This is a genomic window from Paenibacillus andongensis (genome assembly GCF_025369935.1).
In the GTDB taxonomy this organism is placed as follows: domain Bacteria; phylum Bacillota; class Bacilli; order Paenibacillales; family NBRC-103111; genus Paenibacillus_E; species Paenibacillus_E andongensis.
The window spans coordinates 255,172-312,842 of the sequence record NZ_CP104467.1 but is presented as its reverse complement, the minus strand read 5'-3'; the positions used below and the strand labels follow the sequence as shown (position 1 = coordinate 312,842).

Annotated in this window: 50 protein-coding genes, 11 tRNA genes and 3 rRNA genes (2 of these 64 only partly in view); 4 read left to right on the top strand and 60 right to left on the bottom strand. The window is 46.9% G+C overall.

The genetic code is table 11. The features are described from left to right. On the bottom strand, positions 1 to 37 hold the beginning of the coding sequence (locus NYR53_RS01460) for a sugar-binding transcriptional regulator (RefSeq protein WP_261303607.1). The gene continues 986 nt to the left of window position 1, outside the view; 37 of the gene's 1,023 nt are visible here — the first part of the coding sequence; the start codon lies at positions 35 to 37; the stop codon falls past the left edge of the window. 305 nt (positions 38 to 342) lie between these two features. Between NYR53_RS01460 and NYR53_RS01455 the strand changes: the two genes are divergently transcribed. After that, a tRNA-Arg gene (locus NYR53_RS01455) sits at positions 343 to 414 on the top strand. Between the two features lie 193 nt (positions 415 to 607). Next, positions 608 to 1,189 (top strand): ATP-dependent Clp endopeptidase proteolytic subunit ClpP, encoded by a 582-nt coding sequence (gene clpP, locus NYR53_RS01450; protein WP_029195996.1) that lies wholly within the window; start codon positions 608 to 610, stop codon positions 1,187 to 1,189. A 265-nt stretch (positions 1,190 to 1,454) separates the two neighbouring features. Here the strand turns inward: clpP and NYR53_RS01445 are convergent, their stop codons facing one another. The 23 genes from NYR53_RS01445 to NYR53_RS01335 all read right to left on the bottom strand — a co-directional run bounded on the left by NYR53_RS01445 (position 1,455) and on the right by NYR53_RS01335 (position 25,007). Next, positions 1,455 to 3,224, bottom strand: coding sequence for a stalk domain-containing protein (locus NYR53_RS01445; RefSeq protein ID WP_261303606.1), 1,770 nt, complete (start codon positions 3,222 to 3,224; stop codon positions 1,455 to 1,457). A gap of 209 nt (positions 3,225 to 3,433) precedes the next feature. Further along, positions 3,434 to 3,703, bottom strand: coding sequence for an HPr family phosphocarrier protein (locus NYR53_RS01440; RefSeq protein ID WP_028555561.1), 270 nt, complete (start codon positions 3,701 to 3,703; stop codon positions 3,434 to 3,436). A gap of 148 nt (positions 3,704 to 3,851) precedes the next feature. After that, positions 3,852 to 4,784, bottom strand: a complete 933-nt coding sequence (gene whiA, locus NYR53_RS01435) for a DNA-binding protein WhiA (RefSeq protein WP_056833529.1) — start codon at positions 4,782 to 4,784, stop codon at positions 3,852 to 3,854. Positions 4,785 to 4,789: 5 nt separating this feature from the next. Beyond that, a complete protein-coding gene (locus tag NYR53_RS01430; protein WP_290428983.1) occupies positions 4,790 to 5,773 on the bottom strand; it encodes a gluconeogenesis factor YvcK family protein in 984 nt (327 codons plus the stop codon). Positions 5,774 to 5,805: 32 nt separating this feature from the next. After that, positions 5,806 to 6,693 (bottom strand): RNase adapter RapZ, encoded by an 888-nt coding sequence (gene rapZ / locus NYR53_RS01425; protein ID WP_029195992.1) that lies wholly within the window; start codon positions 6,691 to 6,693, stop codon positions 5,806 to 5,808. Between the two features lie 76 nt (positions 6,694 to 6,769). Beyond that, a complete protein-coding gene (locus tag NYR53_RS01420) occupies positions 6,770 to 7,717 on the bottom strand; it encodes an ROK family glucokinase (protein ID WP_261303605.1) in 948 nt (315 codons plus the stop codon). A 161-nt stretch (positions 7,718 to 7,878) separates the two neighbouring features. Continuing rightward, on the bottom strand, positions 7,879 to 8,826 hold the full coding sequence (gene trxB / locus NYR53_RS01415) for a thioredoxin-disulfide reductase (protein WP_261303604.1): 948 nt from the start codon (positions 8,824 to 8,826) through the stop codon (positions 7,879 to 7,881). 180 nt (positions 8,827 to 9,006) lie between these two features. Next, complete coding sequence (locus NYR53_RS01410) at positions 9,007 to 10,743, bottom strand: tetratricopeptide repeat protein (protein WP_261303603.1); 1,737 nt, start codon at positions 10,741 to 10,743, stop codon at positions 9,007 to 9,009. A 295-nt stretch (positions 10,744 to 11,038) separates the two neighbouring features. Continuing rightward, the gene (locus NYR53_RS01405) at positions 11,039 to 11,989 is read right to left on the bottom strand and encodes a ribose-phosphate diphosphokinase (protein ID WP_047678975.1); all 951 of its coding nucleotides are present in this window, start codon (positions 11,987 to 11,989) and stop codon (positions 11,039 to 11,041) included. Between the two features lie 75 nt (positions 11,990 to 12,064). Continuing rightward, entirely contained in the window at positions 12,065 to 12,871 is an 807-nt protein-coding gene (hisJ, locus tag NYR53_RS01400) for a histidinol-phosphatase HisJ (protein WP_261303602.1), read from the bottom strand. 26 nt (positions 12,872 to 12,897) lie between these two features. Continuing rightward, on the bottom strand, positions 12,898 to 13,551 hold the full coding sequence (hisIE, locus tag NYR53_RS01395; protein ID WP_261303601.1) for a bifunctional phosphoribosyl-AMP cyclohydrolase/phosphoribosyl-ATP diphosphatase HisIE: 654 nt from the start codon (positions 13,549 to 13,551) through the stop codon (positions 12,898 to 12,900). After that, positions 13,548 to 14,306, bottom strand: coding sequence for an imidazole glycerol phosphate synthase subunit HisF (gene hisF / locus NYR53_RS01390; RefSeq protein ID WP_261303600.1), 759 nt, complete (start codon positions 14,304 to 14,306; stop codon positions 13,548 to 13,550). Before hisF ends, hisIE begins: the two co-directional genes overlap by 4 nt. A 192-nt stretch (positions 14,307 to 14,498) precedes the next feature. Continuing rightward, positions 14,499 to 15,113 (bottom strand): imidazole glycerol phosphate synthase subunit HisH, encoded by a 615-nt coding sequence (gene hisH, locus NYR53_RS01385; RefSeq protein ID WP_261303599.1) that lies wholly within the window; start codon positions 15,111 to 15,113, stop codon positions 14,499 to 14,501. Positions 15,114 to 15,115: 2 nt separating this feature from the next. Then, positions 15,116 to 15,724 carry an imidazoleglycerol-phosphate dehydratase HisB gene (gene hisB / locus NYR53_RS01380; RefSeq protein WP_261303598.1) on the bottom strand — a complete coding sequence of 203 codons (609 nt, stop codon included), beginning with the start codon at positions 15,722 to 15,724 and terminating at the stop codon, positions 15,116 to 15,118. Continuing rightward, entirely contained in the window at positions 15,724 to 17,010 is a 1,287-nt protein-coding gene (hisD, locus tag NYR53_RS01375) for a histidinol dehydrogenase (RefSeq protein WP_261306237.1), read from the bottom strand. The genes hisB and hisD overlap by 1 nt, the downstream gene beginning before the upstream one ends. Before the next feature lie 209 nt (positions 17,011 to 17,219). Then, complete coding sequence (gene hisG / locus NYR53_RS01370) at positions 17,220 to 17,855, bottom strand: ATP phosphoribosyltransferase (RefSeq protein WP_261303597.1); 636 nt, start codon at positions 17,853 to 17,855, stop codon at positions 17,220 to 17,222. A gap of 111 nt (positions 17,856 to 17,966) precedes the next feature. Further along, positions 17,967 to 19,184 carry an ATP phosphoribosyltransferase regulatory subunit gene (locus NYR53_RS01365; RefSeq protein ID WP_261303596.1) on the bottom strand — a complete coding sequence of 406 codons (1,218 nt, stop codon included), beginning with the start codon at positions 19,182 to 19,184 and terminating at the stop codon, positions 17,967 to 17,969. Between the two features lie 206 nt (positions 19,185 to 19,390). Then, positions 19,391 to 19,885, bottom strand: coding sequence for an acyltransferase (locus tag NYR53_RS01360; protein ID WP_261303595.1), 495 nt, complete (start codon positions 19,883 to 19,885; stop codon positions 19,391 to 19,393). Beyond that, entirely contained in the window at positions 19,882 to 20,541 is a 660-nt protein-coding gene (ppaX, locus tag NYR53_RS01355) for a pyrophosphatase PpaX (RefSeq protein WP_261303594.1), read from the bottom strand. The genes NYR53_RS01360 and ppaX overlap by 4 nt, the downstream gene beginning before the upstream one ends. After that, the gene (gene lgt, locus NYR53_RS01350) at positions 20,519 to 21,493 is read right to left on the bottom strand and encodes a prolipoprotein diacylglyceryl transferase (protein WP_261303593.1); all 975 of its coding nucleotides are present in this window, start codon (positions 21,491 to 21,493) and stop codon (positions 20,519 to 20,521) included. The genes ppaX and lgt overlap by 23 nt, the downstream gene beginning before the upstream one ends. A 39-nt stretch (positions 21,494 to 21,532) precedes the next feature. Then, the gene (hprK, locus tag NYR53_RS01345) at positions 21,533 to 22,474 is read right to left on the bottom strand and encodes an HPr(Ser) kinase/phosphatase (protein ID WP_057302634.1); all 942 of its coding nucleotides are present in this window, start codon (positions 22,472 to 22,474) and stop codon (positions 21,533 to 21,535) included. 175 nt (positions 22,475 to 22,649) lie between these two features. Continuing rightward, positions 22,650 to 23,780, bottom strand: a complete 1,131-nt coding sequence (locus NYR53_RS01340; protein WP_261303592.1) for an ABC transporter ATP-binding protein — start codon at positions 23,778 to 23,780, stop codon at positions 22,650 to 22,652. A 111-nt stretch (positions 23,781 to 23,891) separates the two neighbouring features. Continuing rightward, positions 23,892 to 25,007 (bottom strand): PucR family transcriptional regulator, encoded by a 1,116-nt coding sequence (locus tag NYR53_RS01335; protein WP_261303591.1) that lies wholly within the window; start codon positions 25,005 to 25,007, stop codon positions 23,892 to 23,894. Between the two features lie 304 nt (positions 25,008 to 25,311). On the opposite strand from NYR53_RS01335, the gene NYR53_RS01330 reads away from it, so the two are divergent. Beyond that, positions 25,312 to 25,920: a gluconate 2-dehydrogenase subunit 3 family protein gene (locus NYR53_RS01330; RefSeq protein ID WP_261303590.1), complete on the top strand. Its 609-nt coding sequence runs from the start codon at positions 25,312 to 25,314 to the stop codon at positions 25,918 to 25,920. A gap of 138 nt (positions 25,921 to 26,058) precedes the next feature. Then, on the top strand, positions 26,059 to 26,361 hold the full coding sequence (locus NYR53_RS01325) for an MTH1187 family thiamine-binding protein (RefSeq protein ID WP_261306236.1): 303 nt from the start codon (positions 26,059 to 26,061) through the stop codon (positions 26,359 to 26,361). An 84-nt stretch (positions 26,362 to 26,445) separates the two neighbouring features. Here NYR53_RS01325 and NYR53_RS01320 read toward each other — a convergent pair. The 36 genes from NYR53_RS01320 to NYR53_RS01145 form a co-directional block, all read right to left on the bottom strand. After that, a tRNA-Lys gene (locus NYR53_RS01320) sits at positions 26,446 to 26,518 on the bottom strand. Between the two features lie 9 nt (positions 26,519 to 26,527). Next, positions 26,528 to 26,609 (bottom strand) — tRNA-Tyr (locus NYR53_RS01315). A 46-nt stretch (positions 26,610 to 26,655) separates the two neighbouring features. Beyond that, positions 26,656 to 26,728 (bottom strand) — tRNA-Phe (locus NYR53_RS01310). 45 nt (positions 26,729 to 26,773) lie between these two features. After that, positions 26,774 to 26,850 (bottom strand) — tRNA-Asp (locus tag NYR53_RS01305). Between the two features lie 26 nt (positions 26,851 to 26,876). After that, positions 26,877 to 26,952, bottom strand: a tRNA-Thr gene (locus NYR53_RS01300). Positions 26,953 to 26,965: 13 nt separating this feature from the next. After that, positions 26,966 to 27,041, bottom strand: a tRNA-Val gene (locus NYR53_RS01295). A gap of 16 nt (positions 27,042 to 27,057) precedes the next feature. Further along, positions 27,058 to 27,134 (bottom strand) — tRNA-Met (locus NYR53_RS01290). Between the two features lie 27 nt (positions 27,135 to 27,161). After that, a tRNA-Ser gene (locus NYR53_RS01285) sits at positions 27,162 to 27,253 on the bottom strand. 117 nt (positions 27,254 to 27,370) lie between these two features. Next, positions 27,371 to 30,288: ribosomal RNA gene (locus tag NYR53_RS01280) — 23S ribosomal RNA — on the bottom strand. Positions 30,289 to 30,504: 216 nt separating this feature from the next. Continuing rightward, a tRNA-Ala gene (locus tag NYR53_RS01275) sits at positions 30,505 to 30,580 on the bottom strand. A gap of 31 nt (positions 30,581 to 30,611) precedes the next feature. Beyond that, positions 30,612 to 30,688 (bottom strand) — tRNA-Ile (locus NYR53_RS01270). 79 nt (positions 30,689 to 30,767) lie between these two features. Further along, positions 30,768 to 30,884: ribosomal RNA gene (rrf, locus tag NYR53_RS01265) — 5S ribosomal RNA — on the bottom strand. Positions 30,885 to 31,010: 126 nt separating this feature from the next. Further along, positions 31,011 to 32,552: ribosomal RNA gene (locus tag NYR53_RS01260) — 16S ribosomal RNA — on the bottom strand. The 16S, 23S and 5S rRNA genes sit together here with 10 tRNA genes alongside, the layout of an rRNA operon. 320 nt (positions 32,553 to 32,872) lie before the next feature. Next, positions 32,873 to 34,369 carry a lysine--tRNA ligase gene (gene lysS / locus NYR53_RS01255; RefSeq protein ID WP_261303589.1) on the bottom strand — a complete coding sequence of 499 codons (1,497 nt, stop codon included), beginning with the start codon at positions 34,367 to 34,369 and terminating at the stop codon, positions 32,873 to 32,875. Positions 34,370 to 34,456: 87 nt separating this feature from the next. Then, positions 34,457 to 34,933: a transcription elongation factor GreA gene (gene greA / locus NYR53_RS01250; protein ID WP_029197805.1), complete on the bottom strand. Its 477-nt coding sequence runs from the start codon at positions 34,931 to 34,933 to the stop codon at positions 34,457 to 34,459. A 221-nt stretch (positions 34,934 to 35,154) separates the two neighbouring features. Beyond that, positions 35,155 to 36,159 carry a tRNA dihydrouridine synthase DusB gene (gene dusB, locus NYR53_RS01245; RefSeq protein WP_261303588.1) on the bottom strand — a complete coding sequence of 335 codons (1,005 nt, stop codon included), beginning with the start codon at positions 36,157 to 36,159 and terminating at the stop codon, positions 35,155 to 35,157. Between the two features lie 17 nt (positions 36,160 to 36,176). Then, positions 36,177 to 36,389, bottom strand: a complete 213-nt coding sequence (locus NYR53_RS01240; protein ID WP_047682939.1) for a helix-turn-helix domain-containing protein — start codon at positions 36,387 to 36,389, stop codon at positions 36,177 to 36,179. Beyond that, positions 36,371 to 36,886 carry a 2-amino-4-hydroxy-6-hydroxymethyldihydropteridine diphosphokinase gene (gene folK / locus NYR53_RS01235; RefSeq protein WP_261303587.1) on the bottom strand — a complete coding sequence of 172 codons (516 nt, stop codon included), beginning with the start codon at positions 36,884 to 36,886 and terminating at the stop codon, positions 36,371 to 36,373. The genes NYR53_RS01240 and folK overlap by 19 nt, the downstream gene beginning before the upstream one ends. Continuing rightward, on the bottom strand, positions 36,883 to 37,251 hold the full coding sequence (gene folB, locus NYR53_RS01230; protein WP_047682945.1) for a dihydroneopterin aldolase: 369 nt from the start codon (positions 37,249 to 37,251) through the stop codon (positions 36,883 to 36,885). Before folB ends, folK begins: the two co-directional genes overlap by 4 nt. A gap of 24 nt (positions 37,252 to 37,275) precedes the next feature. After that, positions 37,276 to 38,091 (bottom strand): dihydropteroate synthase, encoded by an 816-nt coding sequence (gene folP, locus NYR53_RS01225; protein WP_261303586.1) that lies wholly within the window; start codon positions 38,089 to 38,091, stop codon positions 37,276 to 37,278. 29 nt (positions 38,092 to 38,120) lie between these two features. Further along, positions 38,121 to 38,978 carry an aminodeoxychorismate lyase gene (pabC, locus tag NYR53_RS01220; protein ID WP_261303585.1) on the bottom strand — a complete coding sequence of 286 codons (858 nt, stop codon included), beginning with the start codon at positions 38,976 to 38,978 and terminating at the stop codon, positions 38,121 to 38,123. Between the two features lie 3 nt (positions 38,979 to 38,981). Next, positions 38,982 to 39,563: an aminodeoxychorismate/anthranilate synthase component II gene (gene pabA / locus NYR53_RS01215; RefSeq protein ID WP_171690703.1), complete on the bottom strand. Its 582-nt coding sequence runs from the start codon at positions 39,561 to 39,563 to the stop codon at positions 38,982 to 38,984. 33 nt (positions 39,564 to 39,596) lie between these two features. Continuing rightward, positions 39,597 to 41,156 carry an anthranilate synthase component I family protein gene (locus tag NYR53_RS01210; protein WP_261303584.1) on the bottom strand — a complete coding sequence of 520 codons (1,560 nt, stop codon included), beginning with the start codon at positions 41,154 to 41,156 and terminating at the stop codon, positions 39,597 to 39,599. 115 nt (positions 41,157 to 41,271) lie between these two features. Further along, on the bottom strand, positions 41,272 to 42,213 hold the full coding sequence (gene cysK, locus NYR53_RS01205; protein ID WP_261303583.1) for a cysteine synthase A: 942 nt from the start codon (positions 42,211 to 42,213) through the stop codon (positions 41,272 to 41,274). A 113-nt stretch (positions 42,214 to 42,326) separates the two neighbouring features. Then, positions 42,327 to 43,277, bottom strand: a complete 951-nt coding sequence (locus tag NYR53_RS01200) for a peptidyl-prolyl cis-trans isomerase (protein WP_261303582.1) — start codon at positions 43,275 to 43,277, stop codon at positions 42,327 to 42,329. A 36-nt stretch (positions 43,278 to 43,313) separates the two neighbouring features. Beyond that, positions 43,314 to 44,180, bottom strand: a complete 867-nt coding sequence (gene hslO / locus NYR53_RS01195) for an Hsp33 family molecular chaperone HslO (protein ID WP_261303581.1) — start codon at positions 44,178 to 44,180, stop codon at positions 43,314 to 43,316. Between the two features lie 23 nt (positions 44,181 to 44,203). Continuing rightward, positions 44,204 to 44,968, bottom strand: coding sequence for a type III pantothenate kinase (locus tag NYR53_RS01190; RefSeq protein ID WP_261303580.1), 765 nt, complete (start codon positions 44,966 to 44,968; stop codon positions 44,204 to 44,206). Then, positions 44,965 to 45,834, bottom strand: coding sequence for a carboxylating nicotinate-nucleotide diphosphorylase (nadC, locus tag NYR53_RS01185; RefSeq protein WP_261303579.1), 870 nt, complete (start codon positions 45,832 to 45,834; stop codon positions 44,965 to 44,967). Before nadC ends, NYR53_RS01190 begins: the two co-directional genes overlap by 4 nt. Before the next feature lies 1 nt (position 45,835). After that, complete coding sequence (gene nadB, locus NYR53_RS01180; RefSeq protein ID WP_261303578.1) at positions 45,836 to 47,446, bottom strand: L-aspartate oxidase; 1,611 nt, start codon at positions 47,444 to 47,446, stop codon at positions 45,836 to 45,838. Between the two features lie 118 nt (positions 47,447 to 47,564). Continuing rightward, complete coding sequence (gene nadA / locus NYR53_RS01175; RefSeq protein WP_261303577.1) at positions 47,565 to 48,503, bottom strand: quinolinate synthase NadA; 939 nt, start codon at positions 48,501 to 48,503, stop codon at positions 47,565 to 47,567. A 212-nt stretch (positions 48,504 to 48,715) separates the two neighbouring features. Continuing rightward, the gene (gene ftsH / locus NYR53_RS01170; RefSeq protein ID WP_261303576.1) at positions 48,716 to 50,668 is read right to left on the bottom strand and encodes an ATP-dependent zinc metalloprotease FtsH; all 1,953 of its coding nucleotides are present in this window, start codon (positions 50,666 to 50,668) and stop codon (positions 48,716 to 48,718) included. A 97-nt stretch (positions 50,669 to 50,765) separates the two neighbouring features. Further along, complete coding sequence (hpt, locus tag NYR53_RS01165; protein ID WP_261303575.1) at positions 50,766 to 51,305, bottom strand: hypoxanthine phosphoribosyltransferase; 540 nt, start codon at positions 51,303 to 51,305, stop codon at positions 50,766 to 50,768. A gap of 70 nt (positions 51,306 to 51,375) precedes the next feature. Continuing rightward, positions 51,376 to 52,791, bottom strand: coding sequence for a tRNA lysidine(34) synthetase TilS (tilS, locus tag NYR53_RS01160; protein ID WP_261303574.1), 1,416 nt, complete (start codon positions 52,789 to 52,791; stop codon positions 51,376 to 51,378). Between the two features lie 35 nt (positions 52,792 to 52,826). Next, positions 52,827 to 53,732, bottom strand: coding sequence for a protein kinase domain-containing protein (locus NYR53_RS01155; protein ID WP_261303573.1), 906 nt, complete (start codon positions 53,730 to 53,732; stop codon positions 52,827 to 52,829). Next, positions 53,716 to 54,435: a vWA domain-containing protein gene (locus tag NYR53_RS01150; RefSeq protein ID WP_261306235.1), complete on the bottom strand. Its 720-nt coding sequence runs from the start codon at positions 54,433 to 54,435 to the stop codon at positions 53,716 to 53,718. The genes NYR53_RS01155 and NYR53_RS01150 overlap by 17 nt, the downstream gene beginning before the upstream one ends. A 157-nt stretch (positions 54,436 to 54,592) precedes the next feature. Further along, positions 54,593 to 57,671 carry the 3' portion of a collagen binding domain-containing protein gene (locus tag NYR53_RS01145; RefSeq protein ID WP_261303572.1) on the bottom strand. The gene runs 323 nt beyond the window's last position, so the window shows 3,079 of its 3,402 coding nt (coding positions 324-3,402); its start codon lies beyond the right edge, outside the window — the gene reads right to left on this strand; it ends in the stop codon at positions 54,593 to 54,595.

Below are 57,671 nucleotides of genomic sequence, written 5' to 3'. Positions count from 1 at the left end.
GCAAGAGCTGTTTCTGAATGTCAAGAATTTCTCTCATATGACGACTTATAACGCTCCTGATCCGTCGATGGACGTTTTATGTCCCGGGTATACATTTTGTGTCCCACCCGGGCGAAAAAAAAGTTCCTTGCCCAATTCCCACATCAGAAAGTTGAATTCACTTGAGATTGTTCAACGTGAACGCCTTCTGATAACTTACTTTTTCATTATAACCAATATTCTTCCCAGATTCAAGATTTGTTCAAACATTTTTCACCAATATGGGCTGAAAGGGCTTACTGTCTTGCTTTTTCTGGGCGGCTGACATATAATAACCCTTGCTTCACTTTTTTAACTTTTTATGCGCCCGTGGTCCAATGGATATGACGTAGGCCTCCGAAGCCTGAGATAAAGGTTCGATTCCTTTCGGGCGCGTCCCTTAGAAATGCAGCAGAATCAGCTTCGAATCAACAACTGATCAACAATAGAATGGCCAAAATCAGCATCTCTGCTGATTTTTTTTGATCTTAGTTTGACCTTTCTTGACCTTCGGAGGTTTTTTCGTTATCATACTTGTAGATACTGTAAACAGTATGTACCATGTAACCACCCCAAGGAGGTCATTCTCATGAGTTTTATTCCTATGGTCGTCGAACAGGACGCGCGCGGTGAAAGAGGGTATGACATCTACTCTCGCTTACTGAAGGACCGCATTATTTTCTTAGGCACGGGTGTCAACGATGTTGTGGCTAACTCCATCATTGCTCAGCTACTTTTCTTGGCCGCACAAGATCCTGATAAAGATATCTCGCTTTACATCAACAGCCCTGGCGGTTCCATTACAGCCGGTATGGCCATCTTTGACACGATGCAGTTCATTAAGCCAGACGTATCCACGATCTGCGTTGGTATGGCTGCTTCTATGGGCGCATTCCTCCTCACAGCAGGTGCCAAAGGCAAACGTTACGCTTTGCCTAACAGTGAAGTCATGATTCACCAGCCACTAGGTGGCGCTGAAGGTCAAGCCTCAGACATCGAAATCCGCGCTAAGCGCATTTTGAAAATGAGAGACAACCTGAACAAAATCCTAGCAGAGCGCACGGGCCAAACTTTCGAGCGCATCGAAAAGGATACAGACCGCGATAATTTCATGAGCGCTGCGGAAGCGGCCGAATACGGACTCATCGATAAAGTCATCGAGCGCGTCTAATTTGTAAAATAACAACCAGCCTGCATGGACTGCTCATACGAGCGGTTGTGCGGCTGGTTTTTTTATGGAGCATACACATTTCACTTACCACCGCCGCTATAAGCTCGGAAACCGAAGCTCACTTCACATGCGAATCAGTCGATTTCCGAGCTTATTCCCCATCTCTGACCGCCGCCACAAAGTCCACAAAAAAAAGAGCCTCCTGAGATCCCAGTGTTATGCTGTACGCATCATTAGGATCTCCAAGGGCTCTTATCTTTTCATCTTATTTCTTCTCATCCAACGGATAGAAAATCAGGTCAATCGGGAATGCCGACCCCGCCGGAGGCGTGAACTCGATATCCAGCGCGTCTTCCGTACCCGTCGTACGAGCCAGCACTTCCATTCCGTCAAAAGCCGTGATGACACCGGAGTAAGGAACCGGAATGATCTCACCGTTGATTTTGAACGGTCCTTTGAACACGCCACCTTTGGCCATAATCATAACAGCCATCTTACGCGGCTTATCCGCATGGATTTTATAGACCACGCCATAATTACCGCCGTTCTCCACGTTCTCCTTGCGCATCACGTCATACCCTTTAACGAACGGATCCGTCTTGTTATCCCCAATCGTAAGTACCGACGTTTTCGTGAAGCTTGTGGCATCTACATCCCATTTAATCTCCGATATCGGGAACGTCCCGCGTACATGGCCTGTGAAGCCCAATAACGGAAGCTCTTGTGCTATCGTTGGCGTCAGCATGCGATCAGTCACACCGAATGAGATTTGAAGCTCACCGTCTGTTTCCACATCGTAAAATAAGTTCACACCCTGCCCCGGATAGAAGTCCGGAAGCTTCGCATACACGTAAGTCTCATGAGGAGGCACCGTTAGTTCGTCCGTGTACACATTGCCTAGAAGGAAGTCTACGGATGCTTCGCTACCGATCAAATTCGCATAAACGGAAGGATATACCTCCCCTTTATTCGTTGTTTTGATCTTAACCGGTTTATCCGAGTTATTCGTTGCAAAAATTGCCATGGTCATCTTTTGCTTCGTACCGTTGATATGATCGGCATACAGTCGAGCCTTACCATTGATGTTATCACGGTACAGAATACCGCTCTCTGTAAATTCCTCCGGACTGTCGCTCACAAGCAGCGTGCGTCCCGGAACTTCCGTTACTTTTTTAGGCAATGGAGCCATTTCATTGAAATGCGCCCAAATGGTACCCCAGTCCGACTTAATAAAACCACCAACCGGCTTCATATAAATCGGGTATTCTACTTCATTCAAATAAGGTTCATTAATCACTGTTACAAAGCTTTTGAACAATTTACTTACATGTCCGTGACCATCTTTAACCGTCAAAGTAACCGGATATGTACCTGGTTTGAAAAAGGCTTCCTGATTGCCTGCCCAATCATAGGAGGCGATACCTTCCGCATCGGGATCATAGCTAAGATCGAGATACTTCACAGGCTCTCCAAGACGGTATGTAGGCTTTGCCGTTGTAAACTTAGCTACAGGTCTGGAGTTGCTATCCTGGTCAATGTAGATGCCCTCAGGCGACTTAAAATGTACGATTTCTACTCGACGAAGTTCGTTGTTATATTTATACTTCGCGCCCATATAATCGGCCAACCAAGTTAGCTTCACCAGAAGCTTTCCATTTACGATCGCAGCAACCGAGTTAAAAGGAATATCCACCCCATTCGTTGTCACGGTTTTATGATCAGAATCGAGAACGATGTTGTAACCCGGAGGGGTCATCTGAATGGTCCGTGAGGCATCATTCCACTCCACCTTGAAACCCATCGTATCTCCAAGAAATTTAGCAGGGACGAACGTGCTGCCATTGATAATGGTAGATGGAGAATCCAAATGGATTTGCTGATCATTAACGAATGCTTCTGACTTATCGATATAAAGTAAAATGAAGGACGAGCTTGTCGATACCGCGTAAGCTGCCGGTGCTGTAATCGTACTAGCAAGAAACACGATCAACGCAAGCAGGAGGGTAACCTCTTTTTTTAGCGAATTCAATTTCATTCTCTTCTCTGGCTCCTTTAGCATTTGAATACATTACGGCAGGAATGGCAAATAGCCCTTTCCTTCGTTGACCACGTTCATTAGACGCCGCCAAGAGAAAAAGGTTGCTAATTCCCCTAATTGTTAACAAATTTGACACTTATTAATCTGCATACTGTACGACCGCTTCACTGGCAAAAAAGCCTCCTCGAAAGGAAGCTTTTGAAGGATTATTGGTTTTCCAATTCTTCCTTGCTGACTAATGTGACTAAAGCGTTTACAGCCTGCTCGGCATCCGAACCTTCTGCACTTATGAAGACTTCGGTCCCTGTACTGATCGCAAGACTCATAATTCCCATGATGCTTTTCGCATTCACTTTCTTTTCATCTTTCTCAACAAAGATCTCGGATGAAAATTTATTCGCCTCTTGAACAAACAATGCCGCAGGTCTGGCATGAAGTCCTGTTCTCAACTTCACAACGACTGGACGTCTGGACATGGAACTAATTCCCCCTAATATGGAGCTTATATGAATTACTATTGATAACAGTGCTATTCCCTATGTTTTAACATTATAGCATTTTTCCCTGAAGTACACTAGAAAAAATGAGAAAAACTTATAGATGCGCTGTACAGGGGCTTCTTATCTACGAATTCCGCTGTTTTTCAGCCAATTCGTCAATTTTTCGCAGACGATGATTGACGCCGGATTTGCTCACACTGCCCTTAAGCATGTCGCCAACTTCCTTGAGATTCAGATCGGGATGCTGAAGTCTAATTTCGGCAACCTCTCTTAGCTTCTCAGGCAAGCTATCGAGCCCGACCTCCCTTTGTAGGAGACGGATATTTTCAATCTGTCTAACAGCTGCACCGATCGTCTTGTTGAGATTCGCTGTTTCACAATTGACAATGCGATTCACCGAGTTGCGCATATCCTTCATGATTCGGACATCTTCAAAGCGCAGCAGCGCTTGATGTGCCCCAATGATACTTAGAAACTCGATAATCTTCTCGCCTTCTTTGATATACAAGACGAACCCTTTTTTGCGTTCGATGCAGCGGGCATTCAAATCGAATTTGTTCGCAAGCTGCGACAACGCCTTGCAGTGCTCCTCGTAAATCGAGGCAATCTCGAGATGATACGAAGAACCCTCGGGGTTATTCACCGAGCCTCCAGCCATGAATGCCCCACGAAGATAGGCACGTTTGCAGCAGTTGCCTCGAATGATCTCTTTGTTAATTCCCGTGGTGAAAATAAACCCTTCGGAAACGATTTTCAGATCACTGAGCAGCTCCTGAACCTGACCAGGAACTCTAACGATATACACGTTATTCTTCTTCAAACGCATTTTTTTACGCACGAGCAGCTCGGTGTGCAATTTGTACGTCTTTTTGATGAGCGTGTAAATCCGCCTAGCAATAGCTGCATTTTCAGTGGAAATATCAAGTACAACACGTTGGCTGGTTAACTGTACAGATCCATTCATTCGAATCAAAGCCGACAGCTCCGCTTTTTCACAACATGCTTCCGCATCTGCAATTAGCGTTAATTCTTTTTTGGTTGTTGCCGCAAAGGACAAGGGACTCACTTCTTCCTTAACATCCAGCTTTCGACGAGCTGATAAATATGATCACTCAATTTCTCCGCATCATGACGAAGGTAGGTACGAAATAGCACGAGTCGATCAGCAATAATCCGATACCCTCTCTTCGTGACTTCTTCCAGGTCCAAATGAACCGCTTTCGAACCCTTTTCCGCATATTTCGCCTGGACTTGAGGAGGGATTTCCCCATTGTTCACAATCACATAGTCAAACAAGTGTTGGCCTAGGTGATCATAAATGGCATCTAGATGATCGCTGACCGAGTAGTCGTCGGTTTCGCCTGGCTGTGTCATCACATTGCAGATGAACAACTTTACAGCATTTGATTTCACAATCTCTTCCGCGATTCCAGGGACAAGTAGATTCGGCAGCAAGCTGGTATACAAACTACCAGGACCGCACAATATAGCATCCGCATCGCGTATTGCTTGAATAGCCTCAGCTAGCGGTGTCACATTAGCCGGCTCGATGAATACACGCTTGATGCGTCCATCCGCTTTTGGAATCTTGGACTCACCTACGACTAAGGTACCATCTTCCATGATCGCTTTCAATACGATAGCTTGATTCGATGCGGGAAGCACCCGACCTCGAACAGCAAATACCCGATTCATTTCTTGAACCGCAGTGACAAAGTCACCTGTAATATCTGTAAGTGCTGCTAGTATTAGATTTCCCAGACTGTGTCCAGCTAAACCTGTACCCACTTGAAATCTATATTGCAAAATAAGAGATAACAAGGGCTCGACATCAGCAAGGGCCGTTAGCACACTGCGAATGTCACCAGGAGGCGGCATTTGCAATTCATTTCGGAGAATACCAGAGCTTCCTCCATCATCCGCTACCGTCACAATGGCTGTAATATCAACCGGCTTCTCCTTCAATCCTCTAAGCATAACCGAAAGACCTGTTCCACCGCCAATAACGACTATTCTGGGCTTGCGTTGCAATTCAACATGTTCCATACTTCTTTCCACCCTCTTAATCGTAGGACTGCTTATACACGGTCCCGCTCGGCGTCTCGATGACTCAAACGCACGGTTTCGGTTTCGCTGTTCCCCATCACTTTACCGAGATATTCCGTGATGGCGACGGATCGGTGTTTACCTCCAGTACAGCCTATCCCTACAACAACCTGACTCTTGCCCTCTTTCTTATACTGAGGCATTAAGAAATGGAGCATATCGAGCAGTTTATTCAGGAACTCTTGCGTCTCAGTCCACTTCATCACGTAGTCATACACATCGGGATCTTGACCAGTCTGTGGTCGAAGCTGTTCCACATAGTGTGGATTCGGTAAGAAGCGAACATCGAAGATTAAATCAGCATCAATAGGGACACCATATTTAAATCCGAAGGAGATTACATTTATAGATATGCGGTTTGTTTCCAAATTGGTGAACCGGGAAATAATTCTTTCTTTGAGCTGCACCGGCTTAAGCGTACTTGTGTCAATAACCTGGGTGGCTAAGCCTTTTAGTTCTTCAAGCAGTTTTCGCTCAAGACCTATACCTTCAAGCGGCGCTCCATCGGGAGCTAGCGGGTGACGGCGGCGACTTTCCTTATAACGCTGTACTAGCGTAGCATCGGTAGCATCTAGGAATAGAATTTCATAACTAAGCGTGTAATTCTCTTGGATATAACGAAGCGACTCCTGAAGTGCAGTGAAAAATTCACGCCCTCGCAAATCAATTACCAGTGCCACTTTGCCGATTTTCCCCATCGACTGCTCGATCAACTCAGCAAATTTAGGAATCAGCACAGGTGGTAAATTATCGACGCAGAAGAATCCAAGATCCTCTAGACTCTGTACGGCAATCGTCTTACCTGCACCTGACATTCCTGTAATTATGACCAGTTTCGCTAAAGGGTGGTTCTCTTCCATGGATGACACCTTCCTTTGGAGTGCTTCTCGCAGGCCAACTCAGATCAGCTAACCCTACGAACAGTTCATATTACGTCTATCTTAAATTCAAACCAGCAGCGCCTACGATGCCCGCGTCGTTACCAAGCGTTGCAGCAACGATCTCAACACCTTCTGCGGCTACTTCTGGCGTGTACTTCTTAAAGGTTTCACGAATCGGCTGGAACAAAATTTCCCCGGCTTTAGAAACACCACCACCAAGGATAAATCGTTTCGGGTTAACCACAACAGCCACAATAGCCATCGAGCGTCCAATATAATATGCAGCACGATTCACGATGCGCAGGGATACTTCATCTCCGCTCTTGGCTGCATCGAAGACATGCTTCGCTTCAATATTCTCGTGAAGAGCTAATGACGTCTTCTCGCCGCGTTCAACCGCTTCATTCGCCATACGAACGATGCCTGTCGCTGACGATACCGTCTCTAGACAACCCATTTGTCCGCAGCCACACTGAATCGCTTCAATGTCAGGCACAACGGACATATGACCAAGTTCTCCAGCCATACCTGCAGAACCTTGATAAATTTTCCCGTTAATAATAATCCCGCCGCCAACACCTGTTCCAAGCGTATAGCAAACTACATTCGGAATTCCCGCTCCGCTGCCTGCCCAAGCTTCGCCTAAAGCAGCTACATTGGCATCATTGTCAATCTTAACCGTTTTACCAAGAAATTCTTCAAGCATTTTCTTCGCTGGGACGTTATGCCATTGCAAATTGGGAGAGAATTTAACGAAACCTTCCGGAATATCCATGAATCCGGCTAAACCTGCGCCAATACCAGCCACTTGCTCCCATTCAAACGGAGACTCTTCGACAATTTGGCGGACATACTGCGCAATTCGCTCAATTACAAAATCAGCGCCATTTTCAGCGCCTGTAGGGCCTTCAAACGTTTGCAGCAGTTTCCCCTGCTCGTCGCAGATACCTACTTTGATATTCGTACCGCCTAAATCTACACCGATATAAATCTGCTCTGACATTGCAAGGTCACCTCATGAATAATCATAATAATTTTCGGGCATATGCTCCTGTTCCAACTATAAGTCAAGCCTGTAAACTGGTCAAGATTCAACAGCTTCCATGAAAAGAGAAAACGTGGAGAGATTAGCCCTCCACGTTTGCTGTAAAGACTCCAAACCACTTACAGCGACTGGCTCCAATCGTGTACGATGTTGCCTTCTAGGAACTTTTCAGCTTCCAGGGCAGCTGCGCATCCACTTCCGGCTGCTGTAATCGCTTGACGATACTTCGTGTCTTGCACGTCACCACAAGCAAATACGCCAGGGATATTCGTCTCCGTCGTGCCCGGCTTCACAATAATATAGCCTTGCTCATCCGTATCGATTTGTCCACCTAAGAACTTCGTATTCGGTGTATGGCCGATAGCTACAAAGATACCGTCCGTTTCGATGATTTCATCTTCACCGGTTTCGTTATTTTTGACTTTCAGACCTGTTACACCTTTTTCACCAGCTATCACTTCAAGCGGTGTATTATTCAGTGCCCATTTCACTTTTTCGTTACCGCGAGCACGATCCTGCATAATTTTCGAAGCGCGGAGCTCATCGCGACGGTGAACTAAGCGAACTTCCGAAGCAAAGCGAGTAAGGAAATTCGCCTCTTCCATGGCGGAGTCACCGCCACCAACGACAACAATCTTCTTGCCGCGGAAAAAGAATCCGTCACACGTTGCGCAAGTACTTACGCCGCGTCCGATATTTTCTTTCTCATTGGTAATTCCTAGCAATCTGGCTGAAGCACCTGTGGAAATAATCAGTGTTTCTGTCTCGATCTCGCCAAGACCTTCAACTTGCAGTTTGAACGGACGATTCGTAAGCTCAACAGAGTTCACCCAACCGGTTTTGAATTCGGCGCCGAAACGTTCTGCTTGCTTACGCATATTCTCCATTAATTCAGGACCCATAATCCCTTCAGGGAAGCCCGGAAAGTTCTCTACTTCGGTAGTAGTGGTAAGCTGTCCGCCTGGCTCCGGCCCCTCAATAACGAGTGGGCTAAGGTTGGCGCGCGCTAAATAAATGGCTGCTGTTAGACCGGATGGTCCTGTTCCTACAACGACTGATTTGTACATATGGTTTCCCTCCTAGGTGCTTTCCTCAGGAAAGCTATCTTTGTAAGCATCGCCTACGTTTTGCTTCATCAAGACAGCCTTCGTATGCTCCGCTTTATTTTACTTCCATGCGGGCAGTTGAAACCGCCGCTTTATTTATGTATGAAAGCCAAGTCTTTCGACAAGGCAAAAGACTGGCTATCAAATACTCGTGAATTTATTGAAAATAGCTTCCATTTTCTCACGCAAACCACATGTGTCATCAATTAACTTTACATTGCGGCTTACTGTTGAGACTGTAACGCCATAGCGCGTAGATACTTCCTGATAGGAAATAGCTCGGCGATGCATTTTGGCGATCAAATATTCTAACGCTGCTGCCCAGCCCTCAGATTTATGAATCTTAGGCACTGCCGGGTAAATTTTCGTCAAAAATTCAACCCATAGAATTTCCAAATCATACTGTTGAACCATGTCATAGCGCTTGTGCATATGCGACAGCGCCGTTTCCATCACACTCTGCCATTTGGCATCCCAAATGGGCAAATGCGGCGAATAAGGAGAGGCCTCTACCATAATCTCTTTGTTCTCCAGATAGGCGGGAAGTGACTCTCGGATCCCCATACTGCGAAGCACGAAAATCGCGACTTTCTTCAAGTAGTCATCTTCTTGACGATCTAAGATGAAATCCTGCAAAGCATCTCTCACTTCATTATCAGCAATTAAACCGAACGCTTGAATCACCTGCAGCTTCGTTTCGATATCACCATGACGCAGAGCCCAGAAGAAAGAGGATCGGACTAGCGGATCTTTCTTCAATTGATCCGGGATTCCTTGCGTGGATTTCTCCAACACCTTAAACTGCTCTTCGAAGGGCAGATGATAGTGATAGCTCCAAGTTAGCGGCCCTTCTGCCTTCTCGCGTGAGCGCAGCTGCTCCAAGTAAAACTTAGAGATTTCGGCACCGGGATCTAGCTTCTCGGCTTGCTTCCAATAACGGTAAGCTTCGCCGAATCGACCGATATGACTGGCTGCTACCGCTGCATAATGATAGAGGCAAGGGTCTGCTGTCCCGTCTCCTGCTTTAAGCAGACGCTTAAACAAGTGGTATGCCTTCTCATGCTCAGAAAGGATACCCATCGTTGTAGCAAGCTTGAACACATGATCCTGCTGAAAAGGAAACGTCTTGCACAATAGAGCGGTTAGCTCAGCTAACTCCTCCTTGTTACCGAAATGCTGATGGAAAATGGCCATATTACACAGCGCATGCAGATTTCCGGCATCAATGTCGAGCACCGCACGAATCGTTTCCATCGCCTTCTCAAACTGACCCATATAGTAATATGCAAGGGCCAGATTGTTGCGCGCAGCTGTGAAATCAGGCTGATTCTTCACCAATTTCTCTAACTGCCTCACAGCTTCAGCGAATTTCCCCTCTTCGAGAAGCGCACGGGCTTTATCATGCTCGAAGAGCCCTTCTCGACTCTTAATGCTAGTGAGAGGGGCGGGACGTTCAAGCTCGTAGCTCAGCATTTCCATCATTTCTTCGGACTCATCCATGAATTGACCTGTGGGGTCAGTCTCCAAATATCGAACTAACGCTTGTTCGGCCTGCTCGAAATTTTCCATGTTGGCATAGTTGTTTGCCATATAAAAGTGACATTCCGTCATCTCGGGATCGATCGTATCAAGGACATGCTGCAGAATTTGGTTCGACTCGTCATAATTGCCCATTTCGGAGAGAACTCCTGCGAGATTGCAGTGATTCACAGGATTATCCTGCTCATACTCTGCAGCTCGCCGGAAATATTTCAATGCCTTATCATAATGAAACCGATCCAAAGATTGAACCGCTCTCTCGAAAAAGAATGCGGCATCCATGTTAATTGAGATAACTTTAGGCTTTGGCGCTTCGGACACACGCTTAATCTTTTCCATAGCAAGACACCTCCGGCAATTTGATTACACTCAAATTATACCATAGATCGCTTGGAAGCCAAAAACATAATCCGAAGGTAAGATCTGGTCTTGCTTTTTATCATTGACCCTTGTTCAATCGGGGCTTAAAAAGTCGGCTTTCAAAACCGAGAAGGTTGGACAAAGTCTGAGGAACGAGGAACGGAGCGTAGGTAAGCCTACGTGAGTACCGCAGTTCCCAGACTTTGTTCAAGATTCGACGCCGAATCCACTTCCTGCATACGCATCGTTTTCAAAGTCGTCTTGTAAAGCTTCCTTATACGCCGCCGTATTTGAAGAGGGAGGATAGGGAGCCACCGTCATTGATAATGCGAATCGCATCAGACAACAGCGGAGCTACGGAAAGCACATTGAATTTATCGGAATGTCCTTCCGGAATCGCAATGGAGTCCGTAATGATGACTTCCTTAATGCTAGGGTGATCTAGGCGCTGCAGGGCAGGTCCGGAGAATACAGGATGTGTCGCACAAATATATACGTCATGCGCTCCTCTTTCCTTCAGGCTCTCAACAACGTTGACAATCGTCGTACCGGTATCGATAAGATCCTCGATAATAATCGGCGTACGGCCGGCTACATCACCAATGACATGGGTAATCACCGATTCATTATGTTCTGGGCGCTTCTTGATCATCATTGCGAATGGCGCGTCGAGAATGTTGGCCATTTTCTCAGCCGTTGTCGCACGTCCAGCATCCGGAGAAACGATAACTGGGTTAGGCAAATTTCTTCTTTTAATGTTATCGCTGATCAGATCAAGCGCTGTTAAGTGGTCCACCGGAATATTGAAGAAGCCTTGAATCGCAGGTGCATGAAGGTCAATCGTTACGACACGAGTTGCACCAGCTGCACTGAACAAGTCAGCTACTAATTTAGCAGAAATCGGCTCACGCGGAGCAGCTTTACGTTCTTGACGAGAGTAACCATAGTATGGGATGACAAGGTTGATCGTTCTTGCAGAAGCTCTTTTCGCGGCATCCATCATGACCAGAAGTTCCATCATGTGCTCATTAATCGGATGGGAAAAAGTTTGTACCAGGAATACGTCACAGTTACGAATCGTTTCTTCGTAAAGACAGTAAATTTCTCCGCTTTTAAAACGGGAAAGCTTAATTTGTCCAAGCGGCTGGCCGAGCTCTTTACAAATACGTTCCGCAAGCTTCGGATTCGAAGATCCGGAAAAGATTTTAACATTGTCGCTATGCATGGTTAATGGTTACCTCCGAAGGTTCATTAAATAGATTATACAGTTCCTATTCATTATACATGAAACATGTCGAATTTAAAAAGTCACAAGATGTCGTTTTCGGGCAGAAAATGTGGCTATTTCGTTAAATCCAACGGATTTCAAGAGTTCCCTGGCTTCGTCCAAATACTGGGACAACCGATCCGGCTGGTGCGCATCCGAACCTATCGTGAGTGGAATTCCCACCTTATGACAATATTCCAGCATTCGGCGGCTCGGAAACATCTCTTTACACGGATGGCGCAAGCCCGAAGCATTCAGCTCGATCGCAAGATCACATTCTTTCACAATGTCCAGTGCCGCCTTCTCCAGCTCCCATGTATCCCGATCCGGAACATAACCAAATCGTTTAATCATATCGATATGACCGATATAATCATACAGTCCTGTGCGGACTGCTTTCTTCACTGCCTCGTAGTATTGGGTATAAACTTCATAAATATCCTTGCCTTCCCAACCTGCGAGCTGCCTAAAATCGGAAATATCCCACTCCCCAAGGAAATGGACGGAACCGATGACATAATCCCAAGGGTATGCTTGGATGATTGCGGCAATCTGCGTCTCATAGCCTTCGATATAATCGCCCTCTAGCCCAACACGGATATCAATATGATCTTTGTACTTCTCTTTAAGATGCAGGCACTCCTCGACATAGCGAGGCAGCTCTTCCATCGGCATGGCCATTTCCGGCCAATAAGTCGCAGGGTCCACATGCAAAAGCGGCATATGATCCGAAAGCCCCAACTGTGTGAGCCCGATCTCGATGCCGCGTTTGACGTAGTCCTCCAGTTCCCCAGAGGCGTGACCGCAGCGCACATGATGTGTATGATAATCAATCAACATCGTGAATTCACTCCAGGTCGCGTTATTTATTTTTTGACATGCCGATTGGCCAGCTCTTTCATAATATCATCCAAAGGCAACTTATTATTACGCAAAAGGACCATTAAGTGAAAAATAAGATCACTCGCTTCATAGCGAAGCTCATCGTTGTCTTTATTTTTGGCTGCGATAATCACTTCAGCCGTTTCTTCGCCGACTTTTTTGAGAATCTTATCGACACCTTTTTCGAAAAGATACGTTGTATAAGCGCCCTCCGGACGCTCAGCGTCACGCGAAGCAATAACAGCTTCCAACTCGCCAAGGATTGCGAAACGATTGCCCTCTGCGGCAGATGCGGCTTCTTGAGTAGCCCCCTCTACAGGGATATTTTCTGTGAAACAAGTATACGTACCATTGTGACAAGCAGGTCCCACTTGTTCCACGAGAACCAGCAGCGTGTCTGCATCGCAGTCGTAACGCAGTGATTTTACCTTTTGCGTGTGACCGGATGTTGCTCCTTTATTCCACAACTCCCCGCGGGAACGGCTCCAGAACCAAGTATCACCCGTTTGAATCGTACGCTGCAATGACTCGCTATTCATGTAAGCAAGCATGAGCACTTCTTTGCTGACTGCGTCCTGCACGATGGCAGGTACAAGACCCTGTGCATCATAAGTAATCTGATCTATTGAAAATGTCATCGGATTTCAACCCCTTTACCTTTAAGGTCGTCTTTGACCCCTTGAATCGTTAACTCTTTATAGTGAAAAATAGTTGCCGCCAGCCCTGCATCGGCTTTACCTTCCGTAAATACATCGTAGAAATGCGCCGATTTGCCCGCTCCACCGGAAGCAATCACAGGAATCGTGAGCAGCTCAGACACAGCACGCGTTAGCTTCAAATCAAAGCCGTCTTTCGTCCCGTCTGCATCCATGCTGGTCAGCAAAATTTCTCCTGCACCTAGCTCTTCCATACGTTTCGCCCACTCCAACGTCTTGATGCCGGTGGCGTTGCGTCCGCCGTGCGTGAACACTTCCCACTCGCCCCACTCTGCATTAAACTTCGCGTCAATAGCAACGACAATACACTGGGAACCGAACTTCCGAGCTCCATCCGAAACAAGCTGAGGATTGCGAACCGCCGCTGTGTTAATACCGATCTTATCCGCTCCGGCGCGAAGCAGGCGTTTCATGTCGTCTACACTGGAGATGCCGCCCCCAACGGTGAAAGGGATCGTAATCTCCCCTGCCGTTTGTCGGACAACCTCTACCATCGTCGCCCGTCCTTCCACTGAAGCCGAAATATCGAGGAACACCAGCTCATCCGCGCCCTCTTTATCGTAAATCGCTGCCAGCTCCACCGGATCGCCTGCATCGCGCAAATTAACGAAATTAACGCCCTTTACCACCCTGCCATCCTTGACGTCCAGGCAAGGAATAATTCTTTTGGCTAACATGATGGGCACCTCCTTCCTAAGCTATACTTCTTTGTGCAAAACTGGCTGCATTACTCCAACTAAGAGTCTTTACAGACTTCTATTCCCCCGAAATCAAGCCTTTCAATCTTTTCACACGGAATAAGAGTCCCTAGAAGCTTCTATCTGTATCAAACCCGCCCCATCTCACCAAATAAGAGACGATAAAGACTGTTATTTGCTTATTTTACACATAGCGAGGAAATTATTTAGCAGCTTCATGCCGATATCCCCGCTTTTTTCGGGGTGAAACTGCATGCCGTATACGTTATCTCTGCCTACAATAGCCGTTACTGGCTGATGGTAATCCGTTACCGCCAACAGGTCGCTTTCGCGCTCCGGCTTCGCATGATAGGAGTGTACGAAGTACACGTGCCCTTCTTCGATACCTTGGAAAATCGGACTCGCATCTTGCTTGTAGACTAATCGATTCCAACCCATATGCGGCACCTTGTAGTCTCCGCGAAAACGAACAACCGAGCCAGGCAAAAGGGCAAGCCCCTCATGATCCCCATGCTCCTCGCTGCTGGCGAACAACAACTGCATGCCAAGGCAAATACCCATTAATGGCTTACCTGATTCCGCATAACGGACGACGACATCATTCAGCCCCGACTCGCGCAGCTGCTCCATCGCATCCCCGAATGCGCCTACACCTGGGAGAATAGCTCCCTCAGCTGCAAGGATCTGCTCAGCGTCACCAGTTACGACAGCTTCGTAACCTAAACGTTCGACAGCCTTGCTTACGCTGTGTAAATTGCCCATCCCATAATCAATAATTGCGATCATTCCTATAGCACTCCTTTCGTCGAAGGAACCCCCTGCACACGAGGATCAATCGATGTTGCTTCATCTAGCGCTCGGCCTAATGCTTTAAAGACAGCTTCAATCATATGATGCGTGTTTTGTCCGTAATGAACGATAACATGCAGCGTGATACGAGCTTCTAGAGCAAACTTCCACAGAAACTCTTGAACAAGCTGCGTATCGAAACTACCCACATTTTGTGACGGATACTGCGCACGATATTCGAAATGCGGTCTGTTACTAATGTCAATAACGACTTGCGCAAGCGCCTCATCCATTGGAACGAATACGCTGGCATAGCGTTTAATCCCTCTTTTATCCCCAAGTGCTTCACGAAGGGTTTGACCTAGACAAATACCAATATCTTCAACCGTATGATGATCATCGATCTCGATATCGCCTTTAGCGACGACATTCAGATCGAACTGTCCGTGTTTTGTGAACAAATCAAGCATATGGTTCAAGAAAGGTACATCAGTTTGGATCTCAGAAACGCCTGTTCCATCTACTTGAAACGCGAGGGTAATGTCAGTCTCATTCGTTTTGCGGGCTACACGCGCTGTGCGAGCGATCCCTTTATCTTGTTCAGCCATTAGTTCAACTTCCCTTCCTTCTTGAGTCGGATCTCTACCGCTCTTGCATGACCTTCCAACCCTTCGTTACGGGCCAGCGTCATAATCATTTCGCCGTTTGCGATCAATGCTTCCTTGCTATAGTGAATAACGCTAGATTTTTTCAGGAAATCGTCCACATTCAGCGGCGATGAAAAGCGGGCTGTGCCATTCGTCGGCAGTACATGGTTGGGTCCAGCGAAATAATCGCCGACGGGTTCCGTGCTGTAGGCGCCGAGGAAAATAGCTCCTGCATTCTCAATGCGAGGCAGCAGGTTAAAAGGCTCCTGTACCAACAGCTCGCAATGCTCCGGCGCCAAGCGATTGACAACGTCAATGCCCTCGTCCAAGTTATCCACAAGGAGTATAGCTCCTTTGGTTGCAGTGGACACAGAGGCGATTGCTTTCTTTGGCAGCACATCCAGCTGCCGCCACAGCTCTTGCCGCACCGATTCGGCAAGCTCTCTCGAAGGTGTCACCAGAATCGATGGTGACATCTCATCATGCTCGGCCTGCGCAAGCAAATCGGCCGCAACGTATTCAGGATCGGCGTGCTCGTCAGCAAGCACGACGATGTCGGTTGGCCCGGCGATCATGTCGATATCGACGACGCCGAACACGAAGCGCTTCGCCAGCGCTACGTAGATGTTGCCGGGCCCGACGATCTTATCGACCGGCGGGATCGATTCCGTGCCGTAGGCCAGCGCGGCTACCGCCTGCGCCCCGCCTACGCGGTAGATCTCTTTCACACCCGCTTCGGCTGCTGCCACGAGGATATGCGGGTTGATGCCCTCTTCCCCCGCGGTGGCCGGAGGCGTCACCATCGCGATCTCCGGCACCCCCGCGACGATCGCGGGGATGGCGTTCATAAGCACGGAGGAAGGGTAAGCCGCCTTCCCTCCGGGCACATACAATCCGACCCGCTTCAGCGGTCGGATGATTTGGCCCAGCAGGCTGCCGTCAGCCTGCAGGTCCATCCACGACGTGCGTTTCTGCTTCTCATGAAACGCACGAATGTTAGCGGCGGCTTGACGCAGCGCCGCCAGGAACCCGGCGTCGACCTGCGCGTACGCCGCTTGGATCTCCTCGTCGCTGACGCGAAGCTCAGCGACGGTGACGCGGTCGAACTGCTGCGCCATGCGCCGCAGCGCGGCATCTCCATCCTGCCGCACCTCATCGATGATGCGGCGGACGGTCTCATTTTGCTCGGGTGAGCCGTATTCGACCTCGCGGTTCAATTGAAATTCCGAGGCGGGAAGTATCCGCATCTTCATCATCCTCTCTTGATCTTGTTACTTTTCTATTGGCCCTATTTTCCGCGCTTTACAATAACCGTTCCTCTATCCCTTATTTCGTTGTTTCTGCCCTCAGAAAGCCGAATAACCACAAAATAGAGCCCCTATGTTCCGCTAATTTAAATTTCTTAACGTTTTCACTCAAATAGAGGATCGTCGTTCCTCTTAAGTACGTTTCCGCTCTACACCTTCATCACAGGCAAAACAACCTGCAGCATATCACACAACCGCTGAATGGACTCATTCTTCATGCGGTAACTCACCCGATTCGCAATTAAGCGGCTCGTAATCTGAAAAATCTCCTCTTGCTCCACGAGTCCGTTCTCCCGAAGCGTCTCCCCCGTTTCGACCATATCCACGATACGGTCAGCCAGACCAATCAGCGGCGCAAGCTCGATAGAGCCGTTTAGCTTGATCACCTCAACCTGCTGCCCCCGCTCGCGAAAATACTGAGAAGCGACGTTCGGATACTTCGTCGCAACGCGCGGATTGATCTCTTGCTTCCAATCCGGCAGTCCAATAACCGACATCCGGCAGCGTGCGATACCCAGATCGAGCAGCTCATACACGTTGCGGTTCTCCTCCATCAGAACATCCTTGCCGACAACCCCGATATCCGCTACGCCATATTCGACATAGGTAGGAACATCCACCGGTTTCGCCAAAATGAATTCCATTCTAGCTTCATGAACCGGAATGATGAGCCGGCGTCCTTCTTCCAGGTCTTCTGGGATCGGCAGACCCGCTTTATGAAAAAGCTTCGCTGCTTGTTTATAAATACGGCCTTTCGGCATCGCTACTTTTAGAATATCATCCACCGTTCCAACCTCCTTCAAACTTCCAATCAACGGAGCGAGACCACTTCATGCATTTGATTTCGCTACTCTGCTCCAGCATTACACTTGCACTAGCTCTTAAGCATCTATTAATCACACTTCTGAATCAATCATCGTAATAACATCACTATAGACCGTTCCGTGAAGCTCGTACTGGCCGTCTCCCTTGTTCAACAATCCGTTCGACCAAGCTTTATACTCGCTCACCAACTGTGTGATAATGATAGCCTCACCATCACTGCTGCGCATAGCCTTCGCCAGCTGCAGCGCTTCTTCACGATGCTCAGCATCGTAGGCAATCAGCACACGTCCTGGCCGCTCCACGTTCTCTTTGCCTGTAACCTCTAGGATCCGGTTCGTCTTAAGCGCAAACCCCGTCGCCGGAGCCGGACGCCCGAACTGACTCAGCAGATTATCATATCTGCCGCCGCTGCAAACCGGGAAGCCTAAATCGGCTGCATAGCCCTCAAACGTCATACCTGTATAGTAGGAGAAATCTCCAATCATCGTTAAATCAATGACTACATGCTCACTAACTCCATAGGCTTTCAATACATCCCATACTTCGCATAAATGACGAATCGCATCCTGCGCAATAGGGTGTTGAGATACCATACGAGCTTGCTCGCAAATTTCATCTCCGCCTCTAAGTCGCAACACGCCAATAAGCTCACGCTCTACCTCAGGTGTAAGCGCCAACGACTTAATGGCTTCGCGGTACCCCACATAATCGCGGCTAAGCAAATGCTCTTTCAGCGCGAGCTGTGCATCACTGCGTCCGTCTAGTGTTTCTTGGAACAAACCGTTCAGGAAGCCTACATGGCCGAGCGCAATCTTGAATGTGCCTACGCCGGCCGCTTGCAACGAAGCAATCGCTAATGCTACCACCTCAGCATCCGCTTCAGATGAAGCATCTCCAATAAGCTCGACGCCCGTCTGGAAAAACTCTGAATCCCGCCCAGCTTCCTCTTCAATCGAACGAAACACATTCGAATGATAAGATAATCGCAATGGGAACGCATGTTCCTTGAGCAAAGAAGAAGCTACACGCGCAATAGGCGCTGTCAATTCAGATCGTAAAACAAGCGTCTTTCCCTTACGATCTAGCAGCTTGAACAGCTTTTTATCTTCTGTGGAGCTCGCAACACCAACAGTATCGTAATATTCGAGTGTAGGCGTAATGATCTGGTTATAACCCCAGCGTTCCATACAGGCCAATACACGGAATTCAATATTTCGCAGCTTCGTAACCGCCTCGGGCAAATAATCTTTAACCCCTAACGGTTTTTCAAATACTTTTGGCTTTGACACTGTCTCACCTCAACATGTAGAAATTCAATTTGCTTTTATTTACTTTAACACAGTAACGTGCTACCATACTACCAAAATAAAGAATGTACGGCTATTTTATCATGTAAGCTTAGGACCGTCAATCGTCTTGCCCCTTATTTTCAGCTCTTGATATCTCCTCATTCATACGCAAAAAAAGAGCTGTACGGCTCTAGAGCATACAACTCTCATTTCTCATCAATTTTTTCACGAATCGTCTGAAGTGGATTCCCTGCCACAAAACTATGTGGTGCCACATCCTTGTGCACAACCGAACCCGCTCCAATAATAGCATAGTCTCCAATCGTCACCCCAGGCAGGATCGTCGTATTGGCACCAACCATAACATGCGATCCAATATTTACATCCCCAAGTCTATACTCATTTGTTAAATATTCATGGGCCAATATCGTCGTGTTATACCCAATAATCGTATTGCTCCCAATATGAATCTTCTCTGGAAAAAAGACATCCACCATCACCATCAAAGCAAAAGCGGTATGCTCACCAACCTTCATCCCCAAGATGTGACGGTAGATCCAATTTTTCATACGCAGCGAAGGCGAGTACCGCGTTATTTGTATGAATATGAAATTCCGCATCGCCTTCCATTTGCTAACGGTATGATAGATTTGCCATAAAGCATTAGGTCCATCTACCGGATACTTATCCGTTTTTCTCAAACAACATCCACATCCGACGTAAGCCCCACAATAGGAAGCAAGTCAAGCATATCGTCGATCAGATGATCCGGGTTATATTGCTCTAAGTAGGAGCGCCCTTTCCACGACCAGGATACGCCAACCGATAGGACTCCCGCATTTTTAGCTGCCTCGATGTCGTAATGGCTATCTCCAACCATCATCGCTTGGTCCGCAGTACTTCCTAACACCTTAAGCGCTGCAATGATACCTTCCGGGTGCGGCTTCGGCTCCTTCACATCTTCAACGGTCACGATGTTACTAACGAAAGTATCCAGCCCACACAGCTTCAGACCCATCAGGGTGGTTTGCCGAATCTTACTCGTTACGATTCCTATTTTAATCCCGTTTGCATGCAGCTTAGCCATCGTCGTGCGTACATTCGGGAATTCTTTGACCAGCTCATCATGCTTGGATAAGTTGAAGGTCCGATACTTCTTAATGATCTCTTCAACCTCTTTCCTGCCTGTAAAAAATTCCATTTGTTCCACAAGCGGACGCCCCATATTGGGAATGATGAGTTCCCGACTAACAGGCTCTGCCGTCTCACCTTCCAAACTATGCAAGAAAGATTGCACAATTAGCTCGTTCGTATCAACAATCGTTCCATCCAGATCAAACAGTACGGTTTGAATCATAGTCTGCTCCTTTATCTATCTCTTGATCTTTCTCTACTTTGGTTTTCTCTTCAGCTTTCGTGGAAACAATTGGATCCGCATAGCGCACATTCGCATATCCCCTTTTCCTTCTCACGATAATAACAATAGCCATCCCTATCACAATTAGAAGCGCTAACAGCTGCGAGAATCTTATATTGCCGCCATATGTTAATACGCCCGGTTCAAATACAACTCTCATTGGTGACCACAATGCATTCAAGAGCGACGCAAGCCACGTGGGACCTGTGAAATCAAGACTATCTGTACGAACACCTTCGATAAAGAAACGACCAATGGAATACCAGATGAAATAACTGAAAAATAGCTCCCCTGCCCGAAGGAAAGGCCTACGACGAAGCCAGAGTAAAAACACTAAACCAATGAGGTTCCAGACAGATTCATAAAGAAATGCCGGGTGATAAAAAGTACCCTCAATGTTCATTTGATTCACAATAAAATTAGGCAGGTGCAAAGTGTTTCGTAAGAATGACTCCGTAACAGGACCACCGTGAGCTTCCTGGTTCATGAAGTTGCCCCAACGTCCTATGGCTTGCCCAACAATTAAACCTGGTGCACAGATGTCCGCGATTCTCAAGAATGAGTACCCTTTGGCTCTTACGTAGAAAAAAGTACCGATAATCGCTCCAATTAGCGCTCCATAAATGGCAATCCCGCCGTGCCAGATCATAAAAATTTCAGCTAAATTATCCTTATAATCGGACCACTGGAAGGCTACATAGTAAAGTCTAGCGCCAACAATCGCCGAAGGTACCCCAATTAACAATAAATCCATGAAAAAGTCAGGAACGATTCGGAATCGCTTCCCTTCTCGAATTGCCAGTAACAGACCAATTAACGCTGCTGTGCCTAAAATAATGCCATACCACCGGACGTGTATCGGTCCTAAGGAAAACGCAACACTTTCGAGCATGGTTTCACTCCTTCATTATTTTTATATAATACTGCTCAATCAATCGAAATCTTCAAAATCTTCGTTCAGCGACTCTGTCAGCTTATTCGTAAACTGAAGGGCCGCGTTATATCCCATTCGTTTTAAACGATAGTTCATCGCGGCCACTTCTACGATAACCGCTAAGTTTCGTCCAGGTCTAACAGGAATCGTGACTAGCGGCAAATCCGTATCAATGATGCGGGTCAATTCCTCATCGAGGCCCAATCGGTCATACTGCTTGTCCTGCTGCCAGTTTTCCAATTTAACAACAACTGAAATCTTCTTCACGTTACGGATAGCACCAGCTCCGAATAAAGTCATCACGTTAATGATACCCACACCGCGGATTTCCAGCAAATGACGAATAAGCTCAGGCGCATTTCCTGTCAGTACCTTATCGCCATTTTGACGAATTTCTACAGCGTCATCCGCTATAAGCCGATGACCTCTTTTTACAAGTTCAAGCGCTGTTTCACTTTTCCCGATACCGCTGCTCCCTGTAATAAGCATGCCAATACCGTATACATCCACAAGTACACCATGGATTGTCGTACTTGGAGCTAATTTATTCTCTAGAAACCCTGTTAAACGACTTGCAAAAATCGTCGTAGACATTTGGCTTCGAAGTACGGGGAGATCACGTTTTGTCGCTTCTTCCAGTAATTCAACAGGAACATCTAATCCTCTTGTCACAATGATACAAGGCGTTTCTTCCGGCGAGCACAGCTGCTCAACACGATTGCGCCTGACACCCGTCGTTAACATTTCCATGAAGGTGACTTCCGTCTTCCCTAGCATCTGGATACGTTCTCTTGGATGGTAATTAAAATATCCGGCCATCTCGAGACCTGGTCGGTATAGATCACCGGTTGTTATGGGACGTTTCAGTCCAGACTCACCTGCAAGAACCTCCATATGGAGTTGTTCTACCAATTCGGAAACCTTCACTTTTTTGGCCATCGTCCTGTCTCCTCCGCGTTTTACCTGTGCAAAACGTGCTTCATCTGCTATTATTCATTCTTTCCAATAGTTTCATCGTAATGGAATAGCTAGTTGAAATCAACTAAAGTGTTCATGAAACTGTATGAATAGACAAAAAAGGCCAGCCGATAACGGCTGGCCTTACTGTTAAAGCTTATAGATTAGGGTTAACCAAGATGGACAATGTTGTATCTTTATCGAAGAAATGAACTTTGTTCATGTCTAGAGCCAATTTAACATTTGTGCCTTCTTTGATTCCTGAACGACCGTCAACACGTGCGATTACTGTGTTAGCGCCGATACCGTTCAGGTACAAGTACATTTCGTGACCCAAGTTCTCAGTCAACTCAACGTTAACGTTGAATACTGTGTTCGGGGATGCTTCCAAGAATACAGGCTCTTCGTGGATATCTTCTGGACGAACACCCAGAATCACTTCTTTACCAACGAAACCTTTGTCTTTCAGTACTTGTGCTTTACCAGCTGGAACTTCAACGTTCACAGTACCTGCTTTGAAGAAAACACCGCTGCCTTCTTGTGTCAATGAACCAGTCATGAAGTTCATGGATGGGGATCCAATGAAGCCCGCAACGAAGATGTTCACTGGGAAGTTGTAGATTTCTTCAGGTGTAGCTGCTTGTTGAATGATACCTTTATCCATAACAACGATGCGATCGCCCATTGTCATTGCTTCGATTTGGTCATGCGTTACGTAGATCGTTGTAACACCAAGACGTTTTGTTAATTTTGTGATTTCCGCACGCATTTGTACACGAAGTTTCGCATCCAAGTTGGAAAGCGGCTCATCCATTAAGAATACTTGTGGCTCACGAACAATCGCACGACCCAAGGCAACACGTTGACGTTGACCACCGGAAAGGGCTTTTGGTTTGCGATCAAGCAAATGAACAATATCCAAGATTTTCGCTGCTTCACGAACGCGAGCATCGATATCTGCTTTTTTGAATTTACGAAGTTTCAAGCCGAATGCCATGTTTTGATAAACAGTCATATGTGGATAAAGGGCATAAGATTGGAATACCATCGCGATGTCGCGGTCTTTAGGAGCTACATCATTTACAAGGCGGTCGCCGATGTAAAGTTCACCTTCAGTAATTTCCTCTAATCCTGCGATCATACGAAGAGTTGTGGATTTTCCGCAACCGGATGCTCCAACCAATACAACGAACTCTTTATCAGCAACTTCAAGATGGAAATCTTTAACTGTGGATTCTTCTGCACCAGAATATCTTTTAACGATATGATTTAAACGTACGCCTGCCATGGTTTCATTCCCCCTACGATTTATCGATCATATGCTTGCTGATCAACTTTTCAATATACTCATCTTACCTTACGCAGTTCGGACTGACTATGCACAATCCCTACAAAAAAATCACTTTCTTTTCGTTACTTTGTACAATAGTAATGCAAGTCTCACTAAAACCGCATGATTGAACGTTCTCACATCGAGTCCAGTCTCATTTTTAAACTTGTCCAAACGATAGAGTAAGGTATTTCGATGTATATATAACTTCTTCGCCGTTTCACTAACGTTGCAGTCCAGTGTGAAGAAATGTTCCAGCGTGATGACCGTCTCTGCATCCAGCACATGGTCTATGCCGCGAAGCACCTGCTCTAAGAATTCTGCTTTTTCCTCTTCGTCAATCAAGTGCAGCAGCTTCTCCAAACGTAGCTCCCAACGAAGATGAATAAAGCTGCCTACATGAAAGGAACGCCCTAACATGATGGTTTCCCTCAGTTTGAGGATCGTGGCAAACAGTGATTTCGAAGGCTTTACAGGATAATCAATGGCCAGGTGACATTCGCCAACCCACTCATTAGCAAGCATTTCATAAAGCCCAGAGCCGAGAGCGTCGAGTATCTGCTCTACGCTTTCTTCCTCGTCCCCTTCTCGCTCTTCGCTGCCACTGGTTAGTAGACCTTCAGGTGCTAGGATCAGCCACTCTTTTTCTAGTAAAGGAATCAAGATAATTTCCGATTCAAAAAAAGACTCCAACAGTTTCTTCAGTTCCGCATAGGAAACGCGCTGATTTTGAGAATAGTCACCGTATAACAACAGCGGAATTTTCGTTGAATACAGAGAGGATTGTGAAGCAAGCGCATCCGGCAGCTCGGCATGGGTTGAACCGCGTTCCATCTGCAGCAGCAGCCAATCTCTTAATTGGTGTGCTTTTCTTTCATCTTCAGATAAAAAGGTGCCCCACTGTTTTTTTTCTAATGTCATCTTAGACTCGACAGTTAGCTCCACGAGCTTGCGCTCTGAAGAGGTTAATTTAGCTTTGGAAACCTGAAGAATGCGAATATCTTTATGTTCTTTGGATAAATAAAAAAGCACATCCTGTCCACGCACAACACTTCGACTAAAGCTCACAAGATTCTCTGCCTGCTCTTCCGCCAAATGCTCCCAATCTGCCTCGGGTATCAAGCTAATCTGCATAGGTGACTGTAAAACCGCTTCCAAACGCTCTTTTACACGCTCCCAATCCATCTGCCTCTCTCCTTACTCCTATATATCTTCTATATCTATCTCCTTATTGTAACATATGTGCCCTCCCTCATGTGAATGTGAGAGCCCTCCTTTCACGTCACCTTCATCGTACATATGGATCATACCTCCGTTACGCACATAGATGCTAAATATGGCTTAATAAAACCAACTCATAATCTTTGATAATTTGGAAATAATTGTACTGGGGTGATTTCTTTCTTACGGGTCCGCCGTTATGATGCCTTTACTATTTTCTGTCATTAGCATTTTGGATCTTACTGCTATCTATGGAGGTTGATTTACCTTGAAAAATCAAAGTTATTATCCGACCTACAACGTCATGGATGAGCAAAAGGAATGGGATTCCCATACACGGTCCATAGTGACCTCCCGACTGGTGCGAGAGCATTCTTACCACTTTCTAACTCCGGTAGAAACCGAAACATTACGGGCTTGGTGCGCTCTGCTCATGGATGATCATCGAGGAGATGTTATTCAAACGATCCTAACTCATATCGATCAAACGTTGGCAGAAAATAAAGGAGAAGGACAGCGCAAGCTCAATGTACCTCCCATTCAAAACCTCCTGCGTCAGGGGCTTAAAGCAATTGACGAGGCTGGGTGGATAGCCGATAGCCGACCTTTCTTCCAATTAGACGAAGCTGCTCAAAAGCGCATCATGCTCCAAATCAGTGATGCCAGCTACCCTCCAACGGAAGCTTGGGATGACATCCCACAAAAAGCACTGTTTCATAAACTCCTTCAGTTAAGTGTAGAGGCCTATTACTCACATCCTTTAGTATGGTCGGAGATCGGTTATGGCGGCCCTGCCTATCCTCGCGGATATGTAAGAACTGAACTTGGCCAACTTGACCCTTGGGAGGCAGTGAGGAGCCCTGAAGTGGAGAGATGAATTTCTCCCAGATTGTATATTATTGAACTTGCGAGTTCTTAATTTGCGGAGAATGTTTTTTACGGTGAATTGCATTGCCTGCAGTCACTCATCTACAATGGAAGAGAGCTTTACAAGATGAAAGGAGAAGTGACTTCCATGGCTATCGCAGAATTCACCATTATCCCTATTGGGACAACCACCACCAGCCTCAGCGGTTATGTCGCAGATCTGCACAAAGAACTAGAAAAGCATGCAGATATATCGTTTGAAATGACGCCTATGGGCACCATACTAGAGGGTCCGTTAGACCGCCTGCTAGAAGTCATTCGTGCCGTCCACGAAGTCCCATTTACGAATGGTGCAGAGCGTGTCTCCACATCCATCAAAATCGACGATCGCCGTGATAAAACGGCCTCTATGAAGCAAAAAATGAAATCAGTTGCAGACAAGTTGAAATAGAAAAAAAGCATCCGGTTTATGGATGCTTTTTCTTTATATAAAACAAAAAAAGACCTCACGGCCTTCTACGTTTACTATTAAAAGTGAGTCATGTAGGATTCGAACCTACGACACCCTGATTAAAAGTCAGGTGCTCTACCAACTGAGCTAATGACTCAAGGTAAAATGGAGGCTGATGGATTCGAACCACCGAACTCGAAGAGAGCAGATTTACAGTCTGCCGTGTTTAGCCACTTCACTAAGCCTCCAGATGAGAGATAACCATGCTGCTTTGATGCAGCACAACCATCTCAATGGCTCGGGACGGAATCGAACCGCCGACACGAGGATTTTCAGTCCTCTGCTCTACCGACTGAGCTACCGAGCCTTATGTAATTGTCTTTAGCTTGTCCTAATTCACTAAAAAAATAAATGGCGGAGCTGACGGGATTCGAACCCGCGGTCTCCTGCGTGACAGGCAGGCATGTTAGGCCACTACACCACAGCTCCGTATTACAAAAGTTAAACCATAAAAATGGTGCCGTCGAGAGGACTTGAACCCCCAACCTACTGATTACAAGTCAGTTGCTCTACCAGTTGAGCTACAACGGCATAAAGATAAAAATGGTGGAGGCTGACGGGATCGAACCGCCGACCCTCTGCTTGTAAGGCAGATGCTCTCCCAGCTGAGCTAAGCCTCCGACTGGATTGGTTTTATGGTAGCGGCAGAGGGGCTCGAACCCCCGACCTTACGGGTATGAACCGTACGCTCTAGCCAGCTGAGCTACGCCGCCACATAAAAGGTATATATATTTGGAAACTGGCGGAGAGAGAGGGATTCGAACCCTCGCACCACTTACGCAGTCTAACCCCTTAGCAGAGGGTCCCCTTATAGCCACTTGGGTATCTCTCCAAGATATATATACATTCAGGAAATAGTATTCCCTGAAAACTAGATACGAAACTTGCGTAAAGTGAACATTTAGGGTTCAAACTGAGAGACTTTGACTTTCGTCAAAGATCCCTATATTAGGTTAAGCCCTCGACCGATTAGTATTCGTCAGCTGCATGCATTGCTGCACTTCCACCTCGAACCTATCAACCTCGTCGTCTACAAGGGGTCTTACATACTGGGAAATCTCATCTTGAGGGGGGCTTCGCGCTTAGATGCTTTCAGCGCTTATCCCCTCCGTACATAGCTACCCAGCGATGCCTCTGGCGAGACAACTGGTACACCAGCGGTACGTCCATCCCGGTCCTCTCGTACTAAGGACAGCTCCTCTCAAATTTCCTACGCCCGCGACAGATAGGGACCGAACTGTCTCACGACGTTCTGAACCCAGCTCGCGTACCGCTTTAATGGGCGAACAGCCCAACCCTTGGGACCTACTTCAGCCCCAGGATGCGATGAGCCGACATCGAGGTGCCAAACCTCCCCGTCGATGTGGACTCTTGGGGGAGATAAGCCTGTTATCCCCAGGGTAGCTTTTATCCGTTGAGCGATGGCCCTTCCATTCGGTACCACCGGATCACTAAGTCCGACTTTCGTCCCTGCTCGACTTGTAGGTCTCGCAGTCAAGCTCCCTTATGCCTTTGCACTCTGCGAATGATTTCCAACCATTCTGAGGGAACCTTTAAACGCCTCCGTTACATTTTAGGAGGCGACCGCCCCAGTCAAACTGCCCACCTGACACTGTCCCCATACCGGATTACGGTACCAGGTTAGAACTCCGATACGATCAGGGTGGTATCCCAACGGCGCCTCCACCCAAGCTGGCGCTCAGGCTTCAAAGGCTCCCACCTATCCTGTACAGATCGTACCAAAGTCCAATATCAAGCTGCAGTAAAGCTCCATGGGGTCTTTCCGTCTTGTCGCGGGTAACCTGCATCTTCACAGGTATTAAAATTTCACCGGATCTCTCGTTGAGACAGCGCCCAAGTCGTTACGCCATTCGTGCGGGTCAGAATTTACCTGACAAGGAATTTCGCTACCTTAGGACCGTTATAGTTACGGCCGCCGTTTACTGGGGCTTCAATTCATAGCTTCGGGTTTAACCCCTAACCACTCCTCTTAACCTTCCAGCACCGGGCAGGCGTCAGCCCGTATACTTCGCCTTGCGGCTTCGCACAGACCTGTGTTTTTGCTAAACAGTCGCTTGGGCCTTTTCACTGCGGCCCCCTCGGGCTATTCACCCTACCGAGGCACCCCTTCTCCCGAAGTTACGGGGTCATTTTGCCGAGTTCCTTAACGAGAGTTCTTCCGCGCGCCTTAGAATTCTCTTCTCACCCACCTGTGTCGGTTTGCGGTACGGGCACCTTCGCCTGGCTAGAAGCTTTTCTTGGCAGTGTGAACTCATGACCTTCGGTACTTAAAGTTTCCCTCCCCATCACAGCCCAGCCTTACGGTTAGCGGATTTGCCTACTAACCAGCCTCACTGCTTGGACGAGCATCCATCAGCTCGCGTCACTATCCTTCTGCGTCACTCCATCGCTCATAACGGCTACGGTGGTACAGGAATTTCCACCTGTTGTCCATCGACTACGCCTTTCGGCCTCGCCTTAGGTCCCGACTTACCCTGAGCGGACGAGCCTTCCTCAGGAACCCTTAGGTTTTCGGCGGATCAGATTCTCACTGATCTTTTCGTTACTTATACCGGCATTCTCACTTGTATGCGCTCCACCTGTCCTTACGGTCAGAATTCAACGTACATACAACGCTCCCCTACCCATGCACATACGTGCAAGCCATAGCTTCGGTGGCGTGTTTAGCCCCGTTACATTTTCGGCGCAGAGTCACTCGACCAGTGAGCTATTACGCACTCTTTCAATGGTGGCTGCTTCTAAGCCAACATCCTGGTTGTCTGTGCAACTCCACATCCTTTCCCACTTAACACACACTTGGGGACCTTAGCTGATGGTCTGGGCTGTTTCCCTTTTGACAATGGATCTTAGCACTCACTGTCTGACTCCCGGATTTAAGTTTGTGGCATTCAGAGTTTGACTGGACTTGGTAACCCTTGGCGGGCCCCGCACCCAATCAGTGCTTTACCTCCACAACTCCACATCCGAGGCTAGCCCTAAAGCTATTTCGGGGAGAACCAGCTATCTCCGAGTTCGATTGGAATTTCTCCGCTACCCCCACCTCATCCCCGCATTTTTCAACATGCGTGGGTTCGGGCCTCCAGTGAGTGTTACCTCACCTTCACCCTGGACAGGGGTAGATCACACGGTTTCGGGTCTACGTCCACGTACTCAAGCGCCCTATTCAGACTCGCTTTCGCTGCGGCTCCGCCTTTTCAGCTTAACCTCGCACGGGAACGTAACTCGCCGGTTCATTCTACAAAAGGCACGCCATCACCCATATAGAGGGCTCTGACTTCTTGTAAGCACACGGTTTCAGGTTCTTTTTCACTCCGCTTCCGCGGTGCTTTTCACCTTTCCCTCACGGTACTGCTTCACTATCGGTCACTAGGGAGTATTTAGCCTTGGCAGATGGTCCTGCCGGATTCCGACGGGGTTTCACGTGACCCGCCGTACTCAGGATACCTCTAGGGGTTTCGTTCGATTTAAGCTACAGGGCTTTTACCTTCTATGCCGGACCTTTCCAGATCACTTCGCCTACCGAACTAACCCCATATCGAGGTCCTACAACCCCAAGGAGCAAGCTCCTTGGTTTGGGCTATTCCGCTTTCGCTCGCCGCTACTGACGGAATCACTTTTGTTTTCTTTTCCTCCAGGTACTTAGATGTTTCAGTTCCCTGGGTATGCCTCTACTAAAGCTATGTATTCACTTTAGAGTAACTGCGCATTACCACAGCTGGGTTCCCCCATTCGGACATCCCCGGATCAAAGCCTGCTTACGGCTCCCCGAGGCATTTCGTCGTTCGCCACGTCCTTCTTCGGCTCCTAGTGCCTAGGCATCCTCCGTGTGCTCTTTCTAGCTTAACCTAGAAAAAAACATTTGAAAATTTCGCAAGATCCGAAGATCATGCTACCTAAGTTCTTACTTTACGTTTTGTTTCGTTATCTAGTTTTCAAGGAACAACTGTAATCTGTGATTCGCATTTCTTTGCCCTATTTCAGCGGCGAAAGTTATCTTATCACATCTTATTGCCTCATTTCAAGTCGAAATTTCTTGGAAATTTCTATCTTAAAAATGATGAATGGTGGAGCCAAGCGGGATCGAACCGCTGACCTCCTGCTTGCAAGGCAGGCGCTCTCCCAGCTGAGCTATGGCCCCATAATGGGATAAACTTCTATATGAAGTTAAATGGTGGGCCCTAGTGGACTCGAACCACCGACCTCACCCTTATCAGGGGTGCGCTCTAACCAGCTGAGCTAAGGGCCCTTAATGAGAAACTTTCCAAAATAAAAACCCACCTACGAGCTTTCGAAGAAAGCTTTCTTCGAAAGCTTGACGTGGGCTCGCTTGGCAACGTTCTACTCTCCCAGAACCCTGCGGTTCAAGTACCATCGACGCTGGAGGGCTTAACGGTCGTGTTCGAGATGGGAACGCGTGGGTCCCCTCCGCCATCATCACCAAACGAGTGCAACATGGTGCTAACCATCCTGCAGAAAGAGGCTTGCTCTTTCAAAACTGAACACGAATGAGTAAGCTTGTTTGTATCCGAAGATACTTGACTGGATCTATCAGATCCGAGTCTCCATAGAAAGGAGGTGATCCAGCCGCACCTTCCGATACGGCTACCTTGTTACGACTTCACCCCAATCATCTACCCCACCTTCGGCGGCTGGCTCCCTTGCGGGTTACCCCACCGACTTCGGGTGTTGTAAACTCTCGTGGTGTGACGGGCGGTGTGTACAAGACCCGGGAACGTATTCACCGCGGCATGCTGATCCGCGATTACTAGCAATTCCGACTTCATGCAGGCGAGTTGCAGCCTGCAATCCGAACTGAGATCGGCTTATAAGGATTGGCTCCACCTCGCGGCTTCGCTTCCCGTTGTACCGACCATTGTAGTACGTGTGTAGCCCAGGTCATAAGGGGCATGATGATTTGACGTCATCCCCACCTTCCTCCGGTTTGTCACCGGCAGTCATCTTAGAGTGCCCACCCAAAGTGCTGGCAACTAAGATCAAGGGTTGCGCTCGTTGCGGGACTTAACCCAACATCTCACGACACGAGCTGACGACAACCATGCACCACCTGTCTCCTCTGTCCCGAAGGCCTACGATATCTCTACCGTATTCAGAGGGATGTCAAGACCTGGTAAGGTTCTTCGCGTTGCTTCGAATTAAACCACATACTCCACTGCTTGTGCGGGTCCCCGTCAATTCCTTTGAGTTTCACTCTTGCGAGCGTACTCCCCAGGCGGCATACTTACTGTGTTAACTTCGGCACCGAGGAATCGAATCCCCAACACCTAGTATGCATCGTTTACGGCGTGGACTACCAGGGTATCTAATCCTGTTTGCTCCCCACGCTTTCGCGCCTCAGCGTCAGTTATAGGCCAGAAAGTCGCCTTCGCCACTGGTGTTCCTCCACATCTCTACGCATTTCACCGCTACACGTGGAATTCCACTTTCCTCTCCTACACTCAAGTCAACCAGTTTTGGATGCGAACCGGGGTTGAGCCCCGGGCTTAAACACCCAACTTAATTGACCGCCTGCGCGCGCTTTACGCCCAATAATTCCGGACAACGCTTGCCCCCTACGTATTACCGCGGCTGCTGGCACGTAGTTAGCCGGGGCTTTCTTCTCCTATACCGTCACACAAAAGGCAGTTACTCCTCTTGCTGTTCGTCTAGGGCAACAGAGCTTTACGATCCGAAAACCTTCATCACTCACGCGGCGTTGCTCCGTCAGACTTGCGTCCATTGCGGAAGATTCCCTACTGCTGCCTCCCGTAGGAGTCTGGGCCGTGTCTCAGTCCCAGTGTGGCCGTTCACCCTCTCAGGTCGGCTACGCATCGTCGCCTTGGTGAGCCGTTACCTCACCAACTAGCTAATGCGCCGCAGGCCCATCTATAAGCCACAGATTGCTCCGTGTTTCATAATTCTCTCATGCGAGAAAACCAGTTATCCGGTCTTAGCTATCGTTTCCGATAGTTATCCCGATCTTATAGGCAGGTTACCTACGTGTTACTCACCCGTCCGCCGCTAACTTATCCCGAAGGATAAATCCGCTCGACTTGCATGTATTAGGCACGCCGCCAGCGTTCGTCCTGAGCCAGGATCAAACTCTCCATAATAGAAAAGCTTAATTGTACTCATTGACTTGCTAGCGAGATTATTCATCTCATTTATAGTCGATTACTCGACTGTGCTTACTCACTCGTTGTTCAGTTTTCAAAGATCAATTCCTCTTGTTCAACCTGCTCTCTTTCGAAAGCCGGAAGACCAATATACCATACCGAGAATTACTTTGCAACTTATTTTTATAAGTTGTTTTTGTTAAGCTCTTCGTTGTCTCAGCGGCAACTTTTATAAGATACCACAGTCGCCATGGACATTGCAAGTACTATTTTAAAAAGTTTCGAGACACCTATTCGGTGCCTCGAAACGCAAGCCATTATTCTCCTTGACGTTCACGCATAAGCGGGAACAGCAGTACATCACGAATGGAAGGTGCATTCGTCAATAGCATAACCAAACGGTCAATTCCTATTCCTAAACCACCTGTTGGAGGCATGCCGTATTCAAGCGCACGAATGAAGTCCTCATCCATCTCATGTGCCTCGTCATTGCCTTGCTCTTTCTCACGAAGCTGAGCTTCAAAACGCTCTCTTTGATCGATAGGATCATTAAGCTCCGTAAATGCGTTGGCATGCTCACGCGCTACGATAAAGAGTTCGAAGCGATCCGTGAAACGCGGATCCTCAGGATTCTTTTTGGCAAGCGGTGAAATTTCTAAAGGATGTCCGTAAATAAAGGTTGGCTGTATTAAGGTCTCTTCAACAAATGTTTCGAAGAACTGATTCACAATATGCCCGAATGTCATGTGAGGCTCAACTTGTACATGATGCTCTTTGGCCAAGCGATGAGCTTCCTCGTTCGACATGTGAGCGCTAAAGTCCACACCCTTAACTTCTTTAATGGCATCCACCATGGACACACGTCTCCAGCCAACAGCCAAATTGACCTCGTGATCGCCATATGCGACCGTTGTACTGCCAAGAACCTCTTGCGCAATATGTGCAATGAGCTCTTCCGTAAGCTTCATGATGTCTTTGTAGTCAGCATAAGCCTCATAAAGCTCAATCATTGTAAACTCCGGATTGTGACGCGTAGAGATACCTTCGTTGCGGTATACACGCCCAATTTCGTACACTTTTTCCAATCCACCAACAATCAGGCGCTTCAAATGAAGCTCAATCGCAATACGCATATGCAGCTGCATATCTAAAGCATTATGATGCGTGTTAAAAGGACGCGCAGACGCTCCACCCGCTACGGAATGTAGCGTAGGTGTCTCAACTTCTAAATAACCCAGTGAATCCAAATAGCGACGCATAGACTGAATGATACGGGAACGAAGAATAAATGTTTGCTGCACATCTTGATTCATAATTAAATCAACATAACGTTGACGATAGCGCAGTTCTACATCACTAAGACCATGGAATTTATCCGGCAGCGGAAGCAAGGATTTGATCAAAACCTCAAGCGATTTCACCTTAATAGAAGTTTCGCCGGTTTTTGTTTTGAAAACAACGCCCTGAACCCCAACCATATCGCCTAGATCCAGAAGATCAAAGGCTTGGTATTTGTTCGCGTCTAGTGCATCTTCACGTACATAGATTTGAATTTTGCCTGTAATGTCTTGAAGATGTGCGAAGCTGGCTTTACCCATGCCTCTTTTTTGCATAATACGTCCGGCGATACTGACCTCATGATGCTCAGCATCCAGCTCTTCTTTGGTTTTATCTTGGTAAGCTGTAAGGATTTCTTTGGTTGAATGAGTCCTTACGTATTTACTGCCAAACGGATCGACACCTAGACCGCGAAGCTCGTCCAATTTATTACGGCGAATGACGAGCAATTCGTTCAATTCCAATTCCTGGCTCATGCTTTCATCTCCTACTTATTAGTAAAGGGTGCTAAAACCGGAAAAAAGCTTCCGAAAGGAAGCTTTCCAAAGGAATGCGGCTGCACGCTACTTTTTAATATCAATAATTTGATACTGAATGACGCCTGCAGGAACGGTAACGTCAACGTTCGCGCCCCTTTGTTTTCCTAAAATAGCTCTACCTACAGGGCTTTCATTGGAAATCTTATTCATCAACGGATCGGATTCCGCCGTACCTACGATGTTATATTCAACCAAATCACCGAATTCTAAGTCCTTCAGTGTTACGATTGAGCCAACACTAACGGTGTTGGTATCGACATCATCGTTATTAATAATACGCGCATTGCGCAGCAATTTTTCTAAAGTAATGATTCTGCCTTCAATAAAAGCTTGTTCGTTCTTCGCGTCTTCGTACTCTGAGTTCTCGCTGATATCGCCATATCCGATGGCAACTTTGATTCTCTCAGCCACTTCGCGACGCTTCACTGATTTCAGATGCTCAAGCTCATCTTCGAGCTTTCTTAAACCTTCTGGTGTAAGAATGACCTCTTTTTCAGCCATTTCCAACTGATCTCCCGTCATGTGAAAGATTTTCATATCGTTGAATCGATGCTTCCTGCTAGGAGTTGGGTCTTAAAAGAGCTGATTCAAGTAGTATGAATTCACGTTTCTTAAATAAGTTAGTTGCTCGTTTGTCTTTCAATATATGCAGGAACACATTAATATTGACTGATTATATTGCAACGGTTTCAAAATGTCAATCTCAACCATAGCTGCATTTTTTATTGAAGTACGGCTGATTCTTCAATCGTGGACGATGCCAGATGCTCGACGTAATCATTCAGAGCTCGCACCATTTCATCACGCTTCAACATCTCCATAATCGCATCCTTCACACGAGCCGCTCCTGTCATGCCCTTGAGGTACCATGCCATATGTTTGCGCATCTCTTTCACAGCAACATGCTCTCCCTTGAGAGCGACGAGTCGGTCCATATGTAAGATCGCGATACGGATCTTCTCTTCCGCTGTCGGCTCAGGCGGTAGTTCACCATTGGCAAGATATTGTACGGTACGGTAAAGCATCCAAGGGTTGCCTAACGCGCCGCGCCCAATCATCACGCCATCTACACCCGTATGGTCTAACATGCGTTTGGCATCCTCAGGTGTCACAACATCACCGTTCCCGATAACGGGAATTGAAACGGCTTGCTTAACATCACGAATGATGTCCCAATCGGCTTTACCTGTGTACAGCTGCTCACGCGTACGCCCGTGGACGCTCACTGCACTACCGCCGCCTCTTTCGACAGCCTTAGCATTATCTATCGCATAAATGTGCTCGGAATCCCAGCCGATACGCATCTTTACAGTTACTGGTTTGCTTACTGCCGCAACAACGGTTGCGATCATTTCTTCGATTTTCTCAGGTTGAAGCAGCCATCTTGCACCCGCATCACACTTCGTGATTTTCGGTACTGGACATCCCATATTTATATCAATAATGTCTGCATTCGTCTGTTGGTCAACGATTCTAGCCGCTTGCACTAGGGTTTCGGTATCGCCACCAAAGATTTGCAAACTTAGCGGTTTTTCTCGATCATCCACATAAAGCATTTCCATCGAACGGGAATTCCCGTGAACAATGGCTTTATCACTAACCATTTCTGCACAGACTAGACCTGTACCAAATTCTTTGGCAATGAGTCGGAACGCAGGGTTACATACGCCCGCCATTGGGGCAAGCACGACTTTATTGGGAGCTTCGACATTTCCTATTTTCAGCACCGAAGATTCCACTCCTCTCATCTCGCAACCGTTGCAACTAACTCATCCGGCTCAATATTCAGGACTTGCGAGATTTTATTTATAATTTTGGTATCCGGTTTGCGTGTACCTCTTTCAATAGCGCCTAAGATGGCAATCGACACACCGAGTAAATCGGCTAATTCGTTCTGAGTGTACCCTTTCAACTTACGAAAAGCGCGTATACGCTGAGCTACTGAGCTTTTTTCCATAGAATGACGCCTTCCTTTCCTTCCAGTTTCTCCAAATGCGCGGAGATGAATTCAAATGCAGCATCTTGTCGCTTGTAGAGAACCTCAGTGAGAGGAACTAATACAAAAGCCCGCTCATGCATCCGCGGATGCGGAATGATCAAGTCGGGGGTTGTAAGCTGATGGTCGCCGTAAAGGAGTAAATCCAAATCGATCGTTCTCGGGCCCCAGCGCAAATCGCGCGTTCGACCCAGTCTTTTCTCGATGGCAAGCATAGTGAACAACAACTCTTCTGCAGGTAAAACGGTAATGATTTGAATAACCATATTAAGAAAAGCAGATTGGTCTACATAGCCAACCGGTTCGGTTTCGTAGATGCTGGACAAGCCAGTCACCGTTATTCCCGATTCCTCGTTCAGCGCTGTAATCGCATCCTGCAAATAGTGTTCACGATCATCTATATTGGATCCCAATGCGACATAAGCTATCGTACCTTGTTCTCGTTCTTCGGCTGTCATTCATTTGCCCGCTTTCGGTTTATCTCTACAGTTACCCCGTCAAAAAATACGGCAAAGGGCGGATGCGGCTTAATGACGCGAACCGTCACTTCATTGATACTAGTATAAGTATGCAGCAGCTCGGATGCAATATTTTCTGCTAAAGCCTCAATTAATTTATAAGTGCGGCCTTCTACAATCTCTTTGACTTTGAAAAATACTTCTCCGTAATTAACCGTATCATCCAAATGATCCGACTTGCCGGGTTTGTCCAGCGGAAGCATAAGCTCTACATCTACATAAAAGCGTTGACCGAGCTTATTCTCTTCCGGAAAAACACCATGATTGCCAAAGAACTGCATGCGGGAGAGCGTTATTTTATCCAATGTAAGAAGCCTCCAAAGTTTAGGTTAACTGCGAATGATGGCATCGGTCATAACCGCTAAGCGTTTCATCGCTTGAATATCGTGTACTCTAATCATTCCACAACCTTGGGCGATTCCAAGTGCCACGGTCGAAGCTGTACCTTCCAGACGTTCCTCAGGAGGCAGACCTAGTGTAAAACCAATGACACTTTTGCGGGATGTGCCTAAAAGGACAGGATATCCGAGGTCTACGATCGCACGCAGATGGTTCATGAGGAAAAGGTTCTGCTCGTAGGTCTTAGCAAATCCGATGCCTGGGTCTAAAATAATACGCTCTTCCCGAACACCAACTTCTCTAGCTTGATTCGCATAGAGCTGTAAGTCGGTAGTAACGTCACGGAGAAAATCAGAATAAGTCGGGTCCACACGATTATGCGTGATGATAAAGGGACAATCGTAGCTGGCTGCAACTTCTGCCATTCGAACGTCGGCTTGGCCGCCCCAAACATCGTTGATGATATGCGCTCCTGCTTCTAATGCTTGCTTGGCGACCTCTGCTTTGTACGTATCTATAGAAATAGGAACGTTAACTTCCTTACTTAGTGCCTCAATGACCGGAATTACCCGTTGCAGTTCTTCTTCTTGTGTGACCTTGGCAAAACCAGGTCGGGTCGATTCTCCCCCGATATCAATGATGTCAGCGCCTTCCGCCACCATTTGGCGAGCTCTGCGTACCGCATCTTCAATCCTAATGTAACTCCCACCGTCCGAGAAGGAGTCTGGCGTTACGTTTAATATGCCCATAATGATCGTCCGATCACTAATGGGCAGCTCATGTCCTCTACAGGATAACACTTTCATTACCGTTCACTTCCTGTTGTAATCAAATGTTAATTATAAAGATCGCTAAGTTGGCGGGTTATCGGACCTACGACGCCATTTCCAACAGTGTGAGATTGTCCACTGGGTGTGAACAATGTCGTGATGGGTACAATCTCTTGTATGGAATTAACGATAAAAACCTCATCGGCTTCCAGAAGGTCTTCCCATCGGTATAGGCCGCCCTGTGTAGGAATCTGCTGCTGCTGTGCCAGCTGTAACACATAGGCCCTTGTGATGCCTGGTAATATGCCTGTATCCAGCGACGGCGTGTAGCAAGCATTATCCTTTATGAAAAAGAGGTTGCTCACGATGCCCTCAGCTACGTAACCCTCTTCAGTTAGCATTAGACCTTCTGCGCCAGCTGCCCAGGCATATTGCTGCAGCTCTCTTTTGGCCAGGATATTATTCATATAGTGAAAGGACTTGAATCGGTACAAACCTTCCGGCGTATTACGAGGCAGCTTCAGCAGCTGCAGCGCTTTGCCTTGTGCATAGACCTTCTCGTCCCTTGGTGGAAGCGGCTTGATATAAATGATCTCTGTAGGCTTTTGATAGACGCCTGATGGCAGCCCAAGTACATCAATTCCAGCTGAAACGGAGTATCGGACATACGCATCCTCAAGGTTATTAGCCCCAAGCAGCTTATCAATCAGACGCTGAATGTGTGCAAGATCAGGCTCGTAGTCAATCCCTAGCTCACGGCAGCCTTCCGATAGTCGCCGAAGATGCTCGGGCAGAAGGAACGGTTCTTTTTTATAGGTGCGAAATGTCTCAAAAAGGCCAAGGCCGTAAAGAAAGCCGTGATCGTAAACCGAGACCACAGCTTCCTTATCATCTGTTAAAATCCCATTAACACTAATCATCATAGTTTAAACTCCTGCTTTGGCTGTGCGGCGAAGAAAGTTTCGCAGGATCTGATGACCGTGCTGAGTAATAATCGATTCTGGGTGGAACTGAACACCTTCAATCGGATATTCCTTATGGCGCAATGCCATAATTTCACCTTCTGCTGTACGTGCACTTACTTCCAAGCAATCAGGGAGCGTCTCGACCTTCACAATTAAGGAATGATAGCGAGTCGCAATAAAAGGGGATGGCAGCCCTTCGAATAAGGTCTTCCCGTCATGGAAAATCTCCGAGGTTTTACCATGCATTAAACGCTCTGCGCGAATGACGTCGCCGCCAAAAGCTTGACCAATCGATTGATGGCCTAGGCAGACACCGAAGATAGGGATTTTACCTTTGAAATGGTCGATGAGTGATAAGCTAATTCCGGCTTCATTCGGCGTGCAAGGACCTGGAGATATTAAAATATGATCCGGCGCTAAAGCCTCAACGCCCGCTAAATCAATCTCGTCATTACGACGAACGACGACTTCTTCACCGATCTCCCCCAAATATTGGACGAGGTTGTACGTAAATGAATCATAATTATCAATCACTAAAATCATTCTAAGCTCCCCTTTCGTCAGCCCTGCTAGGGCTTAAGCTCGGCTCATGCTCCGCTCGCTATATTCTATCGCTTTCCACATTGCTTTGGCTTTATTCAAGGATTCCATATATTCACGCTCAGGAATAGAATCAATAACGATACCAGCCCCTGCTTGAATATGACCCATTCCTTGTACGGCTACCAATGTCCGTATAATAATATTAAATTCCATATTTCCATTATAGTCAATCCACCCCATGGATCCTGTATAAGGTCCGCGGCGAACTGGCTCTAATTCTTCGATAATTTCCATGGTGCGAATCTTCGGAGCGCCTGTGATCGTGCCTCCGGGGAAAGTCGCCGCAATGACATCATAGGCGTCCTTCCCCTCTGCGAGCTCGCCGACGACTTCCGAGACGATATGCATCACATGGGAGTAGTATTCGATGACCATGAAGTCTTTCACGTGGACGGAGCCGTACTTCGAGATGCGGCCAAGGTCGTTGCGCTCGAGATCGACCAGCATGACGTGCTCGGCGCGCTCTTTGTCGTTGTCGATGAGCTCGCCGGCTAGGCGCAGGTCATCCTGCTCGTCCTTGCCGCGCGGGCGCGTGCCGGCGATAGGACGCGTCCGCAGGACGCCGTCCTCGAGCTGCACGAGCAGCTCCGGCGAGCCGGAGACGAGGGCGAAGCCCGCGAAGCGCAGCAAGCCCATGTAAGGCGAGGGATTGACGATGCGCAGCGCCTCGTAGATCTCCTCCGGCGTCGTGCGCAGCTGCCGGCTCTGTCTAACGGACAAGTTGACTTGGAACACGTCACCTTGGGAGATGTAGGCTTGGATGCGCTGCACCGCCGCTATATAATCAGCTTTGTCGAAGGCAGGCTGGATGCCTGCGATGCTCTCGACGTCGATGTGCAGCTGCTCGCGTGCGATCGCCGGTTGGTCCGCACCGCCCAGGCGCGAGCCTGACCAGCTGCTGGAGCGGATCGCATGCCAGCGAGCCAGCATCGCCTCGGCCTTAGCATGCGCCTGTGCGTAAAGCTGCCGGAGATAAGTGTCATCGGCTGCACGGCTCTTCTCAAGCGGCATATGCACCGCTATGTACAGGCTCTTATCGATATGATCCAAAGTCCAAACTTGGTCATACATAGCGAAGCTATAATCCGGAATCGGCAAATCATTTGCCGCTTGCTCCGGGAGTTTCTCAATGGTGCGGATCACGTCATAGCTCCAATAACCTACACAGCCGCCAAGAAACTTAGGTGCTCCATCGACTTTGGGGCTGCGAAAAGCGGACATCCACTGCTTCACGATGTCGAGCGGATTTCCTTGCAAGCGTGACACTTGAGGCTTGTCCTTATCAACTGGGCCCGTCATGGTTATTTCCGCATCCAAACCAGTTCCATGAACCATAGAAAACGGCTGTAAACCGAAGAACGTGTAACGCCCCCCTTTGCCGCTTTCTAGGACAAAGGAATCCGGCGCGGCTGCTTTCCACGCTTCTTGCCAAGAAGCAATCCGGTCGTCGGCAAGTCCCAGTTTAATGACATAAGGCAGCATTGTGTACGCGGAGGACCAATTACGCCACTGCTCTATTGTTGTTAGGATCATATTTGCCCTCCTTCCTGTGATATCCGATGATTAGTTGTCCATTAGTATACTCCAACCTTACACAGAAAAAAAGCCCCCAGCAGCAGTAGCTGGAGGCTGTTCGTAGCAAGTAATCTTATTGCTCTTCAAATTGATAAAGTGGTGTAGAAAGGTAACGCTCACCGTTACTTGGAATCACAGCAACTACACGTTTGCCTGCGCCAAGCTCTTTAGCAACTTTAAGCGCTGCAAAAATCGCTGCACCTGAAGAGATACCGCCAAGAATACCTTCTTCTTTGGCAACACGACGTGAAGTTTCGAAAGCATCTTCATTTTCTACAGCAATAATTTCATCGTAGATGCTTGTGTTCAGAATGTCTGGAACAAAGCCTGCGCCGATACCTTGAATTTTATGAGGACCTGGCTTGCCGCCGGAAAGTACCGGAGATGCAGCCGGTTCAATAGCATATATTTTGATGTTCGGGAAGTTTTCTTTCAGTACGCCACCTGCGCCTGTTATGGTTCCGCCCGTACCGATACCCGAAATGAAAGCGTCCAATTTGCCATCGTGAGCATTAATCGCTTCAACGATTTCCGGACCTGTAGTTTCACGGTGAACCTTCACGTTTGCTAGGTTTTTGAATTGTTGCGGGATGAAGTAGGAAGGATTCTCTGCTTGAAGTTCCTCAGCACGTTTGATCGCGCCTTTCATTCCTTCTGCTCCTGGCGTCAGAACCAACTGAGCCCCATAAGCGCGAAGCAGGTTGCGTCTTTCCAATGACATCGTTTCTGGCATAACCAGAATCGCCTTGTATCCTTTTGCAGCTGCTACTAAAGCTATTCCGATTCCTGTGTTACCGCTAGTTGGCTCAATAATCGTATCGCCTGGCTTCAATTTACCTTCTTGCTCTGCCACTTCAATCATGGAGATGGCAATACGGTCTTTTACGCTGGCACCTGGATTTTGGTACTCGAGTTTCACATAAATTTCTGCGCTTCCTTCCGGAACTACGCGGTTTAAACGAACAAGCGGTGTATCGCCAATCAAATCCGTAATGCTTTGTACTAATCTTGCCATACTTTTTTCCCCTCCAGGTTAAATAATCGATGATTTCCGAGTTAATTAGTCGGTATTAATACATTCATCTTATCAATGCACTTACGGGTTGTCAACCATATTTTCACAGAATGTCAACGGAATTGAGGGTCAAGAATGCTAACCTTCCATTTCACTCGAAGCTGCTGCACATAATCCTTGAGAGGCGGTGCTTCCCGAAGCGCGAGCTCTCTCCGCACATTTTCACGAACGAAAGCAAGATCTGGATTCACTTTCTCACGCCGATTTTTCAGTTTCACAATCGCGAACCCCTGCTGTACAGGGACTGGCTTACTCACTTCTCCAACCTTCAAGAGTTTCGCCGTTTCAAGAACCGGAGCAGCAACAAAGGGATCATCTCCTTCAATCCAACCCAAATCACCGCCGGTGTTATTGGTTGCATCATCCAGGGAACGATCTCTGGCAAGGGTTGCAAAACTCTCTCCTTTGGCCAGCTCCGCGATGACTTTATTCGCTTGATCCTTAGTTGACACAATAATTTGTAGAATATTATATTCCGTATCTTGCTTGAATTCATCGGCATGCGTCTTCATATAGTCTTCTACCTGAGCATCCGTTATCTGAATTTGTTTGGTTGCGAGCTTCTCGAGTAACAATTTATTGGTTACATCTTCCTTAATTTCTTGCTCTGACAAACCTAACTGATTTTGCATGGATGCATAAAATTGTTGCTCACTCTCATAACCTTGCTGCATCCGTTTCAACTCACGGTTAATCTCCGCGCTTCCAATCGAAGTCCCTGACTCATTTCCTTCCAGGCGTATCACTTCACGATCCAACATTTGACCCAGCAGTTCTGCCCCATAATGACGTTCAAGAGCCGTTTGAAGCTCCAGAATGGTCATCTCACGATTTCCAACTTTGGCGACTACCCGATCATTCTTCTGCTCACCCTGCTTCTCAGGCTTTGGTGGTTGACTTGGTTCTGATTGGTTTATGGTATGGGTGACCAGCAAGGATGCGAGCACGAGATTACCTACAGCCATCACGATAATGACTCCCCACAATCGCTTCACGTTCTGCATCCTGACTCCCTCTTTACATCTATAATGCTGTTTGATCTATTGTTCAATCATCCGCTTCAAATCATCTTCGTCAAAACGATAAGCTTCATTGCAGAAATGACAAACGACTTCAGCAAACCCTTCATCTTCAAGAATTTCTTGCAGCTCTGTTTTCCCTAAGGAAATAAGCGTTGTTTCCACTCTTTCACGACTGCATTTACAGCGGAACATGACATCCATCTGATCAAGCTTTTGGAAAGAGGGAAGTATAGTTTGAAGAATTTCCTCTAAATTCAAACCCCCACCGAGCATATTTGTGAAGGATGGAATACGAGCAAGCATCTCTTCAATGTCCCCAATTTCATCATTTGTTAACCCAGGGAGCAATTGAATAACGAATCCGCCTGAAGCCAGAATGGAGTGATCCGTATTGACCAATACCCCTAGCGCTACAGCTGAAGGCGTTTGTTCAGACATGGCAAAATAATACGTAAAATCTTCAGCCAATTCTCCTGAAACGAGAGGAACGCTGCCTTTATATGGTTCTTTCATCCCTAAATCTTTCGTTATGTACAAAAATCCATCCGTTCCCACCGCAGCTGCAACATCTAGCTTGCCATTCTCTTTAAGCGGAGGATCGACTAACGGATTATCGACATAACCGCGTACCTCACCCTTCGCATTCGCATCGACCACGATTTGACCGATGGGCCCATCGCCTTTAACTTGAACAATGAGATGCTCTTCGCCCTTGAGCATGGCTGCAATGAGAAGTCCCGCAGCTGCCGTTCTTCCTAATGCGGCCGTAGCTGTTGGTGTGGTTTGGTGTCTTCGGCTAAGTTCTTCTGTGAGGACAGTTGTTTCCACGGCAAAAGCACGAACTTTTCCCTCCAATGCCGTTCCTCGAATTAAATAATCGCTCATGTTAAATCCTTTCCTTAAACAGCTTAAGCATTTTTCTCATAAATCATTTGTAGACCCTGCAGGGTAAGCAGTGGATTAACGATTTGAATGGTCCGAGATTCACTGGAAATCAGCTCCGCAAGCCCACCCGTAGCTATAACTGTTGGATTGACATTAAACTCTTGAATGACACGTTCGACAATCCCATCAACTTGGCCTACATAGCCGAAAATAATCCCTGCCTGCATCGCCGCTACGGTATTACGACCGACGACACTCTTCGGTTTGACTAGCTCGATGCGCGGCAGCTTCGCCGCCTTCTGATATAAGGCTTCCGTAGAGATCCCGATTCCCGGTGCAATCGCACAGCCAACAAGCTGCTGGGAAGGATCAATGTAGTCGTATGTGGTGGCCGTCCCGAAATCAACAATGATACAAGGAGCCCCGTAGAGTTCAAGCGCCGCGACAGCATTTACAATGCGATCAGCACCGACCTCTTTGGGATTGTCTACACGCACGTTCAATCCTGTCTTAATGCCAGGACCAACGATGAAAGGCGTCCTTTTCAAATAGTGTAAGCAAAGGTTTTCCATTACATTCATAAGCGGAGGAACAACGGAAGAGACGATGACACCTTCCACCTGCGCAAATGAGATGCCCGAGTGTTGAAATAGGCTGTGCAGCAGCATCCCATACTCATCGACTGTCGCCGAACGGTTCGTACTAACCCGCCAGTGATGAAGAAGCGTTCGATCTTGATAGAGGCCGAGCACAATGTTCGTATTCCCAACATCGATAACAAGTATCATAGTGCCGCCTCCTTCTGCTCATTCAGATCTAACGAGATGTCCAGCGCCGCAACCGAATACGTCAAGCGCCCAACGGAGATCACATCGACGCCCGTTTCCGCCATCGCTTTAATGGTCTGAGGTGTCACAGAACCTGAGCCCTCTACTACAATATGCGGTGCTTTACTTTTAATTATTGTAACTGCTTCTTTCATCTTCGCAGGAATCATATTATCGAGCATGATGATATCCGCACCAGCTGCTAATGCTTCGTGCAATTGGTCAAAATTCTCGACCTCCACCTCGATCTTCATCGTGTGGGGGATCTGCTGCCTGGCCGCTTGTATAGCTTGTGTGATGCCGCCCGAACCCTTAATATGATTATCTTTAATCATCACAGCATCATAGAGTCCAAATCGGTGATTATGACCACCACCCACTCGTACAGCATACTTCTCAAGCAGTCTGTGTCCCGGCGTCGTCTTCCGTGTATCGACAAGTCTAGTCGGCACGCCTTCTAAAGCATCGACAAACTCACGAGTCTTGGTTGCAATTCCTGATAATCGCTGCATCAAATTAAGGCTTAATCGTTCACCTAGCAGAATACTACGCGTATTGCCTTCTACTTCAGCTAGTATGGTCCCTTTATTAACAGACGATCCTTCAACTACTTTGGTTTCAAAACGAAGAGAAGCATCGACCACAGCAAAAACTTCTTGGGCGATTCGGAGTCCACAGACAATTCCGTCTTCTTTGACGTGGATAATCCCTTTGGACGCATGTTCCAAAGGGATCGTTGTCAGAGTCGTGACATCGCCGGTTCCAATATCCTCTTCCAGCCAAAGCCGAATATGTTTACGAATGAGTTCCATATTTAAATCCAACATGTTAAATCCACTCCTCAATGCTATCTTCCCCGCGCTTAAAAACTATATGCTTCTTCCATGCTTGATCATCCCGTTCAGGGAAATCTTCCCGGTAATGACCGCCGCGACTTTCCTCTCGGGCTAGAGCAGCTGTTGTCGTTAGAAGTGCACAATTGAGTAAATTCGCAAACTCATAATCTTCACGTTTCGTCATCAAAGAACCGAAGATAGATAGTTGTCTTGCCAATTCGTCATAGCCTTTTTGCAAGCCTTTGGCTGAACGTTTCAGCCCCGCGTAACGCAGCATAACCTTCTGCAGCTTAAGCTTTTTCTCGACAACGGCCTGATTCGGGATTTCCGTTCTTGGCGCTTTTGATTCAGCACGTATTTGAATATTACCTTCCAAAGGAGGGAGCTCCTGAATCCGTTCAATGATTCTTCTACCAAACACAATGGCTTCAGATAAGGAGTTACTGGCTAATCGATTAGCGCCATGTACACCTGTAGAAGACACTTCCCCACAAGCGAAAAGACGGCGGACGATCGTTTCTCCATGAAGATCAGTCTTGACGCCGCCCATCATATAATGAGCTGCCGGAGCAACCGGAATCCAGTCGGTGCTCATATCTAGACCGTAGTTGAGGCAATATTCATATATCGTCGGAAATCGATGTTTGATTAATTCCTCGGATTCGTGCGTTATGTCAATATAGACGAAGGTCGATTTACAATTCTCCATCTCGTCGACAATGGCACGAGCCACAACATCCCTTGGCGCTAGCTCAAGCTGGGGATGGTAATGCTCCATGAAGCGCTCTCCCTTGATATTGCGCAGATAAGCTCCCTCGCCACGCACCGCTTCCGAGATTAGGAAGCGCGGAGCACCAGGGTAGCAAAGCGCCGTAGGGTGGAATTGAATGAATTCCACATCCTGAATCTGCGCACCGGCGCGATGAGCAATTGCGATCCCATCGCCTGTGGCGATGTCAGGATTCGTTGTGTAGCGGAACAGCTGTCCCGCACCACCGGAGCAAAGGATCGTGGCGTTGCCGCGCACAAACACGCGCTGACCGCCAGGTTTCTGCACGAGAGCACCGTAGCACTCGCCGTCTTGCGTGATTAGGTCGATCACGAAGTGATCGTCCCAGATCTCAATGTTCGGATCTTGCTTCGTGCGTTCCGAAAGAGCTCGTACAATCTCTGCGCCCGTGGCGTCGCCATGCGCATGCAAAATTCGACGCTGACTGTGCGCCCCCTCTTTGGTCAAAGCGAACTCCCCGTTCTCAAGATCAAACTGGGTACCCATCCGAATGAGGTCCTGAACGCCGTTAGGGCCCTCATGAACGAGAACGTCTACCGCCTCCGGCGAACATAGACCTGCACCTGCAATCAATGTATCCTGCATATGATATTCCGGTGAATCCTCGTCCGATATAACAGCAGCAATTCCGCCTTGTGCATAGCGTGTGTTACTGTCGAGGAGTGATTTCTTCGTAATCATCAGCACTTTCTTATTTTCACTAGCACGAAGAGCAGTGAATAAACCTGCAATGCCCGCGCCAATCACAATAACATCTGTATGTACATGAGGAATGGAATCTAAATCTACATCTACGAGGTATCTAGGAATCATGCCGTTTCACCTGTTCTTCACCATTAATAGCTCGCAAAGCAACCGATATCCGATGGTTAATCGATATTGGAATGCTTTGCGAGGGTACCCTACCTATTAAACAAGAGAGTAGCGCATGCTACTTTACTTGTAACATGCGCTCTAAGGACAATCTCGCTTTATCGGCTACATCTTCTGGCACGTAAATCTCTGGCTGCATCGTCTCAAGACACTTCACAATTTTCTTCAAATTGTTTACTTTCATATTCGGGCATACCAAGTATTTGGTTGCAAAATGGAACTGTTTATCTGGACTGTCCAGACGAAGCTGATACCCCGTTCCATCTTCCGTTCCAACGATAAACTCTTTGCAATCCGACTCTTTGCAATATTTGATAATCGCTGTCGTACTTCCGACGAAATCTCCCAGTTTAACAACTTCTGGGCGACATTCCGGATGAACAACGAACTGAGCATTCGGGTATTGGGCTCTCATTTCTTCTACATCTTTAACGGTCAGCATATCATGCGTATTGCAGTAGCCTTCCCAGATGATCACTTTTTTGCTTGTGAATTTTGATACATAGTCGCCCAAATTTTTATCCGGTACCCAGATGATCTCATCTGAATCGACGGAATTGATGACATTGATGGCATTTGCCGACGTACAGCAAATATCTGTTTCTGATTTCACATCCGCAGATGTATTAATGTAAGCAACAACTTTGGCATTAGGGTGCTGGCGTTTCAGAGCACGTAGACCTTCCACATTCACCATATCCGCCATCGGGCAGCCTGCACGTTCGTCAGGAATAATGACAGTTTTGTTAGGAGCAAGAATCTTAGCACTTTCCCCCATGAAATGTACGCCACAGAATACAATTACATCTGCATCGGTTTGTGCGGCCTTCTGCGCGAGCAGAAAGGAATCCCCCCGGAAATCGGCAACCTCTTGAACTTCGTCACGTTGATAATAATGAGCAAGAATAATAGCATTCCGTTCTTTCTTTAGCTGCAGCAACCGTTCTTTAAGTTCACGGTTCTGCTCGGCTTTGCGTTCAATAGCTAGAGCTTCCATGGTGCTTCCTCCCCTGTCTGGGACGTAAAATGTACTTCTTGTCTATCTAAAAATAGGATTAACAGTAGTATGTTCTAATCGTAGTAAAATTAGAGATTTACAACTAATTTACACATTCTCACATCCCCTGTCAATGCGCAAATATGCCGAAAAAACCAGAAAATCCGGGTACACCTGACGTGTACACCGGATTTACGAGTTGCTATTGCTTGTTACTCTTCGGAATGGTCCGAATTGGAATCTTTATCTTTGTTTAGCTCCAATTTGTTGCTTTCGCTAGATTGGCTTTGCCCTTGAATGTTCACTTTGACCTCTTCGTCATCTCCGCTTGCATTCAATCTGCCTTTCTCAAGAAGCTCGATGATTTCGTCTTTATCGAGTGTTTCTTTCTCAAGCAACGTTTTGGCTACGAGATGAATCTGATCCGCATGCTCCGTAAGCATCGCACGAGCACGGTCATAACAAGTGCGAATAAAGTTTTGCATCTCTTGATCAATCTCATAAGCAATCGCATCACTGTAGTTTTGTTCATGTCCGATATCGCGGCCTAAGAACACTTGGCCTTGCGAGCTGCCGAACTGCATGGGTCCCAGCTTATCGCTCATTCCGTATTCCATGATCATGCGACGAACAATACCTGTTGCTTTCTGGAAGTCACTATAAGCCCCAGTGCCGATTTCTCCGATAAATAGTTCTTCGGAAACGCGGCCTCCCAGGAGTCCTGTTACTTTATCCAGCAATTCGTTCTTCGTCTGCATCATGCGATCTTCGCCTTCTTTAGGCAGCATCATGACATAACCGCCAGCGCGTCCGCGCGGAACGATTGTAACTTTGTGCACCATATCGGCATTCTCTGCATAATAACCAATGATCGCGTGTCCGGCTTCATGATAAGCGACAATGCGTTTCTCAGCTTCGCTGATAATCCGACTTTTCTTCTGCGTACCTACAATAATACGGTCAAAAGCTTCTTCGATTTCAGCCATCGAAATATCTTTACGGTTACGACGAGCAGCAATCAAAGCTGCTTCGTTCAATAAATTCTCGAGATCAGCACCTGTGAATCCAGTCGTATAGCGAGACAAGGAGTCAAGCTTCACGTCTTTGGCAAGTGGTTTGTTGCGAGCATGTACTTTCAGTACAGCTTCGCGGCCTTTGATGTCCGGACGATCTACCGTGATTTGACGGTCGAAACGACCTGGACGCAGTAAGGCTGGGTCAAGGATGTCTGGGCGGTTAGTCGCAGCAACGATAATGATACCTTCGTTAGCGCCAAAGCCGTCCATTTCTACGAGCAATTGATTGAGTGTTTGTTCGCGCTCGTCATGTCCGCCGCCTAAACCAGCGCCACGTTGACGACCTACAGCATCGATCTCATCGATAAAAATGATACAAGGTGAGTTCTTCTTCGCGTTCTCGAACAAGTCACGAACACGGGAAGCACCGACACCGACGAACATCTCAACGAAGTCAGAACCTGAAATACTGAAGAATGGCACGCCTGCTTCGCCAGCGACAGCTCGCGCAAGAAGGGTTTTACCAGTTCCCGGAGGACCATTGAGCAGAACCCCTTTAGGAATTCTAGCACCGACAGCTGCGAATTTCCGTGGATCTTTGAGGAATTCGACAACCTCGATCAATTCTTGCTTCTCTTCGTCAGCACCTGCCACGTCTTCAAATGTGACACGCTTTTTCTCCTCATTATATAAGCGGGCACGGCTTTTGCCGAAGTTCATCACTTTGCCGCCGCCACCCTGAGCCTGATTTAACAGGAAGAAAAACAAGATGAAGATAATGACGAATGGGATGATCGAAGTTAGGAAGCTAATCCAAACGCTATCCCGTTCCATAGTCTCGTACGTTTCTGATGGAACGCCATTCGCTTCAATCAGCTGAACGACCATAGGCTCGAATGGAGCATGGGTTTCGAAGCTCTTCTTATCAGCACCACTTGGCGGGTTAATGTACTTACCTTTAATCAAATATGTGTATCCATCAAACTTTAAGGTCACGGATTCCACATTTTTGTTAACAACCGCTTGGCGGAATTTATCGTAAGTAATTAACTCCTTTTGCTCGTTTTGGGTACTAATGAAATGGACGATACCTACAGTAACCAAAAATATAAGTAAATAAAAGCCGGTATTCCGGATAATTCGATTCATCCCGAGCCTCCTCTCAAACGGCACACGTTTATTATTTTACCACATCCCGGTAAAGCACTACAACAGAACAGCGCTGATGAGTCTGCGGGAAGTGGCATTAGCTACTATAGATCTCTGGTTTCAATATGCCGATAAATGGAAGGTTGCGATACTTCTCTGCATAATCCAGACCATATCCGACAACGAACTCATCTGGAAGCACATAACCTGTGTATTCAGGTTCGAGGTCCACCGTTCTGCGTGCCGGTTTATTAAACAGCGCAACGACCGAAATCGTCTTAGCATTGCGTCGCTCTAGCACATCTATCAGATAACTCAGCGTTAAACCGCTATCGATAATGTCCTCCACGATAAGAATATGACGTCCTTCTACGGGAACATCAAGATCTTTAATAATCTTGACAACACCAGAAGATTTCGTGGATTGACCATAGCTGGAAACAGCCATGAAATCGAGTTCCAATGGTACTCTGATTTGCTTTACAAGATCAGCCATGAAAATGAAAGCTCCCTTAAGCACACAGATAACCAACGGGTTCTTACCTTCGTAATCGATGGAGAGCTTCTCTCCTAATTCTTTAATCTTGCCTTGAATCTGTTCTTCACTGTAAAGAACTTCTTGAATGTCGCTGTACAAGGATGAACCCCCTAGTTTATATTATGAATCCTTATAAATTTACATTCTAGAAGAACGAAATTTACGCATATTACTTCAGCACTAGCTTCATATGAAGTACACGTACTGTATCCGGCCCAACCAGAGCGTGCTTGGACCTACGAAAGCCAGCAATCCAGAGGATTTGCCCGGAAGCATCGACTAACAGTGGGATGACATCACGCCGGCTTAGCGGCATTTTGGCATCAATGAACATATCCTTTACTTTTTTGGACCCATTTAAACCATGCGGCTCAAACCGATCTCCTGACCTGCGGCTCCTTACAACAAGCGGCAAGTTAAGTTGATCTAGATCCAAAAACACGTCCGTTGCAGATGAGGAATAAGCAGCTGTCTCCTTCGAACTAGCCGGCATCCATGAGCAGATCAGTTTGGCTTCCACTTCCGGCAGGCACAGCTCGCTTGTATCCACTCCAACCTCATAAGCATAAGGCTTCGGGGAAGGAGCGAAGGTCTGAAATTGAATAGATTCATATTCTCTCACAATATAAACCTGTTCATCCACCTGAAGGACTTGATTAGAAACCTGATCCTGTAATATCAACTCACGCATACTTTCAATTCGTGTAAAATCCAACCGATCTCTTTCCAAACAAAGACAGTTTAATATTAATTTAATCAAACGCCTTTGTAAAGCAACGTGCAGCTCAGTGAAATCACGTCTTTTTATGCGGCAGCAGGCTTGCTGGAAAGTCGTTATTCGGCGAAAAACCTGCTCGGCTTCTTTGGCCAAATAATCATCCTCAGCTCGCATCAAATCCGTCAATCGATTCAGTGACTCTGGAAGTTGCTCATTATACTGCTTCAGCATCGGCATCACATCAAGCCGAATCTGATTGCGAAAATACTTCCGCAGCTCATTGCTGCTGTCCTTACAATACGTCATTTCATGCTGAGCGCAATAATTCACAATATCTGCTTTGTATATACGTAAAAACGGACGAATCAGTTCCACTTTTTTTTCGCGCCGGCGTTCCGGCATGCCAACCAGGCCTGAAGGGCCTGTCCCTCTCAGAATCCGCATCATGACAGTTTCGGCTTGATCATCCGCATGATGAGCGATGGCAATACGACTAGCGCTGTATTTCGCTGCGATCTCATGTAGGAATCCGTAGCGCTTCTCACGTGCCGCGGCTTGTCCATTTAGCGACGTTTCCTCTATATAGGCAGGCACATCAATAACGCCGATTTCACACGGAATCCCGAGTTCATCTGCAAGATTCCCTACAAAGGAGGCTTCCGCATCCGATTCCGCGCCGCGGAATTGATGATTTACATGCGCAACAATGAGCTGCCAGTTATAACGCCTAGCAAGGGCAAAAAGGACATGAAGCAGCGCCACGGAATCAGGTCCTCCTGATACCGCAACGACCACCACATCTCCTGGATCGACGAGTTGTTCTTCAATAATTCGCTGTTCCACCTTGGCAACAAGATCGATTTCCATCGGGTATTCCTTTCTATTCCTGCACTTTCCTCATGCTACCAGTACACATAGAGCGTTACACCAAAAATAAAAATAGAAGCAGCGAAGCATATTTTCAGCCATGGCATTTGGAGTGTTGACTGTGTAATCTTCTTCCCGGAGACCAACGTCCTCCAGTACTGATAGGCTTCTTGCGAAGAATTAAACTCACTATTCAATGCTTTATGAAGAAACGGTGCGAGATGAGCAGCAACTGAATTTTCACGTATAATGATCATTAGTTGATCTAAATCTCGGTTTTGAGGCAGCATTTTGGATAAACCAGTGAAACGTTTGCGTTGATCCAGCGATTTTAATAGTAAAATGGCAAATGAAAATAGATCGTAGCTTTCTTCCGCAACCCGCTCCCCCATATTCCAAAAGCCTCGGTCATACACTTCGGTTAACTGCTTAATCGCTCTGCCTTTAGGAGTCACACCCCCAAAATCAATGAGATCCACATCGCCATAATTGGAAACGATCATATTCTCGATCTTCAAATCACCGAAAACATAGCCGCTTTTGTGAACTTCTGTTAACTTTCGAAGCAGGTTAGATCCAATCACATAGATCCAATCCTGACCGCGTTTATGTATAAAATCAGAAATCGTCATACCCTCAATATAGCGCATGACATAGAAGGAGACTTCTTTCCCATTTATCGTCATATCATCGGCATCTATTAAAAAGTTCTTGAACGACGTTTCTGTCAGGGATATGGCAAGCAAGGAATTAATCTCCGACTGATGATCAACCGTCTCATGACCTGCTTTTAGCGCAAATCTAGCAGCTCCTCTTCGTACGAGAGCCACTACACCATTGGAACCAGCACCTAATAAACGTTCGACCACATACATCCGGCCGTTCCATTTCCCTTGGATTTCTGATCCTGGGCGGAAGGCGTCTTCATACCACGTAGTCACTCAGTATCCCATCCTCGGTTTTTGGTAAGATAGGCTTCTCCGTTATGAACTGCAAAGTTTGCAGTAACGCCGGACCTGTCGGAGTTGTACCCTTCATGTTTATTTTATAGAACATCTTGTCTAAATTTGCAAGTTGATTCGTCCAACTGAGATCCATTTCTAATTCCTGATCCCTCGTTTTGGTTGACGGAAAGTGGAAAACTGCCAGCTCACTCTTGCCGCTGCGGGCTCTAAGACTAAGCAACAGATCATGAATGGCTTCACGCACCGCTGCATGCTTAGGCTTCATACTAGCACTAGCATCTATTAAAAGAGCTACGCGGAGTGAGGTGGTTTCACTCATGGTATCGATCACTTGAACCACTTCCGCGCGCTTCTCTGGAGGTAACTGCTCCAATTGATTAAAGCCTAGAATACTCTGCAACTCTTTGCCTACTGCATGTTGAATCGTTGTGGTGACCGTTTTGCGCGTCATCATCTGGACCGTCTGGGAAAGTTGGCCTGAATTCACGATTCGGCTCATCCCACCTCCTGCCGCAGCAATCTCCTGAATCTCCTCAGAGCCAAGCACGCCTAGCTCCCCATGGTCAATGACACCGATGACATTCACAGTTACGCCTTCGGTATGCGCCTGTGCCGCTGCAATTACCGGACTTACCCCTACATTGGAACACCCATCTGTAATTAACAAAATCTGTTTCATCATAATATTTGCCTCCCTGGCCCAAGTAAAGATTAGCTCTCTAGTAGTTCTCCTCCTAGTTTTTCCATTTACGAGAGAGTCTAATCACGAACAAACTAAGCGAAATAAAAAGACAGCCCGCCTAATGGTAATGGCAGACTGTCTCAAGATTAAAGATTTACCGAGTGAATCTCCTTCTTAGGATAAGACCTAGTAGGATTAAGGTAATACCCGCGATTTCCACGTACAGATGGCTTGATTCCCCTGTCTTCGGAAGGGTTTCTGGTTTAGTGATAGGAGGAAGCCCCCCCAAGGGCACATCATTATCTGTATCAATCGGAATGTCCGGCTCCGTCGGTTTCGTTGATGGTGTTGGAATTGTTGGCGGTGTTGGCGTTACACTTGGCGATGGTGTTTTAGACGGTGTTGGCGTTACACCTGGTGTAGGGCTTGGCGTTGGTGTCGGTGTTGATTCTGATGTTGGTGTTGGTGTTGGTGTCGGTGTCGGTGTCGGTGTCGGTGTCGGTGTCGGTGTTGGTGTTGGTGTTGGTGTCGGTGTTGGTGTTGGTGTTGGTGTCGGTGTCGGTGTTGGTGTTGGTGTTGGTGTTGGTGTCGGTGTTGGTGTTGGTGTTGGTGTTGACGTCTTCGTGTTGATCACATTGAGATGAAGTTCATCTCCCGGATGAAGAGTTATCGGATTGTCCTCTTTATTTAATACGTACCCAGGAGGAGCTGTTACTTCACTTACTACATAATCACCTGCAAGCAGATTAGTAAAGACAACCGAACCTGTTTCATCTGTTGTTAACGTGTTGATTAAGGTCCTCGTATTACCCGATTTGCGATACAGTTCAAAGGTTGCGCCGCTGAGCATTAAGGTGTTGTTGGAAGAGTCAATTTTCATAACCGTCAATGACCCTCGAACTCCGCTGCCGGTACCAGATCCGTCCGAAACCCCTACTACAATATTCCTGGTCGTTACTTGCGTTATATCGGTCACATTGGTGCCGCTGAGACTGATTTTATTGGAAACCGTTTCGCCATTGTTAGCCATAATTAAAGATTGATATTCTAAAATATACGCAGTTGATATCTGTTTGACGAAACTCAATTCAAATGTTTGCTTACCTTGATTATCCGTTTTAATAACTAGTGTGTAGTCCACGCCCTTCGTTAATTCTGATCCCTTCAGGACATTCCCGTTACTAGTCACGGTCGTAGCAAACAAATGGAATGAATCCAGCAATAATTGTTGATTGATTGACGGTGTATCGATGATTTTCGCATCGTTTAACGTAGATTGGCCATAATTAATTTGGACTGACCAGTTTATTTTATCTCCGCTTTGCCATCCGCTTTTACTTACGTATTCTCCACCCTTAGGAATAGGCAGGGTTGCATTAAGATTGTTGGTAACTGGCTCAGTTCCATTGAATGCTCTAGCCGTATTAGTAACCATGCTGTTAATCAGTTGACCTTGCAGACTCGTTTTAAAAACGATGTAATAAGGTTCTGAAATGGCTTGTTGAAAAAGAAGAACTAGCTTGTTTTGGCTATCCACTGTGTATTTATATTTCGAGAGGTCTATTTCATCTGCTGGAGTTGGGGCTAGAGGGACACCATTTTGCGGAATGTTCATCTTATATACTTTTAACGAATCCTTGGTAAACTTTTGATTGGATTCTAACGTATCTTGAACACTAGCATTTGTAAGAGTTTTTCCGTTATAGTTGACTCCCACTGTCCATGTGACTTCTTTGGTAATAGCGTTGTAAGCACCGTATTTAAGCCCATTGTTCTTCACTTCATCTCTTGGGATAAATGTTGCTGTTGCCGTTTGCGACTTTACTGCCTCAGCGCTATCGACCCAATCCACCTTAGCTGAATTAATGAAATTAGCATTACCTGGTGGGCTGATCAAATCTACATTAAAGAATGTTGTGTAAGTAATCGAAATAGGTTCTGAGATCGTATTCTTGAATTTCACTGTGAACCCTTCATCTTCGACACTATTGAGAATATAATCCGTCGACGGTAAGACCGCGTTTCCTTTTTTAATAACTATCGAACTGGGTATAACACGCAATCCTTTATTTGAAAAAGTATCGGTCACAATCATATTCTTCATTATCTGACTGTCTCTGTTCATGATAATAAGCCAAGATACGGTTTTGGCCGTGTAATCTGCGGTTCCAGGATACTTGTAAACAGCCCCCTGTTCAATAGGCCGTGATGCGGAATCACTTTCTCCGCTGCCGGACGTAACGCTATTCGTTATGATCGCATTTTTCAAAACCGGATTACTTGCCTTGGTCTGATAATTAATTTTAAATGCCGAAGAAACACTATGATTAAATTGCAGTTTAAATCCTTTCTTGCCAGCAGCTGCTTCCGTTGTCACGGTATACTCCCCACTCGGCAATTCACTTCCCAGTGTCTCATTACCACTTGAATTAAACGTTACGGGATAAATATGAAGGGATCCTGCAACTATTTCTTGTGTATCATTGAATAAATCTTTTAGGAATGCTGCTGACTGGGCAATTGTCCTCTCATTATAATTATATTTGATTCCCCAATTAATAATCTGCGTAATGGGACTATAGCTTTCGGCTATTTTATCTAAAGAGCTGCCACGCGTTACATGGACTGTCGCAGAGGCCTGAACAGGGTTTTTATTACTTCCCCCGAACGTTGCCGTATTCACAAAGGTTGCTTTGTCAAAATCGGTTATTGGCGTCGTATATTGAATGCGATAAGCCATATGAATAGGAGATTCCGTGAATCGAACAGAAAGATTGGCTCCTGTTATATTTACTATATATTTACTGCCATCCACCAACGCCCCTTGTACGACACTTCCATCTAATTTGACCCCTAACTCATAGACGGCTACCGTAACAGGAACAGATAGACCTGCTGGGATTGGGTCCGTCATCTCTGCGTTCTCAACAGAATCCAGCGTCTTATTCACATCGACGGTCCAATGAATATCTTTCGGGTTAAATCCAGAGGGTACGCCTCTTTTTTCGATTGTGGAAGTGACCGAAGGTCTAAGATGAAGAGTGAAAATCTGATCACCAGATTGAATCGGAATTGTAATCGTTACCGTTGTGCTTTCCGTAAGTTTACTTATATCTAACTGTGTTCGGAAAGTGAGCGTACCATGTATATTGTCATGGCTTTCGATGTAGTTGTTAAAGGTGATCAGCACTTGATGACTAGCTTGATCAACATGGAAAGTCCCTAACTGATTC

Coding starts and splice junctions, on each gene's coding strand:
- clpP (WP_029195996.1), top strand. CDS start 608: ATGAGTTTTATTCCTATGGTCGTCGAACAGGACGCGCGCGGTGAAAGA.
- NYR53_RS01445 (WP_261303606.1), bottom strand. CDS start 3,224: ATGAAATTGAATTCGCTAAAAAAAGAGGTTACCCTCCTGCTTGCGTTG.
- NYR53_RS01440 (WP_028555561.1), bottom strand. CDS start 3,703: ATGTCCAGACGTCCAGTCGTTGTGAAGTTGAGAACAGGACTTCATGCC.
- NYR53_RS01430 (WP_290428983.1), bottom strand. CDS start 5,773: ATGGAACATGTTGAATTGCAACGCAAGCCCAGAATAGTCGTTATTGGC.
- rapZ (WP_029195992.1), bottom strand. CDS start 6,693: ATGGAAGAGAACCACCCTTTAGCGAAACTGGTCATAATTACAGGAATG.
- NYR53_RS01420 (WP_261303605.1), bottom strand. CDS start 7,717: ATGTCAGAGCAGATTTATATCGGTGTAGATTTAGGCGGTACGAATATC.
- trxB (WP_261303604.1), bottom strand. CDS start 8,826: ATGTACAAATCAGTCGTTGTAGGAACAGGACCATCCGGTCTAACAGCA.
- NYR53_RS01410 (WP_261303603.1), bottom strand. CDS start 10,743: ATGGAAAAGATTAAGCGTGTGTCCGAAGCGCCAAAGCCTAAAGTTATC.
- NYR53_RS01405 (WP_047678975.1), bottom strand. CDS start 11,989: ATGCATAGCGACAATGTTAAAATCTTTTCCGGATCTTCGAATCCGAAG.
- hisJ (WP_261303602.1), bottom strand. CDS start 12,871: ATGTTGATTGATTATCATACACATCATGTGCGCTGCGGTCACGCCTCT.
- hisIE (WP_261303601.1), bottom strand. CDS start 13,551: ATGACATTTTCAATAGATCAGATTACTTATGATGCACAGGGTCTTGTA.
- hisF (WP_261303600.1), bottom strand. CDS start 14,306: ATGTTAGCCAAAAGAATTATTCCTTGCCTGGACGTCAAGGATGGCAGG.
- hisH (WP_261303599.1), bottom strand. CDS start 15,113: ATGATCGCAATTATTGATTATGGGATGGGCAATTTACACAGCGTAAGC.
- hisB (WP_261303598.1), bottom strand. CDS start 15,724: ATGGCTGAACAAGATAAAGGGATCGCTCGCACAGCGCGTGTAGCCCGC.
- hisD (WP_261306237.1), bottom strand. CDS start 17,010: ATGCGGATACTTCCCGCCTCGGAATTTCAATTGAACCGCGAGGTCGAA.
- ppaX (WP_261303594.1), bottom strand. CDS start 20,541: ATGATTCAAACCGTACTGTTTGATCTGGATGGAACGATTGTTGATACG.
- lgt (WP_261303593.1), bottom strand. CDS start 21,493: ATGCTCGAAAGTGTTGCGTTTTCCTTAGGACCGATACACGTCCGGTGG.
- hprK (WP_057302634.1), bottom strand. CDS start 22,474: ATGGCCAAAAAAGTGAAGGTTTCCGAATTGGTAGAACAACTCCATATG.
- NYR53_RS01340 (WP_261303592.1), bottom strand. CDS start 23,780: ATGGCAGGCGTACGTTTAAATCATATCGTTAAAAGATATTCTGGTGCA.
- NYR53_RS01335 (WP_261303591.1), bottom strand. CDS start 25,007: ATGGATTGGGAGCGTGTAAAAGAGCGTTTGGAAGCGGTTTTACAGTCA.
- NYR53_RS01325 (WP_261306236.1), top strand. CDS start 26,059: ATGGCTATCGCAGAATTCACCATTATCCCTATTGGGACAACCACCACC.
- lysS (WP_261303589.1), bottom strand. CDS start 34,369: ATGAGCCAGGAATTGGAATTGAACGAATTGCTCGTCATTCGCCGTAAT.
- greA (WP_029197805.1), bottom strand. CDS start 34,933: ATGGCTGAAAAAGAGGTCATTCTTACACCAGAAGGTTTAAGAAAGCTC.
- NYR53_RS01240 (WP_047682939.1), bottom strand. CDS start 36,389: ATGGAAAAAAGCTCAGTAGCTCAGCGTATACGCGCTTTTCGTAAGTTG.
- folK (WP_261303587.1), bottom strand. CDS start 36,886: ATGACAGCCGAAGAACGAGAACAAGGTACGATAGCTTATGTCGCATTG.
- folP (WP_261303586.1), bottom strand. CDS start 38,091: ATGAAAGTGTTATCCTGTAGAGGACATGAGCTGCCCATTAGTGATCGG.
- pabC (WP_261303585.1), bottom strand. CDS start 38,978: ATGATGATTAGTGTTAATGGGATTTTAACAGATGATAAGGAAGCTGTG.
- pabA (WP_171690703.1), bottom strand. CDS start 39,563: ATGATTTTAGTGATTGATAATTATGATTCATTTACGTACAACCTCGTC.
- NYR53_RS01210 (WP_261303584.1), bottom strand. CDS start 41,156: ATGATCCTAACAACAATAGAGCAGTGGCGTAATTGGTCCTCCGCGTAC.
- cysK (WP_261303583.1), bottom strand. CDS start 42,213: ATGGCAAGATTAGTACAAAGCATTACGGATTTGATTGGCGATACACCG.
- NYR53_RS01200 (WP_261303582.1), bottom strand. CDS start 43,277: ATGCAGAACGTGAAGCGATTGTGGGGAGTCATTATCGTGATGGCTGTA.
- hslO (WP_261303581.1), bottom strand. CDS start 44,180: ATGAGCGATTATTTAATTCGAGGAACGGCATTGGAGGGAAAAGTTCGT.
- NYR53_RS01190 (WP_261303580.1), bottom strand. CDS start 44,968: ATGATACTTGTTATCGATGTTGGGAATACGAACATTGTGCTCGGCCTC.
- nadC (WP_261303579.1), bottom strand. CDS start 45,834: ATGTTGGATTTAAATATGGAACTCATTCGTAAACATATTCGGCTTTGG.
- nadB (WP_261303578.1), bottom strand. CDS start 47,446: ATGATTCCTAGATACCTCGTAGATGTAGATTTAGATTCCATTCCTCAT.
- nadA (WP_261303577.1), bottom strand. CDS start 48,503: ATGGAAGCTCTAGCTATTGAACGCAAAGCCGAGCAGAACCGTGAACTT.
- ftsH (WP_261303576.1), bottom strand. CDS start 50,668: ATGAATCGAATTATCCGGAATACCGGCTTTTATTTACTTATATTTTTG.
- tilS (WP_261303574.1), bottom strand. CDS start 52,791: ATGGAAATCGATCTTGTTGCCAAGGTGGAACAGCGAATTATTGAAGAA.
- NYR53_RS01150 (WP_261306235.1), bottom strand. CDS start 54,435: ATGAAACAGATTTTGTTAATTACAGATGGGTGTTCCAATGTAGGGGTA.